The organism is Pseudomonas sp. ICMP 460 (assembly GCF_002723595.1).
GTDB lineage: Bacteria > Pseudomonadota > Gammaproteobacteria > Pseudomonadales > Pseudomonadaceae > Aquipseudomonas > Aquipseudomonas kitaguniensis.
Genome location: NZ_LKBR01000057.1, coordinates 115181 through 172609, shown reverse-complemented (window position 1 = coordinate 172609; position 57429 = coordinate 115181). Strand labels below are relative to the sequence as shown.

The 57429-nt window shown below is 59.3% G+C and carries 56 protein-coding genes, 1 tRNA gene and 1 pseudogene (2 of these 58 only partly in view); 27 read left to right on the top strand and 31 right to left on the bottom strand.

Translation table 11 applies throughout. The features are described 5' to 3' along the window. The 3 genes in view from AO240_RS24645 to AO240_RS24635 are tightly spaced (at most 60 nt apart) and all read right to left on the bottom strand, a layout consistent with a single transcriptional unit that may run on beyond the window. Positions 1 to 734, bottom strand: the 5' portion of a protein-coding gene (locus AO240_RS24645; protein ID WP_172979353.1) for a ScpA family protein. It extends 25 nt beyond the left edge of the window; 734 of the gene's 759 nt are visible here — the first part of the coding sequence; the start codon lies at positions 732 to 734; the stop codon falls past the left edge of the window. 60 nt (positions 735 to 794) lie between these two features. After that, on the bottom strand, positions 795 to 1424 hold the full coding sequence (locus tag AO240_RS24640) for an L-threonylcarbamoyladenylate synthase (RefSeq protein ID WP_058412451.1): 630 nt from the start codon (positions 1422 to 1424) through the stop codon (positions 795 to 797). Between the two features lie 13 nt (positions 1425 to 1437). Further along, on the bottom strand, positions 1438 to 2301 hold the full coding sequence (locus AO240_RS24635) for a PHP domain-containing protein (protein ID WP_058412452.1): 864 nt from the start codon (positions 2299 to 2301) through the stop codon (positions 1438 to 1440). An 87-nt stretch (positions 2302 to 2388) separates the two neighbouring features. On the opposite strand from AO240_RS24635, the gene AO240_RS24630 reads away from it, so the two are divergent. From AO240_RS24630 to AO240_RS24550, 17 genes are all read left to right on the top strand, one after another. After that, positions 2389 to 2985, top strand: coding sequence for a septation protein A (locus tag AO240_RS24630; protein ID WP_058412453.1), 597 nt, complete (start codon positions 2389 to 2391; stop codon positions 2983 to 2985). Position 2986: 1 nt separating this feature from the next. Beyond that, complete coding sequence (locus tag AO240_RS24625) at positions 2987 to 3286, top strand: YciI family protein (protein WP_099239990.1); 300 nt, start codon at positions 2987 to 2989, stop codon at positions 3284 to 3286. A gap of 89 nt (positions 3287 to 3375) precedes the next feature. Beyond that, positions 3376 to 3753, top strand: coding sequence for a translation initiation factor 2 (locus tag AO240_RS24620; protein WP_099239988.1), 378 nt, complete (start codon positions 3376 to 3378; stop codon positions 3751 to 3753). Between the two features lie 7 nt (positions 3754 to 3760). Continuing rightward, positions 3761 to 4438, top strand: coding sequence for a response regulator transcription factor (locus tag AO240_RS24615; protein ID WP_058412456.1), 678 nt, complete (start codon positions 3761 to 3763; stop codon positions 4436 to 4438). 255 nt (positions 4439 to 4693) lie between these two features. Continuing rightward, positions 4694 to 5170, top strand: a complete 477-nt coding sequence (locus AO240_RS24610; RefSeq protein ID WP_099239986.1) for an LTXXQ domain protein — start codon at positions 4694 to 4696, stop codon at positions 5168 to 5170. Between the two features lie 67 nt (positions 5171 to 5237). Then, positions 5238 to 6584, top strand: coding sequence for a HAMP domain-containing sensor histidine kinase (locus tag AO240_RS24605; RefSeq protein WP_099239984.1), 1347 nt, complete (start codon positions 5238 to 5240; stop codon positions 6582 to 6584). Positions 6585 to 6895: 311 nt separating this feature from the next. Next, positions 6896 to 8323, top strand: a complete 1428-nt coding sequence (gene arcD / locus AO240_RS24600) for an arginine-ornithine antiporter (protein WP_099239982.1) — start codon at positions 6896 to 6898, stop codon at positions 8321 to 8323. Between the two features lie 23 nt (positions 8324 to 8346). Continuing rightward, positions 8347 to 9603: an arginine deiminase gene (gene arcA, locus AO240_RS24595; RefSeq protein WP_099239980.1), complete on the top strand. Its 1257-nt coding sequence runs from the start codon at positions 8347 to 8349 to the stop codon at positions 9601 to 9603. An 11-nt stretch (positions 9604 to 9614) separates the two neighbouring features. Next, on the top strand, positions 9615 to 10625 hold the full coding sequence (locus AO240_RS24590; protein WP_099239978.1) for an ornithine carbamoyltransferase: 1011 nt from the start codon (positions 9615 to 9617) through the stop codon (positions 10623 to 10625). Between the two features lie 157 nt (positions 10626 to 10782). Then, positions 10783 to 11712, top strand: coding sequence for a carbamate kinase (gene arcC / locus AO240_RS24585; RefSeq protein WP_099239976.1), 930 nt, complete (start codon positions 10783 to 10785; stop codon positions 11710 to 11712). A gap of 18 nt (positions 11713 to 11730) precedes the next feature. Next, positions 11731 to 12093: a DUF5064 family protein gene (locus AO240_RS24580; RefSeq protein ID WP_099239973.1), complete on the top strand. Its 363-nt coding sequence runs from the start codon at positions 11731 to 11733 to the stop codon at positions 12091 to 12093. A 244-nt stretch (positions 12094 to 12337) separates the two neighbouring features. Then, positions 12338 to 13846 (top strand): sigma-54-dependent transcriptional regulator, encoded by a 1509-nt coding sequence (locus AO240_RS24575; RefSeq protein ID WP_099239971.1) that lies wholly within the window; start codon positions 12338 to 12340, stop codon positions 13844 to 13846. A gap of 442 nt (positions 13847 to 14288) precedes the next feature. After that, positions 14289 to 14672 (top strand): glycine cleavage system protein GcvH, encoded by a 384-nt coding sequence (gene gcvH, locus AO240_RS24570; protein WP_099239969.1) that lies wholly within the window; start codon positions 14289 to 14291, stop codon positions 14670 to 14672. 10 nt (positions 14673 to 14682) lie between these two features. Then, complete coding sequence (gene gcvP / locus AO240_RS24565) at positions 14683 to 17523, top strand: aminomethyl-transferring glycine dehydrogenase (protein WP_099239967.1); 2841 nt, start codon at positions 14683 to 14685, stop codon at positions 17521 to 17523. A gap of 172 nt (positions 17524 to 17695) precedes the next feature. After that, positions 17696 to 18820 (top strand): glycine cleavage system aminomethyltransferase GcvT, encoded by a 1125-nt coding sequence (gene gcvT / locus AO240_RS24560; RefSeq protein WP_099239965.1) that lies wholly within the window; start codon positions 17696 to 17698, stop codon positions 18818 to 18820. A 389-nt stretch (positions 18821 to 19209) separates the two neighbouring features. After that, positions 19210 to 19422 carry a cold-shock protein gene (locus AO240_RS24555; protein ID WP_058412469.1) on the top strand — a complete coding sequence of 71 codons (213 nt, stop codon included), beginning with the start codon at positions 19210 to 19212 and terminating at the stop codon, positions 19420 to 19422. A 105-nt stretch (positions 19423 to 19527) separates the two neighbouring features. Beyond that, positions 19528 to 20016 carry an RDD family protein gene (locus AO240_RS24550; protein WP_099239963.1) on the top strand — a complete coding sequence of 163 codons (489 nt, stop codon included), beginning with the start codon at positions 19528 to 19530 and terminating at the stop codon, positions 20014 to 20016. A 243-nt stretch (positions 20017 to 20259) separates the two neighbouring features. Here AO240_RS24550 and nadA read toward each other — a convergent pair whose 3' ends face one another. The 3 genes from nadA to AO240_RS24535 all read right to left on the bottom strand — a co-directional run bounded on the left by nadA (position 20260) and on the right by AO240_RS24535 (position 23286). Next, a complete protein-coding gene (nadA, locus tag AO240_RS24545) occupies positions 20260 to 21318 on the bottom strand; it encodes a quinolinate synthase NadA (RefSeq protein WP_099239961.1) in 1059 nt (352 codons plus the stop codon). Between the two features lie 314 nt (positions 21319 to 21632). Next, entirely contained in the window at positions 21633 to 22793 is a 1161-nt protein-coding gene (locus tag AO240_RS24540) for a hypothetical protein (protein ID WP_143505459.1), read from the bottom strand. 37 nt (positions 22794 to 22830) lie between these two features. After that, on the bottom strand, positions 22831 to 23286 hold the full coding sequence (locus tag AO240_RS24535; protein ID WP_099239957.1) for a helix-turn-helix domain-containing protein: 456 nt from the start codon (positions 23284 to 23286) through the stop codon (positions 22831 to 22833). 120 nt (positions 23287 to 23406) lie between these two features. Here AO240_RS24535 and AO240_RS24530 point away from each other — a divergent pair, with 120 nt between their 5' ends. Together AO240_RS24530 and AO240_RS24525 are read left to right on the top strand one after the other, a co-directional pair. After that, positions 23407 to 24663 carry an MFS transporter gene (locus AO240_RS24530; protein ID WP_099239955.1) on the top strand — a complete coding sequence of 419 codons (1257 nt, stop codon included), beginning with the start codon at positions 23407 to 23409 and terminating at the stop codon, positions 24661 to 24663. Between the two features lie 81 nt (positions 24664 to 24744). Continuing rightward, positions 24745 to 25641 (top strand): EamA family transporter, encoded by an 897-nt coding sequence (locus AO240_RS24525; RefSeq protein WP_099239953.1) that lies wholly within the window; start codon positions 24745 to 24747, stop codon positions 25639 to 25641. A gap of 70 nt (positions 25642 to 25711) precedes the next feature. Here the strand turns inward: AO240_RS24525 and AO240_RS24520 are convergent. From AO240_RS24520 to AO240_RS24440, 17 genes are all read right to left on the bottom strand, one after another. Beyond that, positions 25712 to 25787: transfer RNA gene (locus AO240_RS24520), tRNA-Lys, on the bottom strand. A 113-nt stretch (positions 25788 to 25900) separates the two neighbouring features. Further along, the gene (queE, locus tag AO240_RS24515; RefSeq protein ID WP_099239951.1) at positions 25901 to 26548 is read right to left on the bottom strand and encodes a 7-carboxy-7-deazaguanine synthase QueE; all 648 of its coding nucleotides are present in this window, start codon (positions 26546 to 26548) and stop codon (positions 25901 to 25903) included. 165 nt (positions 26549 to 26713) lie between these two features. Next, entirely contained in the window at positions 26714 to 27559 is an 846-nt protein-coding gene (ybgF, locus tag AO240_RS24510; protein ID WP_099239949.1) for a tol-pal system protein YbgF, read from the bottom strand. A 6-nt stretch (positions 27560 to 27565) separates the two neighbouring features. Then, complete coding sequence (pal, locus tag AO240_RS24505; RefSeq protein ID WP_003209827.1) at positions 27566 to 28066, bottom strand: peptidoglycan-associated lipoprotein Pal; 501 nt, start codon at positions 28064 to 28066, stop codon at positions 27566 to 27568. Positions 28067 to 28121: 55 nt separating this feature from the next. Further along, the gene (gene tolB / locus AO240_RS24500; RefSeq protein WP_152745290.1) at positions 28122 to 29402 is read right to left on the bottom strand and encodes a Tol-Pal system beta propeller repeat protein TolB; all 1281 of its coding nucleotides are present in this window, start codon (positions 29400 to 29402) and stop codon (positions 28122 to 28124) included. Between the two features lie 17 nt (positions 29403 to 29419). Further along, positions 29420 to 30493: a cell envelope integrity protein TolA gene (tolA, locus tag AO240_RS24495; protein ID WP_099239947.1), complete on the bottom strand. Its 1074-nt coding sequence runs from the start codon at positions 30491 to 30493 to the stop codon at positions 29420 to 29422. Then, positions 30493 to 30945, bottom strand: a complete 453-nt coding sequence (tolR, locus tag AO240_RS24490; protein WP_161630238.1) for a protein TolR — start codon at positions 30943 to 30945, stop codon at positions 30493 to 30495. Before tolR ends, tolA begins: the two co-directional genes overlap by 1 nt. A 23-nt stretch (positions 30946 to 30968) precedes the next feature. Next, positions 30969 to 31664 (bottom strand): protein TolQ, encoded by a 696-nt coding sequence (gene tolQ / locus AO240_RS24485; RefSeq protein ID WP_058412480.1) that lies wholly within the window; start codon positions 31662 to 31664, stop codon positions 30969 to 30971. Position 31665: 1 nt separating this feature from the next. Continuing rightward, positions 31666 to 32121, bottom strand: a complete 456-nt coding sequence (gene ybgC / locus AO240_RS24480) for a tol-pal system-associated acyl-CoA thioesterase (protein ID WP_099239945.1) — start codon at positions 32119 to 32121, stop codon at positions 31666 to 31668. A 150-nt stretch (positions 32122 to 32271) separates the two neighbouring features. Then, the gene (gene ruvB, locus AO240_RS24475; RefSeq protein ID WP_058412482.1) at positions 32272 to 33330 is read right to left on the bottom strand and encodes a Holliday junction branch migration DNA helicase RuvB; all 1059 of its coding nucleotides are present in this window, start codon (positions 33328 to 33330) and stop codon (positions 32272 to 32274) included. Further along, positions 33331 to 33942: a Holliday junction branch migration protein RuvA gene (ruvA, locus tag AO240_RS24470; protein WP_058412483.1), complete on the bottom strand. Its 612-nt coding sequence runs from the start codon at positions 33940 to 33942 to the stop codon at positions 33331 to 33333. A gap of 68 nt (positions 33943 to 34010) precedes the next feature. Then, positions 34011 to 34535, bottom strand: coding sequence for a crossover junction endodeoxyribonuclease RuvC (ruvC, locus tag AO240_RS24465; protein ID WP_024077147.1), 525 nt, complete (start codon positions 34533 to 34535; stop codon positions 34011 to 34013). A gap of 55 nt (positions 34536 to 34590) precedes the next feature. Then, a complete protein-coding gene (locus AO240_RS24460) occupies positions 34591 to 35337 on the bottom strand; it encodes a YebC/PmpR family DNA-binding transcriptional regulator (RefSeq protein ID WP_099239943.1) in 747 nt (248 codons plus the stop codon). A 133-nt stretch (positions 35338 to 35470) separates the two neighbouring features. Further along, positions 35471 to 37246, bottom strand: a complete 1776-nt coding sequence (aspS, locus tag AO240_RS24455; protein ID WP_099239941.1) for an aspartate--tRNA ligase — start codon at positions 37244 to 37246, stop codon at positions 35471 to 35473. 107 nt (positions 37247 to 37353) lie between these two features. Continuing rightward, positions 37354 to 37575, bottom strand: a complete 222-nt coding sequence (locus AO240_RS24450) for an FmdB family zinc ribbon protein (RefSeq protein ID WP_003193872.1) — start codon at positions 37573 to 37575, stop codon at positions 37354 to 37356. Between the two features lie 165 nt (positions 37576 to 37740). Further along, complete coding sequence (locus AO240_RS24445) at positions 37741 to 38082, bottom strand: ribbon-helix-helix domain-containing protein (RefSeq protein WP_099239939.1); 342 nt, start codon at positions 38080 to 38082, stop codon at positions 37741 to 37743. 192 nt (positions 38083 to 38274) lie between these two features. Next, positions 38275 to 38748 (bottom strand): Dps family protein, encoded by a 474-nt coding sequence (locus AO240_RS24440; RefSeq protein WP_003193874.1) that lies wholly within the window; start codon positions 38746 to 38748, stop codon positions 38275 to 38277. Between the two features lie 447 nt (positions 38749 to 39195). On the opposite strand from AO240_RS24440, the gene AO240_RS29180 reads away from it, so the two are divergent. Then, positions 39196 to 39798: a cold-shock protein gene (locus AO240_RS29180; protein ID WP_058412487.1), complete on the top strand. Its 603-nt coding sequence runs from the start codon at positions 39196 to 39198 to the stop codon at positions 39796 to 39798. A gap of 98 nt (positions 39799 to 39896) precedes the next feature. Here the strand turns inward: AO240_RS29180 and AO240_RS24430 are convergent, their stop codons facing one another. Together AO240_RS24430 and AO240_RS24425 are read right to left on the bottom strand one after the other, a co-directional pair. After that, a complete protein-coding gene (locus tag AO240_RS24430) occupies positions 39897 to 40103 on the bottom strand; it encodes a SlyX family protein (RefSeq protein ID WP_017847119.1) in 207 nt (68 codons plus the stop codon). Positions 40104 to 40106: 3 nt separating this feature from the next. Further along, entirely contained in the window at positions 40107 to 40532 is a 426-nt protein-coding gene (locus AO240_RS24425; protein WP_099239937.1) for an HIT domain-containing protein, read from the bottom strand. Between the two features lie 742 nt (positions 40533 to 41274). Between AO240_RS24425 and AO240_RS24420 the strand changes: the two genes are divergently transcribed. After that, on the top strand, positions 41275 to 42576 hold the full coding sequence (locus AO240_RS24420; RefSeq protein ID WP_099239935.1) for an OprD family porin: 1302 nt from the start codon (positions 41275 to 41277) through the stop codon (positions 42574 to 42576). A gap of 204 nt (positions 42577 to 42780) precedes the next feature. Here the strand turns inward: AO240_RS24420 and AO240_RS24415 are convergent, their stop codons facing one another. After that, positions 42781 to 43623: a mechanosensitive ion channel family protein gene (locus AO240_RS24415; protein ID WP_099239933.1), complete on the bottom strand. Its 843-nt coding sequence runs from the start codon at positions 43621 to 43623 to the stop codon at positions 42781 to 42783. 137 nt (positions 43624 to 43760) lie between these two features. Then, positions 43761 to 44246 carry a YajQ family cyclic di-GMP-binding protein gene (locus tag AO240_RS24410; protein ID WP_048727071.1) on the bottom strand — a complete coding sequence of 162 codons (486 nt, stop codon included), beginning with the start codon at positions 44244 to 44246 and terminating at the stop codon, positions 43761 to 43763. A 123-nt stretch (positions 44247 to 44369) separates the two neighbouring features. Here AO240_RS24410 and AO240_RS24405 point away from each other — a divergent pair, with 123 nt between their 5' ends. The 3 genes from AO240_RS24405 to AO240_RS24395 are packed head-to-tail and all read left to right on the top strand — an operon-like array spanning position 44370 to position 47951. Beyond that, positions 44370 to 45287: a putative 2-dehydropantoate 2-reductase gene (locus AO240_RS24405; RefSeq protein WP_099239931.1), complete on the top strand. Its 918-nt coding sequence runs from the start codon at positions 44370 to 44372 to the stop codon at positions 45285 to 45287. A gap of 46 nt (positions 45288 to 45333) precedes the next feature. Further along, a complete protein-coding gene (locus AO240_RS24400; RefSeq protein ID WP_099239929.1) occupies positions 45334 to 47370 on the top strand; it encodes an ATP-binding protein in 2037 nt (678 codons plus the stop codon). Between the two features lie 2 nt (positions 47371 to 47372). Then, a complete protein-coding gene (locus AO240_RS24395; RefSeq protein ID WP_099239927.1) occupies positions 47373 to 47951 on the top strand; it encodes a cob(I)yrinic acid a,c-diamide adenosyltransferase in 579 nt (192 codons plus the stop codon). A gap of 130 nt (positions 47952 to 48081) precedes the next feature. Here AO240_RS24395 and AO240_RS24390 read toward each other — a convergent pair whose 3' ends face one another. The 3 genes from AO240_RS24390 to secA all read right to left on the bottom strand — a co-directional run bounded on the left by AO240_RS24390 (position 48082) and on the right by secA (position 53122). Beyond that, positions 48082 to 49026 (bottom strand): Nudix family hydrolase, encoded by a 945-nt coding sequence (locus AO240_RS24390; RefSeq protein WP_099239925.1) that lies wholly within the window; start codon positions 49024 to 49026, stop codon positions 48082 to 48084. A gap of 20 nt (positions 49027 to 49046) precedes the next feature. Next, complete coding sequence (gene argJ, locus AO240_RS24385; RefSeq protein ID WP_099239923.1) at positions 49047 to 50264, bottom strand: bifunctional glutamate N-acetyltransferase/amino-acid acetyltransferase ArgJ; 1218 nt, start codon at positions 50262 to 50264, stop codon at positions 49047 to 49049. A gap of 122 nt (positions 50265 to 50386) precedes the next feature. Continuing rightward, entirely contained in the window at positions 50387 to 53122 is a 2736-nt protein-coding gene (gene secA / locus AO240_RS24380) for a preprotein translocase subunit SecA (RefSeq protein WP_099239921.1), read from the bottom strand. A 304-nt stretch (positions 53123 to 53426) separates the two neighbouring features. Between secA and AO240_RS24375 the strand changes: the two genes are divergently transcribed. Then, the gene (locus tag AO240_RS24375; RefSeq protein WP_099239919.1) at positions 53427 to 53882 is read left to right on the top strand and encodes a DUF721 domain-containing protein; all 456 of its coding nucleotides are present in this window, start codon (positions 53427 to 53429) and stop codon (positions 53880 to 53882) included. A 4-nt stretch (positions 53883 to 53886) separates the two neighbouring features. Here AO240_RS24375 and AO240_RS24370 read toward each other — a convergent pair whose 3' ends face one another. After that, positions 53887 to 55365 (bottom strand): helicase HerA-like domain-containing protein, encoded by a 1479-nt coding sequence (locus AO240_RS24370; protein ID WP_099239917.1) that lies wholly within the window; start codon positions 55363 to 55365, stop codon positions 53887 to 53889. 191 nt (positions 55366 to 55556) lie between these two features. Between AO240_RS24370 and AO240_RS29440 the strand changes: the two are divergent. Together AO240_RS29440 and AO240_RS29435 are read left to right on the top strand one after the other, a co-directional pair. Further along, positions 55557 to 56588: pseudogene (locus tag AO240_RS29440) on the top strand (cache domain-containing protein); the annotation flags it as partial. 93 nt (positions 56589 to 56681) lie between these two features. Further along, on the top strand, positions 56682 to 57429 hold the 5' portion of the coding sequence (locus AO240_RS29435; protein WP_371918678.1) for a methyl-accepting chemotaxis protein. It continues 17 nt past the right edge of the window; only the first 748 of its 765 coding nucleotides appear in the window; the start codon lies at positions 56682 to 56684; the stop codon falls past the right edge of the window.

Here is a 57429-nt window from a genome sequence, read left to right as displayed (position 1 = left end):
ATAGCCGCAAAAGGCTCATTCTGCACCAGCTCGACCAAGGACTCCTTGACCAGTTCCAGCACCGCCATAAAGGTCACCACCACGCCCAGGCGCCCTTCTTCTTTAGTAAACAACTCGACAAACGGCACAAAACCGCCGCCTTTAAGCCGCTCAAGTACATCGCTCATGCGCTCGCGGGTCGACAGCGCCTCGCGGCTGACCTGGTGGCTTTCAAACATGTCGCCACGGCGCAGCACTTCAGCCATCGACATCAGTAACTCTTCCAGGCTTACATCCGGCAACAGCTTGCGCGCGCGCGCTTCCGGGGCATCCAGCTTGGGCACCACCACGTCGCGACCGACGCGGCTCAAGCCGTCAATACCTTCAGCGGCCGCCTTGAAGCGTTCGTACTCTTGCAGGCGGCGGATCAGCTCGGCGCGCGGGTCGTCTTCCTCGGCTTCAATCGATTCTGCGCGCGGCAGCAGCATGCGCGACTTGATCTCGGCGAGCATGGCGGCCATCACCAGGTATTCGGCGGCCAGTTCCAGGCGCACCGACTGCATCAACTCGACATAGCCCATGTACTGACGGGTGATTTCCGCCACCGGGATGTCGAGGATGTTGATGTTCTGCTTGCGAATCAGGTACAGCAGCAAGTCCAGCGGGCCTTCGAACGCTTCAAGGAAGACCTCAAGCGCGTCCGGCGGGATGTACAAGTCCAGCGGCATTTCCATCACCGCCTGGCCATACACCATGGCAAACGGCAGCTCTTGCTGGGCGCCCGCCTGGCTGTCGACGGTCTCTACGGCCGACATTCAGGCCTCGGCCATAAAGGGCGCCGGGTCGCCGCAGCCTACGCGGATCACCTCCGGCTCGCCGTCGGCCAGGTTGATCACGGTGGAGGCCTTGCCGCCGCCAAAACCACCGTCGATGATCAAGTCCACCTGTTTTTCCAGCAGTTGGCGCATTTCGTACGGGTCTTCCAGCGGCTCGGTATCGCCGGGCATGATCAGCGACACACTCATCAACGGCTCACCCAGCTCAGCCAGCAAGGCTAGCGCAATCGGGTGCTCCGGCACCCGCAGGCCGATGGTGCGCTTCTTCGGGTGCAGCAACAGGCGCGGCACTTCGCGGGTAGCGTTCAGAATAAAAGTGTACGGCCCCGGCGTATGCGCCTTGAGCAAGCGGAACGTGCCGGTGTCGACTTTGGCAAACAGCCCCAGTTGCGACAAATCGCTGCAGATCAGTGCGAAGTTGTGATTCTTGTCCAGGTCACGCAAGCGTCTGACCCGTTCAACCGCGCTTTTATCGCCGATTTGGCAACCAATGGCGTAGGACGAGTCCGTTGGGTAGATCACCACGCCACCGGCGCGAATGATCTCCACCGCCTGTTTAATCAGGCGCGCTTGAGGGTTTTCCGGATGAATCTGGAAGAATTGACTCACGTGTTCTACCTGTTCAGACGGTGGCAATAATGGGGTCATGCTTGAATCGCCCCCACAAAAGCGGCAGGTCTTCCGGGACTTGGCGGTATTCGCCAATCTCCGACCAACCGCCAGGGCCATGGAAATCACTGCCGGCGCTGACCAGCAGACCAAATTCGCGGGCAAGAATCGCCAGGCTACCCACCTGTTCGGCGGGTTGATGGCCGTTGACCACTTCAATTGCGTGCCCGCCCGCTCCAATATAGTCGGCAATCAGCTTGCGACGCTTGCTGCGGGTGAAATCGTAATGCCAAGGGTGCGCCAGGCTGACCCAGGCCCCGGAGGCGCGCAGGGTTTGCACGGTGTCTTCCAGGGTCGGCCAATGTTGCTTGACGTCGCCCAACTTGCCGGCGCCGAGCCATTTGCGAAACGCTTCGGCGCGGTCCTTAACAAAACCTTCACGCACCATCCAGTCTGCAAAGTGCGGCCGGGCCGGCGCGTTACCGCTGTCGCCCAGCGCCTGCTGGACGGCGCGAGCACCTTCGAGGGCATTGGGCATGCCTTTAAGGCTGAGTTTGCGGCTTATTTCTTCGGACCGCAGCCAGCGGCCATCGTGCAATTGGGCGATGGCCTCGACCAATGGCGGGGCTTTTTGATCAAACCCGTAACCGAGCACATGAATGGTGGCGCCGCCCCAGGTGCAGGACAATTCCACGCCGTTGACCAGCTGCATGCCCAAGCCATGCGCCGTCGCACGGGCCTCATCGAGGCCTTCGAGCGTATCGTGGTCGGTCAACGCGAGGACTCGCACGCCTTTTTCAAACGCACGCGCAACCAGTACCGCGGGCGCGAGGGCGCCGTCGGAGGCGGTGCTGTGGCAGTGCAAATCAACATTCACGGAAGTGTGTAACCTCAAGTCAGCTGGCGCTTTCGCTACCAAGGATGTTTGTTATTATGCCGCCACATCCAGCTTCTGGCTCTTACTGTGAAACAATTCATCGACTTCATCCCGCTGTTGCTGTTTTTCATCGTTTACAAACTCGACCCAAGGGTCATCGATGTCGCCGGCCATGAGCTGACATTCGGAGGCATCTACAGCGCCACCGCGGTGCTGATCATCAGTTCTGTCGTGGTCTACGGCGCGATCTTCATTTCCCAGCGCAAACTCGAAAAAAGCCAATGGCTGACCCTGATCGCCTGCCTCGTCTTCGGCAGCCTGACCCTGGCCTTCCACAGCGAAACCTTCCTTAAATGGAAAGCCCCAGTGGTGAACTGGCTGTTCGCGCTGGCCTTTATCGGCAGCCATTTCATCGGTGATCGCCTGCTGATCAAGCGGATCATGGGCCACGCGTTAACCTTGCCAGAGCCGGTATGGGTACGCTTGAACGTGGCCTGGGTGGTGTTTTTCCTGTTCTGCGGCGCCGCCAACCTGTTTGTGGCCTTCACCTTCCAGAATTATTGGGTCGACTTCAAGGTGTTCGGCAGCCTGGGCATGACCGTATTGTTCCTGGTCGGCCAGGGTATCTATCTGTCGCGCCACCTGCATGACACCGACCCTACTACGCCGAAAACCGAGGACTGACATGCTCTACGCAATCATTGCTACCGACGTTGCCCACTCGCTGGAAAAACGCCTGAGCGTGCGCCCTGCCCACGTCGAACGCCTGAAACAGCTGCAGGCCGAAGGCCGCATCGTGCTGGCCGGCCCACACCCGGCAGTCGACAGCAATGACCCAGGCGAAGCCGGTTTCACCGGCAGCCTGATCGTCGCCGAGTTCGCGTCCCTGGCCGATGCCCAGGCGTGGGCCAACGCTGACCCTTACGTAACGGCGGGCGTTTACGCGGAGGTCGTGATCAAGCCGTTCAAGCAAGTCCTGCCTTGAGCTTGATGCCCGGCAAGCGCCGGATGGCTCAACATTCCCGGTAATCTGCCGACAACCTGCTGAATATTCGTGTGGAATCAGGAGTTCCGATGCGCTTACGTCAGTTGTGTCTGTTGGCAGTGTTAATGATCGGGGCTACCGCCCACGCTGAAGAAACCTCAAACACCGGCAGCCAGGTCACCGAGTTGCAGCAGCGTTTGAAAGAAAGCGAACGGCTGCGTGAAGAGCTGAGCAAACAACTGCAAACCGCAGACGCCGCGCGCGAAAGTGCGCAACTGAGTCGCTTGCGCCAAGAGAACCAACGCCTGGTGCAGCAACTCAAAGAAGCACAAGGCGGCGCCTTGAACCGGTGGCTAACCGAGCAACAGCAGTGGTTTGTCACCGGCGCGGCCGTTGCACTGATCGCCTTGCTGTGCGGGGTTTTCGCCAGCGGTGGGCACCGTCGCCGTCGACAATGGCTAAATTGAGTGAGTCATGAGCGAGCTGTTACTGATAGATGATGACCAGGAGCTGTGCGAGCTTCTGACCAGTTGGCTAAGCCAGGAAGGTTTCCAGGTGCGTGCCTGCCACGATGGTTTGAGCGCCCGCAAAGCCTTGAGCGATAGCGCCCCGGCGGCGGTAGTGCTCGACGTAATGTTGCCGGATGGCAGCGGCTTGGAGCTGCTCAAGCAATTGCGCAACGACCACCCGGAATTGCCGGTGCTGATGCTCTCGGCCCGAGGCGAGCCGCTGGACCGTATCCTCGGGCTGGAACTGGGCGCCGACGATTATCTGGCCAAGCCTTGTGACCCACGCGAGCTTACTGCCCGCTTGCGCGCCGTACTGCGCCGCAGCCACCCGGCGGCCGTATCGACGCAGCTTGAGTTGGGTGACCTGTGCTTCAGCCCGGTGCGCGGGGTGGTCAGCATTAATCAACAGGAGTTCGTGCTGACGGTGTCCGAGAGCCGTTTGCTGGAAGCCTTGTTGCGCCAACCGGGTGAACCGCTGGACAAGCAGGAGCTGGCGCAGATTGCCTTGGGGCGCAAGTTGACGCTGTATGACCGCAGTTTGGACATGCACGTCAGCAACCTGCGAAAAAAGATCGGCCCGCACGCGGATGGCCGGCCACGGATTGTCGCGCTGCGCAGCCGCGGGTACTACTACAGCCTTTGAAGAAGCTGCAAGAAACAGCAAGAAACAGCACACGCTGCAAGCTGCAAGCTGCAAGAAAAAGCACGATCAAAGGCGCATTGACCGTCGCTCTTGTCTTGCAGCTTGCAGCTTAAAACTTACAGCTTGCAGCTTAAAACGTGCAGCTTGCGGCGGATGCCCCTTACCAAACCTTTACCCTCACCTGACCGCCGCTGACCTTGATCTCCGTAATCTACTCACATCCGGACTCACCGGAATAGACACTGGAGAATCACCATGCGCAAGACCCTGATCGCTTTGATGTTCGCCGCCGCCCTGCCAACTGTTGCCATGGCTGCAATGCCGGAAGGCCCAGGTCCTGGCCCTGGCCCGATGGGCGGTCCTGAAGGCCATATGATGGGCGGCCCTGGCCACGACGGTGAACACGGTCCGCGTGGCAAAGGTGGCCCGTTCGCCCAATTGGACCTGAGCAAGGAACAGCGCGAGCAAATCGGCAAGCTGATGGGCGACCAATGGCACGCTCGCAAAGACCTGGTCAAAAAGTACCTGGACAAACTCCCGGCCGCTGACCAGAAGGCCATGCAGGACGAAATAGCTGCCGGCAAACAGAAAACCCAAGCCGACATCCGTGCCGTACTGAAACCCGATCAACAGAAGAAATTCGACGAAATCGTCAAGAAACAAGACGAGCGCCGCGCCGAGTGGAAGGAATTCCAGGCCTGGAAAGCGCAACAGCCGCAAAAAGCGCAATAATGTAAGCGCGTCACCTCCCCAGCCCAGTGGCCCTCGCCGCTGGGCTTTTCCTGTTTGAGGGTTTCCTGTGCGTTCATTGTTCTGGCGCATCCTTGCCAGTTTCTGGCTGGCCATCGCCTTGGTTGCCGGGCTGTCGATTCTGCTTGGTCACATGCTCAACCAAGATGCGTGGATTCTCAGCCGTCACCCCGGCCTCAACAATTTGGCGCAAGAGTGGACCCAGCTCTACGAAGCCCAAGGCGAGGACGCCGCTCAGGATTTGCTGCAACAACGCAAACGCCAGTACCACATCGACGTGCAAGTGCTGAATGAAAGCGGCGAGCCGGTGGTGCGCGGCACCTTCCCGCGACGCGCCGCCGCGCTTGAGGCCCGGCAAAGTGATAACAAAGACGGCCACCTGCCCTGGCGCCGCTTGACCGCCGAGTACACCAGCGAAAAAACCGGCGACACCTACCTGCTGATCTACCGCATCCCGCACCCGGAACTCGACGAATGGCACCGTAGCAGCCTGACGTGGCCATTAAGTGCGCTGGCGATTGCGCTGGTGGTGCTGACGCTGTTCAGCCTCTTGGTGACGCTGTCCATTACCCGACCACTCAGCCGCTTGCGCGGTGCGGTGCATGACCTCGGCCAAGCCACCTACCAGCAGAACAGCCTGGCGCGACTGGCCAACCGGCGTGATGAGTTTGGCGTATTGGCCACTGACTTCAACCGCATGGGCGCGCGCCTGCAAAGCCTGATCGGCAGCCAGCGCCAGTTGCTGCGCGACGTGTCCCACGAACTGCGCTCGCCGCTGGCCCGCTTGCGCATCGCGCTGGCCCTGGCCGAACGCGCGAGCGCCGAAGAACGCGAAAAGCTCTGGCCCCGCCTGACGCGTGAATGCGACCGCCTGGAAGCGCTGATCAGCGAGATTCTGGTGCTGGCGCGCGTCGATGCCGACAACGCCAGCGCCGAGGACGTCGACCTCAACCCGCTGCTCAAGACCCTGCAAAAAGACGCCCAACTCGGCGCGCCGGACCAAGTGGTGCAACTGACCGCCGACAACGACCTGCACCTCAAGGGCTGGCCGACGATGATTGAGCGCGCAGTGGATAACCTGTTGCGCAACGCCCAGCGCTTCAACCCGCTCGGCCAACCGATCGAGCTGCAAGCGCAACGCCTCGGCGAGCGCATCTTGATCAGCGTGCGCGACCATGGCCCAGGCGTTGAGGCCGAGCACCTGAGCCAACTGGGCGAACCGTTTTATCGCGCCCCCGGCCAAGCGGCCCAAGGCCACGGGCTGGGCTTGGCCATCGCCCGACGCGCGGCGGAACGGCATGGCGGCAGCCTGATCCTGGCGAATCACCCTGACGGCGGCTTTATCGCCAGCATCGACTTGCCGTTAACGCCTGGGGTTGCCACATCGGCCGGATGATCTTCTAGAGTGGCCCTTCTGTTACCGAGGGCCACGGGCAACAGCCGACCCAATCTCTCAAGCCGAATGCAGTCAACTGTGGCAGCGGGCTTGCTCGCGATGCAGACAACCCGGTGCATCAGCACTAACGGGTTGATGCCATCGCGAGCAAGCCCGCTCCCACAAAAGCGCTCAAGAACTGTTCCGGTCAATTACCCGCCGCTGACTCATTAATTCACAATGAATACGCCAATGCCGTGATCTGAGTCAGCTGCTCACCTGGCACATCCAATTACTCTGTGGCCTCTCTTCTCCTGCATTGGAGGCACGCAATGTCTGAATCTCCCGGAAAACTTCGACTCGGTGCACTGGTTGCACTGGTCGTGGGCTCAATGATTGGGGGCGGGATCTTCTCACTGCCGCAAAACATGGCCGCCAGCGCCGATGTGGGCGCCGTGTTGATCGGTTGGGTGATTACTGCCATCGGCATGCTGACCCTCGCGTTCGTGTTCCAGACCCTTGCCAACCGCAAGCCCACCCTCGATGGCGGTGTGTACGCCTACGCCAAGGCCGGTTTCGGCGACTACATGGGTTTCTCGTCGGCGTGGGGTTACTGGATCAGTGCCTGGTTGGGCAACGTCGGCTACTTCGTCCTGTTGTTCAGCACCCTCGGTTACTTCTTCCCGATTTTTGGCGCGGGGAATACGCCTGCGGCGGTGATCGGCGCGTCGGTGCTGCTGTGGGCCGTGCACTTTTTGGTGCTGCGCGGGATCAAGGAAGCCGCGTTCATTAACCTGGTAACCACCATCGCCAAAGTGGTGCCGCTGGTGCTGTTCGTGTTGATCGCCGTGTTTGCGTTCAAGCTGGACATTTTCACCGCGGATATTTGGGGCGTGAAAAACCCGGACCTGGGCAGTGTGATGAACCAGGTGCGCAACATGATGCTGGTTACCGTGTTCGTGTTCATCGGCATCGAAGGCGCGAGCATCTTCTCGTCGCGGGCGGAAAAACGCTCCGATGTCGGCAAGGCCACCGTGATCGGCTTTATCACCGTGCTGCTGTTTTTGATGCTGGTGAACGTGCTGTCACTCGGGATCATGACCCAGCCGGAGCTGGCCAAGTTGCAGAACCCGTCGATGGCCGCCGTGCTTGAGCACGTGGTCGGCCATTGGGGCGCGCTGCTGATCAGCGTAGGTTTGATCATCTCACTGCTGGGCGCGCTGCTGTCGTGGGTGTTGCTGTGTGCGGAGATCATGTTCGCGGCCGCCAAGGACCACACCATGCCGGCGTTTTTGCGCAAGGAAAACGCCAACCACGTACCGGTCAACGCCCTCTGGCTGACCAATGCGATGGTGCAGGTTTTTCTGCTGATAACGCTGTTTTCAGCAAGCACTTACCTGTCGCTGATCTACCTCGCCACGTCGATGATTTTGGTCCCGTACCTGTGGTCGGCCGCCTATGCCCTGCTGCTGGCGGTGCGCGGCGAGACCTACGAAAACGCAGCGCGCGAACGTGCGAAAGACCTGTGCATTGGCGCCATCGCGCTGATCTACGCGATCTGGCTGCTCTACGCCGGCGGCACCAAATACCTGCTGTTGTCCGCCCTGCTCTACGCCCCCGGCGCGATTCTGTTCGCAATGGCCAAGCGTGAACTCGGCAAACCGATTTTCACCACGCTGGAGAAGCTGATTTTCGGCGCAGTCGTCATCGGCGCCCTGGCGGCGGCTTATGGGCTCTACGCCGGCTTCCTGACGTTGTAAGTGTTCCCATTGGAGGATCTGTAATGACCACCGAAAAAGTCAAGTACGGCGTACATTCCGAAGCCGGCAAACTGCGCAAAGTCATGGTGTGCTCCCCAGGTTTGGCGCACCAGCGCCTGACCCCCAACAACTGCGATGAACTGCTGTTCGATGACGTGCTATGGGTGGCCCAAGCCAAGCGCGACCATTTCGACTTCGTCACCAAAATGCGCGAACGCGACATTGATGTGCTGGAAATGCACAACCTGCTGACCGACATCGTCGCCATCCCTGAAGCCCTTGATTGGTTACTGGCGCGCAAGATCACCGCCAACCAGGTCGGCCTTGGCCTGGTCAACGAAGTGGGTTCATGGCTGCGCAGCCTGGAGCCGCGCAAGGTTGCTGAATACCTGATCGGCGGCGTCTCGGCCGATGACTTGCCGGACAGTTTCGGCGGCAAGACGATCGAGATGTTCCGCGACTTTCTCGGCCACTCAAGCTTCATCCTGCCACCGTTGCCGAACACCCAATTTACCCGCGATACCACCTGCTGGATTTACGGCGGCGTGACACTCAACCCGATGCACTGGCCGGCGCGACGTCAGGAAACCTTGCTGGCCAGCGCCATTTATAAATTCCACCCCGAGTTCGTCAATGCCGACTTTCAGGTCTGGTACGGCGACCCGGACCAGCAACACGGCAACGCCACGCTGGAAGGTGGTGATGTAATGCCGATCGGCAACGGCGTGGTGTTGATCGGCATGGGCGAGCGCTCGTCGCGCCAAGCCATCGGCCAACTGGCGCTGAACCTGTTCAAACACAACGCCGTCGAGCGTGTGATCGTTGCCGGCCTGCCGAAATCCCGCGCCGCGATGCACCTGGACACGGTGTTCAGTTTCTGCGACCGCGACCTCGTCACCGTCTTCCCGGAAGTGGTCAGCCAAATCGTCGCGTTCAGCCTGCGCCCTGATGAGAGCAAGCCCGGCGGCATTGACGTGCGCCGTGAACAAGCAAGCTTCCTCGACGTGGTCGCCAGCGCGCTCAAGCTGAACGCCCTGCGCGTGGTCGAGACCGGCGGCAACAGCTTCGCCGCCGAACGCGAGCAATGGGATGACGGCAACAACGTGGTGGCTGTGGAGCCTGGCGTGGTGATCGGTTACGACCGCAACACCTACACCAACACCCTGTTGCGCAAGGCCGGGGTGGAAGTCATCACCATCAGCGCCGGTGAACTCGGCCGTGGCCGTGGCGGCGGCCACTGCATGACCTGCCCGATCATCCGCGACCCCATCGACTATTAAGGAGATCCATCATGGCGTTCAACATGCGCAACCGCAGCCTGCTCTCGCTGATGCACCACACCACGCGCGAGCTGCACTACTTGCTGGACTTGTCCCGAGACCTAAAACGCGCCAAATACACCGGCACCGAGCGGCCGCACTTGCAGGGCAAAAACATCGCGCTGATCTTCGAAAAAACCTCGACCCGCACCCGTTGTGCGTTTGAAGTGGCGGCACATGACCAAGGCGCGCACGTCACCTATATCGACCCGGTGTCGTCGCAGATCGGCCACAAAGAAAGCATGAAAGACACCGCCCGCGTACTCGGCCGCATGTTCGACGCCATTGAATACCGTGGCTTTGCGCAGGAAATCGTCGAGGAGTTGGCCACCTTCGCCGGCGTGCCGGTGTTCAACGGCCTGACCGCCGAGTTCCACCCCACGCAAATGATTGCCGACACCTTGACCATGCGCGAACACAGCGACAAGCCGCTGCATGACATCAGCTACGCCTACCTCGGCGATGCGCGCTACAACATGGGCAACTCGCTGCTGATGATCGGCGCCAAGCTGGGCATGGACGTGCGCATCGGCGCGCCCAAAGCGCTCTGGCCGCACGACGATTTCATCAAGCAATGCCAGGCCTTTGCCGAAGAAAGCGGCGCGCGCATCACCATCACCGAAGACCCGGTGGAGGCGGTGAACGGCGTGGACTTCATCCACACCGACATCTGGGTGTCGATGGGCGAGCCGGTGGAAGCGTGGGATGAGCGCATCGAGCAACTGCTGCCGTACCAAGTCAACGCCAGGATGATGAAAGCCTCGGGCAACCCACGGGTGAAGTTCATGCATTGCTTGCCGGCGTTCCATAACAGCGAGACCAAGGTGGGCAAGGACATCGCGGCGCGTTATCCGAACCTGGCGAATGGTGTGGAAGTGACCGAAGAGGTGTTTGAGTCGCCCGCCAATATCGCGTTCGAGCAAGCGGAAAACCGCATGCACACCATCAAGGCGATTCTGGTGGCAGCGCTCGCAGACATCTAAAGCTCAAGGTTGGAACTCGATCATGTGGGAGGGGGCTTGCTCCCGATGACGGTATGTCAGTCACCAGAGATGTTGAATGTACAGCCGCCATCGGCAGCAAGCGCCCTCCCACAGCGGGTTCCGTATTCACAAGGCTGAACGCTAGAAGGATTTGATTATGCGTATCGTCGTTGCACTGGGCGGTAACGCCCTGCTCCGCCGCGGTGAACCGATGACGGCGGACAACCAACGCGCCAACATCCGTACCGCCACCGAACAGATCGCCAAAATCCACCCCGGCAACGAACTGGTGATCGCCCACGGCAATGGCCCGCAAGTCGGCCTGCTGTCGTTGCAGGCGGCGGCCTACACCCAGGTTTCGCCGTACCCGCTGGACGTGCTGGGCGCTGAAACCGAAGGCATGATCGGCTACATCATCGAACAGGAACTGGGCAACCTGCTGGACGCTGACGTACCGTTTGCGACCTTGCTGACCCAAGTGGAAGTGGACGCCAACGACCCGGCCTTCCAGAACCCCAGCAAACCTATCGGCCCGGTGTACAGCAAGGCCGAAGCCGAACAGCTTGCGGCCGAAAAAGGCTGGGCCATCGCCCCCGACGGCGACAAGTACCGCCGCGTGGTGGCAAGCCCCAGGCCGAAACGCATCTTTGAAATTCGCCCGATCAAGTGGTTGCTGGAAAAAAGCGCGATTGTTATTTGCGCAGGCGGCGGCGGTATTCCAACCCTCTACGGCGAAGACGGCGCACTGCGCGGCGTCGAAGCGGTGATCGACAAAGACCTGTGTTCAGCGTTGCTGGCTGAGCAACTGGGTGCCGATTTGCTGGTGATCGCCACTGACGTCGACGCCGCCTTTATCGACTACGGCACGCCCACCCAAAAAGCCATCGGCCAGGCCCACCCCGACGAAATGGATAAGCTCGGTTTCGCCGCAGGCTCCATGGGGCCAAAGGTGCAAGCCGCCTGCGAGTTCGCCCGCAAGACTGGCAAAACTGCAGTTATCGGTTCACTCTCAACCATCGAAGCCATCGTCCAGGGCACCGCCGGCACACGCATCAGCACGGCGAAAGCTGGCATCACTTACCTGTGAAGCAGAGGAGAAACGCCTATGGCCACGTTTGAACCCGGTCACTTGCACGTCGAGCGTCACGCGCTCAACAAGGACGACTACAGCTACAACCTGTGCATCGACTACGCAGTCAGCCAGGACCCCAAGGAAGGCAAGGGGATGCAGTTCAAGCTGCACGGCTCGGTGCAGGGCAAGGACCTCGACGAGGCGTTCTTTTTACCCAAGGACCAGGCGTTCGACTTTGCCCGGCATGCGATGAACATCGCGCAAAAATACGGGATGCCGAAGGCCGCCGTGCTGAATGGCTCGATGCACAAGCAGTACGACTTGATGTTTGAGGACGTGCGCCAGCAGCTGGATGTGAAATCGGGCGACCCGGTCAAACCGGAACACCTGGAATAACCCCGGTGATCGTTGCCACGCGATGATCGTTCCCACGCTCTGCGTGGTAACGCCGCCCGGGACGCTCCGCGTCCTGCCATAGGCGCACGTTTGATGACGTGCGCAAGGTGACGCGGAGCGTCACGGGCTGTATTCCCACGCAGAGCGTGGGAACGATCAGCGTCGCACTGCCCCGCACATTTTGATCTGCATCATCTGCAAGGCATACTTGCCACCCTCCGCTCTTCAGAATCAACAGCGCCCCATGCGTATCCACGTCAGCTTCATCGACCGCGTCGGCATTACCCAGGAAGTCCTGGCCTTGCTCGGTGGGCGCAATCTCAACCTGGATGCGGTGGAGATGGTGCCGCCCAACGTGTATATCGACGCCCCGACGCTGAGCGCCGAGGTGCTCGAAGAACTGCGCGATGCGTTGTTCAGCGTGCAGGGTGTGCAAGCCGTCACCGTGGTCGACATCCTGCCCGGCCAGCGCCGCCACCTGCAACTCGACGCCCTGCTGGCGGCCATGACCGACCCGGTACTGGCGTTGGACAGCGCGGGCAAAATTCTCTTGGCCAACCCGGCGTTGATCGCGCTGTATGGTCGCGAACCGGCCGGAGAAAGCATCGCCGCGCTGTTCAACGACCCGGCGCTGCTCGACACCTTGCTTGAACAGGGTTTTCGCTTGCCCCTGCGCGAGATCAGCGTGAACGGCCATACGTTCTTGCTGGAGGCCACGCCGATCACCGATGCTGGCGCGCTGCTCACCCTTTACCAACCCAACCGCATCGGCGAGCAACTGTCTGCGCTGCACCACGACCATGCCGAAGGGTTTGACGCGCTGCTGGGTGAATCCCCGGTGATTCGCACCCTCAAGGCGCGGGCGCAACGGGTGGCGGCACTGGATGCACCGCTGCTGATCCAGGGCGAAACCGGCACCGGCAAAGAACTGGTGGCGCGTGCTTGCCACGCCATCAGCGCGCGCTACAGTGCACCGTTCCTGGCGCTGAACTGCGCGGCGCTGCCGGAGAACCTCGCCGAAAGCGAATTGTTCGGCTATGCCCCTGGCGCCTTCACCGGTGCCCAGCGCGGCGGCAAACCGGGGCTGATGGAGCTGGCCAACCAGGGCACGGTGTTTCTCGATGAGATCGGCGAGATGTCGCCGTACCTGCAGGCCAAGCTGCTGCGCTTTCTGAATGACGGCAGCTTTCGCCGCGTGGGCGGTGACCGCGAAGTGAAGGTTAATGTGCGCATCCTCAGCGCCACGCACCGCGACCTCGAAAAAATGGTCAGCGAGGGCACGTTTCGCGAAGACTTGTTTTACCGCCTCAACGTGCTCAACGTCGAAGTACCGCCGCTGCGCGAACGCGGCCAGGACATCCTGTTGCTCGCGCGCTACTTCATGCAGCAAGCGTGCGCGCAGATACAGCGCCCGGTCTGCCGCCTGGCGCCCGGCACTTACCCGGCGCTGTTGGGCAACCGCTGGCCGGGCAATGTTCGGCAGTTACAGAACGTGATCTTCCGCGCCGCCGCCATCTGCGAAAGCAATATCGTCGACATTGGTGACCTGGACATTGCCGGTACGTCGGTGGCGCGCCAAAGCGACGGCGAAGTCGACAGCCTGGAACAGGCGGTGGAAGACTTCGAGCGCAACTTGCTGGAAAAGCTCTACGCCAGCTACCCGTCGACCCGCCAACTGGCCAACCGCCTGCAAACCTCCCACACCGCCATCGCGCATCGCCTGCGCAAGTACGGCATTCCCAACAAGCCCTGACGGCTGCGCAGAGATGCAACTGTGGGAGCGGGCTTGCTCGCGATGGCGGCGTGTCAGTTGAAACATACTTATCTGACACACCGCCATCGCGAGCAAGCCCGCTCCCACAAAAAGCGCTTTTGATCTTATTCAATCACTGAGGTCGGCTTTCAGGCCGCCGGGTTCATCAAAAGCGACCTTCACCTGTACTGAAAGCGCTACAGCGTAACGCTATCGCTACACCCATGTTTTTTGCGCGCCATGCAAGGCTTTGATCCACATAGGCTTTTTTTCAGGCGCCGACCTGTATCGAAATCGCTACAGATAAAATTTATAGGCTTATAACCAATTTTATTAACTTGTTGATTTATAACGATTTAATAACGTTGGCCGCAATATTGCTATGCAACTCTTCATTATTCCAATGCCGCCCTCCAGAGAAATCTGGCCTTGAGGAGTTTCCATGAGCGAGTTGCGTTTCACTGAAGATCACGAATGGCTGCGCGCCGAGACCGATGGCAGCGTCACCGTGGGTATCACCGCTTTCGCGCAGAACGCGCTGGGTGATGTGGTTTTCGTGCAACTGCCCGAGTTGCAGGCTTACGCCAAAGGCGCTGAAGCGTCCACCGTGGAGTCGGTTAAAGCCGCCAGCGGCGTGTACATGCCATTGGACGGTGAAGTGGTCGCAGTGAACGACAAGCTCGACGGCAGCCCGGAACTGGTCAACGAAGACCCGATGGGCGAAGGCTGGTTCTTCCGCTTTACACCCGCCGATGCCGAGGCAGTGGCTAAGCTGTTGGATCAGGATGCGTACGACCGCCTGATCAAAGCCAACGCTGAAGCTTGAGGAGCGCACCATGACGATTAATCTCAGCACCGCCAACGAATTCATCGCCCGCCACATCGGCCCGCGCCCGCAAGACGAGCAACACATGCTCGCAAGTCTGGGCTTTGATTCCCTGGAAGCGTTAAGCGCCAGTGTGATCCCGGAAAGCATCAAGGGCACCAGCGTGCTCGGCCTGGAAGACGGCCTGAGCGAAGCCGACGCCTTGGCCAAGATCAAGGCCATCGCCGGCAAAAACCAACTGTTCAAAACCTACATCGGCCAGGGCTATTACAACTGCCACACGCCGTCGCCGATCCTGCGCAACCTGCTGGAAAACCCGGCCTGGTACACCGCCTACACCCCGTACCAACCCGAGATTTCCCAAGGCCGCCTGGAAGCGCTGCTGAACTTCCAGACCTTGATCAGCGACCTCACCGGCCTGCCGATCGCCAACGCCTCCTTGCTCGACGAAGCCACCGCCGCCGCCGAGGCCATGACGTTCTGCAAGCGCCTGAGCAAGAACAAGAGCAGTAATGCGTTTTTCGCCTCGATCCATAGCCACCCACAAACCCTCGACGTGCTGCGCACGCGTGCCGAGCCGCTGGGCATCGACGTGGTGGTGGGCGATGAGCGTGAACTGAGCGACGTCAGCACCTTCTTCGGCGCCCTGCTGCAGTACCCGGCCAGCAACGGTGATGTGTTTGATTACCGCGAACTGACCGAGCGCTTCCACGCCGCCAACGCGCTGGTAGCCGTGGCCGCCGACCTGCTGGCCCTGACCCTGCTGACGCCGCCGGGTGAGTTCGGCGCCGACGTGGCGATTGGCAGCGCGCAACGCTTCGGCGTGCCGCTGGGGTTTGGTGGCCCGCACGCGGCGTACTTCTCGACCAAGGACGCGTTCAAGCGCGACATGCCGGGGCGTCTGGTCGGCGTTTCGGTCGACCGTTTCGGCAAGCCGGCGCTGCGCCTGGCGATGCAGACCCGCGAGCAACATATCCGTCGCGAGAAAGCCACCAGCAACATCTGCACCGCCCAAGTGCTGTTGGCCAACATCGCCAGCATGTACGCCGTGTACCACGGCCCTAAAGGCCTGACCCAGATCGCCCGACGCATTCACCAACTGACCGCGATCCTGGCCAAAGGCTTGACCGCGCTTGGCCTTAAGGTTGAGCAGCAACACTTTTTCGACACCCTGACCCTCCACACCGGCGCCAACACCGCCGCCCTGCATGACCAGGCCCGCGCCCAGCGCATCAACCTGCGGGTGGTAGACGCCGAGCGTCTGGGCCTGTCGGTCGACGAAACCACCACCCAAGCTGACATCGACGCCTTGTGGTCGATCTTCGCCGACGGCAAAGCGCTGCCGGACTTCGCCGCCGAGGTCGACAGCGCCCTGCCTGCCGCACTGCTGCGCCAATCGCCGATCCTCAGCCACCCGGTGTTCAACCGTTATCACTCCGAAACCGAACTGATGCGCTACCTGCGCAAACTGGCCGACAAGGACCTGGCGCTGGACCGCACCATGATCCCGCTGGGCTCGTGCACCATGAAGCTCAACGCCGCCAGCGAGATGATCCCGGTGACGTGGGCCGAGTTCGGTGCACTGCACCCGTTCGCCCCGGCCGAACAAAGCGCCGGCTACCTGCAACTGACTTCCGAACTGGAAGCCATGCTCTGCGCGGCCACCGGTTATGACGCGATCTCGCTGCAACCCAACGCCGGTTCCCAAGGCGAATACGCAGGCCTGCTGGCGATTCGTGCGTACCACCAAAGCCGTGGCGATGCGCGTCGCGACATCTGCCTGATCCCCTCGTCGGCTCACGGCACTAACCCCGCAACCGCCAACATGGCCGGCATGCGCGTGGTGGTGACCGCCTGCGATGCGCGTGGCAACGTCGACATTGAAGATCTGCGCGCCAAAGCCATCGAGCACCGCGACCACCTCGCGGCACTGATGATCACCTACCCGTCCACCCACGGCGTGTTCGAAGAAGGCATTCGCGAGATCTGCGCGGTGATTCATGACAACGGCGGCCAGGTCTACATCGACGGCGCCAACATGAACGCGATGGTCGGCCTGTGCGCGCCGGGTAAATTCGGCGGCGACGTGTCCCACCTCAACCTGCACAAAACCTTCTGCATTCCGCACGGCGGTGGCGGCCCGGGTGTCGGCCCGATTGGCGTGAAATCCCACCTCACGCCATTCCTGCCTGGCCACGCCGCCATGCAGCGCAAGGAAGGCGCGGTGTGCGCGGCGCCGTTCGGCAGCGCGAGCATTTTGCCGATCACCTGGATGTACATCAGCATGATGGGCGGCGCGGGCCTCAAGCGCGCTTCGCAAGTGGCAATCCTGAATGCCAACTACATTTCGCGTCGCCTCGAAGAGCATTACCCAGTGCTGTACACCGGCAGCAACGGCCTGGTGGCGCACGAATGCATCCTCGACCTGCGCCCGCTGAAAGACAGCAGCGGCATCAGCGTGGACGACGTGGCCAAGCGCCTGATCGACTTCGGTTTCCACGCGCCGACCATGTCGTTCCCGGTCGCCGGCACCTTGATGATCGAGCCGACCGAAAGCGAATCCAAAGAAGAACTCGACCGCTTCTGTGACGCGATGATCGCCATCCGCGAAGAGATTCGCGCGGTCGAAAACGGCACGCTGGACAAAGACGACAACCCACTGAAAAACGCGCCGCACACTGCGGCCGAACTGGTCGGCGAATGGAGCCACCCGTACAGCCGTGAGCAGGCCGTGTACCCGCTTGCCTCGTTGATCGAAGGCAAATACTGGCCGCCGGTTGGCCGCGTCGACAACGTGTTTGGCGACCGCAACCTCGTCTGCGCGTGCCCCTCAATCGAAAACTACGCTTGAGGCAGATATGAGCGGCAAGCGGCAAGCTGCAAGCTGCAAGCTGCAAGTAAAAGCCGAGTGGCTGTGGCCTTTAGCTTGCCGCTTGCCGCTTGCCGCTTGCCGCTTGCATTTGCATTTGTTTATCGAGTGCTGACGCCCAACGGCGCGGCGGCACGTTTTTCAGGAGCTGAATATGCCCACCGAAACCCTGTTGAAAACTCCACTGCATGCGCTGCACCTTGAGCTGGGCGCGCGCATGGTGCCCTTCGCTGGCTACGACATGCCGGTGCAATACCCGCTGGGCGTGATGAAAGAACACCTGCACACCCGTGAACACGCCGGGTTGTTTGACGTGTCTCACATGGGCCAGATCCGCCTCAGCGGCGCGAACGCCGCCAAAGCGCTGGAAAGCCTGGTGCCAGTCGACATCATCGACCTGCCGGTGGGCATGCAGCGCTACGCCATGTTCACTGACGAGCAAGGCGGGATTCTTGACGACCTGATGGTGGCCAACCTGGGTAACGATGAGCTGTTCCTGGTGGTCAACGCCGCGTGCAAAGACCAGGACCTGGCGCACCTGCGCAAACATATCGGCGACCACTGCAGCATCGAGCCGCTGTTCGAGGCGCGCGCCCTGCTCGCATTGCAAGGCCCCGCGGCGGTGAAGGTACTGGCGCGCCTGGCGCCTGAGGTCAGCAAAATGACCTTCATGCAGTTCGCCACCCTGCGCCTGTTGGGCGTGGAGTGCTACGTGAGCCGCTCGGGCTACACCGGTGAAGACGGCTTTGAAATCTCGGTGCCGGCCGCCAACGCCGAGAGCCTGGCGCGCAGCCTGCTGGCCGAAACCGAAGTACAAGCGATCGGCCTGGGCGCCCGCGACTCCCTGCGCCTGGAAGCTGGCCTATGCCTGTACGGGCATGACATGAACACCGACACCACGCCGATTGAAGCCAGCCTGCTCTGGGCGATTTCCAAGGCGCGGCGTGCCGATGGCGCACGTGCCGGTGGCTTCCCCGGCGCCGAGCGAATCTTTGCCCAACAGCAAGCCGGTGTGAGCCGCAAGCGTGTCGGCCTGTTGCCGCAAGAGCGCACCCCGGTGCGTGAAGGTGCAGAAATCGTCGATCAGCACGGCAGCGTAATTGGCACGGTGTGCAGCGGTGGTTTTGGCCCATCGTTGGGCGGCCCGTTGGCGATGGGGTATCTGGACAGCGCATTCATCGCACTGGATACCGAAGTGTCGGCATTGGTACGTGGGAAAAAAGTACCACTACGTGTAAGTAAAATGCCATTTGTGCCGCAACGCTACTACCGTGGTTGATTGACTGTTCCTATAAGTAACGCGGTTGCGTCAGCGTGCACTAAACTGTAACGCAACCGCCTTAAAATAGTGCGTTTACGATAGCCAATACGCCCAGCACTTACCTATAACAAGTGACCAACTCTATCGAATAAGTGCGTGTTACTTTATATTCGCCAAACTGTCACCAAGCCCAGCAAAACATGGCCTTTTGGCAGGGCTTGTTTTTTCTCCGTTAGTTGGCGTAGAGTTTCCCCACTGTGTTTGCATGGGTCGCTTTGAACCTGGACCTGGGCAGTAGCCAACGGACGCTACAACCCGTTCGACGTCTCTTACTTTCCTGCAACTCAGCTCAGTACTCCTTCAATGAAAGGGGCTGTCATTAATTTTTGCGTCAGGGAAATAAGAAAATGGCTGAACGTCTGAGTGGTACCGTCAAGTGGTTTAACGACGAGAAAGGCTTTGGTTTTATCACGCCGGAAAGTGGTGCGGATTTATTTGTCCATTTCCGCGCTATTCAGGGCAACGGCTTCAAGAGTCTGAAAGAAGGCCAAAAAGTGACATTCATTGCTGTGCAAGGCCAGAAAGGTATGCAGGCTGACGAAGTACAAGCAGAGGGCTGATACTCGCTGCGACAAAAAGCCCCTGATGTCACCATCGGGGGCTTTTTTATGCGCGTCGCACCGGGTTGCCGCGTAAAATCGCTTTTTTATCCAGCGAGCCCTGCCATGTCCAACACCTTGCTGAGCCCCCAGGGCGAGTTCCCCGCCGTTGGCCTGGGCCGTCGTTTGGCAGCGATGTTCTATGACTTTCTATTGTGTACCGCGCTGCTGATCGTCACGGCATTTGTGTACAAGCTTACGTGGATGGCGTTTATCGGCGAGGCCAAAATGCGCGCCCTCAGCGAATCCGGGGCGCTGGACGCTGACCCGTTGCTGTCGACACTGCTGTTTTTTGTGCTGTTTGGTTTCTTCGCCAAGTTCTGGACCCATTCCGGGCAGACCCTCGGCATGCAGGTGTGGGGCGTGCGGGTACAAAACGCCGACGGCTCGCGGATCAGCTTGTGGCAGGCGCTGTTGCGGTTTGTCGTGTCGATTGCTTCGTGGTTGTGTGTGGGGCTGGGGTTTATCTGGTCGTTGTTCGACAAGCAGAAACGCAGCTGGCATGACATTTATTCCGATACACAACTGGTGCGTATCCCGAAGCAGAAGAAGTAACCAAAAGGTCCTCGCCCCACCACTCGTTGCCTCGCTTGGGCTCGGCATGCCTGCGTGCGGCCATCGTGGTTAACGCGGCGCTTCTCAGATCAAAAGCAGATCAAAAGCGCTTTTTGTGGGAGCGGGCTTGCTCGCGATGGCATCAACCCGGTGTGCCTGATGCTCCGAGGTGCTTGCATCGCGAGAGTGCTGCATCAAAGATGCCGTTGGGCCGCCCACACTGTGACCCTGCTTACGAGTGGATCAAGCGTTACCCGCCAGTTTCAGGCGCGCAGCCTGGGTAAAGTCGAGCATCCGCTTAAGCGGCCGAACAGCCTGCGGTATCACCGACGGCTCCACGAAAATCTCGTTACTGCCCTCACGCAAACATTGCAGCGTGCGCTCCAGCGTATTCATCGCCATCCACGGGCAGTGCGCGCAACTACGGCAGGCCGCGCCGTTACCGGCGGTAGGCGCTTCAACGAACACCTTGTCCGGGCACAACTGCTGCATTTTGTAAAAAATGCCACGGTCAGTCGCCACAATAAACGTCTTGTTCGGCAAGCGTTGCGCCGCCGCAATCAACTGACTGGTTGACCCCACTGCGTCCGCCAATTCAATCACCGCCGTCGGCGACTCCGGGTGCACTAGAATCGCCGCGTCCGGGTAAAGCGCCTTCATGTCCTCAAGCTGCTTGGACTTGAACTCCTCGTGAACGATGCACGCACCGTCCCACAGCAACATATCCGCGCCGGTCTGGCGCTGAATGTAGGTGCCCAGGTGCTTGTCCGGCCCCCAGATAATGGTCTCGCCGTTGTCCATCAGGCTTTCGACAATTTCCAGTGCGCAACTGGAGGTCACCACCCAATCGGCACGGGCTTTGACCGCCGCCGACGTGTTGGCGTACACCACCACCGTGCGCTCGGGATGCTGATCGCAGAACGCCGAAAACTCTTCCACCGGGCAGCCGAGGTCCAGCGAGCACGTGGCTTCAAGGGTCGGCATCAAGATGCGTTTTTCGGGGGTGAGGATTTTGGCGGTCTCGCCCATAAAACGCACGCCGGCAACCAATACGGTCTTGGCCGGGTGCGCGGCGCCGAAGCGCGCCATTTCCAGGGAGTCAGAAACACAGCCACCGGTTTCTTCGGCCAGCGCCTGAATGACCGGGTCGCAATAAAAGTGAGCGACCAACACCGCATCTTGAGCGACAAGCTCAGCGGCGATGGCGGCACGCAGGCTCGCCTCTTCATCGGCGCTGAGGGCCTTGGGCTGCTTGGCGTCGAGGTGGGCTTGAACCAGAAGGCGTTCGGAAATTTGCGTCATGTTCGCAAGACCTGCAGGCGCAGTTGCGCGAAAGTCGAGTGTACCACCGGCTCTGGAGCCTTTCGGGCGCCGCCGGACGAAGTGATTGTGTTCATCAAGCACGGTTCAGATGAAGCTGCGCAAGGCTACAGAATATCGATTGGATTCAAAAGCCTAATCTGGCACGACGAAACAGGTCTGTCGGGTGTACGAGCGCAAAATCCCGATGCTGAGCGTCAGCGTGTGAGTGTTCTGCACGGCCATTTGCGAGACGACGGCACTCGTGAGTTGGCCATGCCGCAAATAGAGAGCAGGGCTCACGTACGGACCGTCATCTACTCTTGCTGAGGCGCAGGTGTTCGAGCCCGCATCCCTATCGCCTGCTTATCCGCATCAAACAAAATCGAGTAGCTTAAGAAGGGTAGATACCCGGAGTTAATAACAGGCTCGTCACCCGCCGGCGTTGATCTAAAAGACACCACCGCAGGATCGTATCGCACTGTTTCCTTTGCCTCGTTGGGCAGACTTGTTGCAGCGGTAAACTTGAATACGACGGCGTGACCACTGCTATCTGAATCGGAAAATGCCAGCCTTACCTTAGTGCCCGCAGCGAGTACAGGTTGATTAACATACTGCGAAAACACAAAAAAATGAGGGTCACCGCTGTCTACAATCGTTGGCAAGCAAAGGCTCTGAGGCACGCCCAGACTGTCCAGACACGCCATAACGGTTCCATTTTTATCCAATTTCATCCGTGTGAAATCGTTTAACTGGCTCAACGGCGGATCAAGCACCAGTGCGCCAGGCTCACTCGGTGAGCGTGGCAGTTGCACGATCCAACGTTTAATACCCGCCGCTTTCAACGGGTTGGGCACCCAGAGGTCAGTACGGGTAAAGAGACGTATGCCCATGATGGCGCCAAATGCCGGCTCACTGCGGCCGTCAATGCCTTGCGCGAAAGGGGTTGAGGGATCCAGTTTCGCTACAGAGCAATCCGGCACTCGCGTGTTGCAACGCAACGTTTCAACCACGTGGACGGGAAGTGTTCCAAGTTCAAGCCCACCCAAATTGACGCGTTCATTTGAAATATGGCCGTGTAATTCGCTGCCACTCTCAAAGCTGTAAACAACCTCTCTGCCAGACAGATTTTTTCGCGGTACTACCGCAGCGATAGCCCGCAGCCCGATGGAGCCGGTGTCGAGGATGACATTGGTTTCCGGGCCGTCACCAATCCGCAATCGCACGTAGTAAAAAAGATTTCCCGCCACCACCTTGGACATCACCGGAATCGACACAGCTGACGTGGGCGCGGCATCAACCGATACTTCAGCGCTGCCGCAGGCGAGATTTGCACCGCTCAAAAGCAGCGCCAAGGTAGAAATTTTTTTCAGCAGCCGACGGCGCCCGGTTGTGAACACGCGGGCCATGAACACCTTCGCAAGCACATAAATCATGTTGAGAGCGCCGAGAGAGTGAGTGAGGTTTAAGGCTTTCAAGTATGCCCCGAGCGCACCCAGCCCTCAAAACAGGCCGTCAGGCGTCACGCGTAATGACCCGCCGATGACAGTCTGCCGGGGTCAACTCTTTGCCCGCTCTGGACCGCACAGTGATGGTTTCAACCGGCTCCGACAATTCGTTGTCGAGCAAAATTGAATAATCCTCGCCTTCGTTGAACAGAAACTGTTGCCCCCACTGACGCATGCTGACGACGATAGGAAACACCGCGCGCCCCATGGGGCTCAGCACATATTCCTTATAAGCGCTGCCATCAGACGCCGGCTGGATTTCGAACACGCCCAGCTCGACCAACAATTTGAGCTTCACCGCAAGAATGTTTTTAGCAAGACCAAGACGTTTCTGGAACTCACTGAATCGGCGTACATCGTCGAATGCGTCGCGAATAATCATCAGAACCCATCGGTCCCCGATCGCTTCGAGCGTTCGAGCTACCGGGCACTCGCTTTGCGCGAGTAGGTGTTGCCTGGCCATAATTTTCCAAGGTGCGGGAGAAGATCAAAATGTTAGGTGAAAGTGGTTGCCTATAACAACCTGATTTGCTAAAAATCAGCTATCTGGTTTCCTTTCGAAACCAAAATCAAGGATGGAGTGATGTCGTACCCGTCGCCTGCACCGGTAAAAATGGAGGTAGCACCCGAAAAGGCTGCCGGTGGATACGCCGAATCTTCTGTAACGATTGCGCCCTCCACGCTCAGTCGTTACCAAACACTGCTCTTCGCAGTGACCTGTGCGATGGCGGTAGCCAACGTCTATTTTGCACAGCCTTTGTTAGAGTCCATGGCTGCCAGCCTATCAGTTTCGCCCGCAACCATCGGCATCGTCGTCACGGCTACACAGGCCGGGTATGCGCTGGGGTTGCTGTTCATTGTGCCGCTGGGCGACTTGCTGAACCGCAAAAAACTTATGCTTACGCAAATGCTGCTGTCGGCGTTGGCGTTGTGCGCGGTAGGGCTGGCTCAGGATTGGGGCAGGCTGCTCGGCGCGATGGTGCTGGTGGGCCTGATGGCCGTGGTGGTCCAAGTGGTGGTCGCCTATGCCGCCGCCCTGGCGAGCCCCGAACAGCGCGGCGAAGCCGTCGGCACAATCACCAGCGGGGTCGTGCTGGGCATTCTGCTTGCGCGCTCCGTCTCGGGGGCGGTAGCTGACCTGGCAGGCTGGCGCGGTGTTTATTTCATGTCGGCGGCTTTGATGATCGGCATGGCGCTGGTGCTGTTTCGTACCCTGCCCGCCGCCACGGCACCGCCCGCTAAAGGCAGTTACTGGCAGTTGCTGCGGTCAGTGTTTCAACTGTTTCTGACTGAGCGCACGTTGCGTGTCAGGGGTACGTTCGCCCTGCTCATCTTTGCTGCGTTCAGCATGTTGTGGACATCAATGGTACTGCCGCTCAGCGCGCCGCCGCATTCACTGTCACCTACCCAGACCGGGCTTTTCGGTCTGGCCGGCGTGGCAGGTGCGCTAGCCGCAGCACGGGCCGGACGACTCGCCGACCAAGGGCTAGGCAACCGAACCACCGGCGTGGCGTTGTTGCTGCTGACCTTATCCTGGCTGCCCACCGCGTTTGGCGAAAGCTCATTACTCGGGATGGTCGCGGGCGTCGTGTTGCTGGACTTTGCCGTGCAAGCGGTACATGTCACCAATCAGAGCCTGATTTTTGCCGCACGGCCCGACGCTCAGAGCCGCCTGTTAGGCGCTTATATGTGTTTCTACTCCGTGGGCAGCGGGCTGGGTGCGATTGCGGCTACTTATACGTACGCGCACTTTGGTTGGGTGGCGGTTTGCACAGTGGGGGCGTCGTGCAGTGCAGTCGCGCTGCTGTACTGGGTCTACTTGCAGCGCACGCTTGAATAACGCCCCGAAAGGTTAACTGCATGCTCACGGTCGCTTTATACAGCAGCGTGCCCCGCCCTCCTCCATCAAGGCAACTGACCAATGAAACCACTGCACGTAGTGTTGGCTGTGCTGATAACAGCCATCTGGGGCGTCAATTTCTCGGTGATCAAACTGGGACTGGCCACCGTCGATCCGTTGATTCTGGCGGGCATCCGCTTCAGCCTGTGCGCGTTACCGGCGATCTTTTTCATCCGCAAACCGGATGTAGCGTGGCGCTCTATCATCGGCTACGGACTGGTGTTCGGCATCGGCCTGTGGGGCATGGTCAATCTGGGCATCAAGGCCGGTTTATCGGCAGGCATCGCTTCGCTGGTCCTGCAATTCAGCGCATTTTTCACAATACTGCTCGGCAGTTGGTTGTTTAAGGAAGCGCTGACTCGCTTTCAAGTGCTGGGCATGTTGATCGCGCTCGCCGGGCTCTTGTGCATCATCAAGATCAGCGATGGTTCAGTGAGTGTCTATGGCGTAATGCTGGTGCTGGTGGGCGCGGCTTCGTGGAGCGTGGCCAATATCATTAGCAAAAGGGCCAGCACCAAGGATGTCTTCGGGTTTCTGGTCTGGTCCAGCGCGTTCGCGCCCATACCGCTATTTGCCCTCGACTATGCGGTAAACGGCAGCGCCGGCTATAGCGCATTCATCCATCAGGTGGACGCGACCTCCGTGATGTCGATCGTGTTTCAGGTTTACCCCAACACCCTGTTCGCCTACTGGGTCTGGAACTCGCTGCTCAAAACCTACCCGGTTTCGACGGTTGCACCGCTCTCGTTGCTGGTGCCGATCTTCGGCGTACTCGGCTCGGTCGTGGTGTTCAACGAAGGCGTACCGGTGAGCAAAGTGCTGTCGGTGGCGCTGATTGTGCTGGGCTTGGCTGTCGGCCTTTACGGGCAGCGTATTTTCAGTGCTGTGTTCACACGCGCTGGGCGCACTTCACTGTAAATTTCAGGCAAAAAAAAACCCGGAAATCCTCACTTGCGTGGGCCTTCCGGATTTTCTAAACCGCCAAAAATGGTGGGTCGTGTGGGATTCGAACCTACGACCAATTGGTTAAAAGCCAACTGCTCTACCAACTGAGCTAACGACCCGCTGTGTTGTGGCGCGTATAATACTGATTTCTAAGGATTATTCAACACCTTATTTGAAATAAATCAGAAATAACGCCTTGTGTGAGTAATTCCGCCCGTTTGGAGCAGTGCTGTCAGCGCCCAGGCTCGTCATTCCACAGGTATTTGTGCAATTGCAACTGCAGGCGTACCGGCAGGTTGTCCGCTACCACCCAGTCCGCCAGGTCACGGGCGTTGAGGTCGTAATGGCTGGGAGAGAACAGCACCTCGCCGGCGCGACGGTCGAGGCCGTACTGGATCAGTTTGGAGGCCGCCCAGTCATAGTCATCGCGCGAACAGATCACGAACTTGACCTGATCGTTGGCCGTCAGCAGGTCGATGTTCTCGTAGAGGTTGCGATGCGCTTCCTTGGAGCCCGGTGTCTTGAGGTCGACGACTCGACTCACACGCGTGTCGACCGCAGAGATGTCCAGCGCGCCGCTGGTCTCCAGCGAGACCTCGTAACCGGCGTCACACAGGCGCTTGAGCAATAGGATGGCATTGGGCTGGGCCAATGGCTCACCGCCAGTCACACAGACGTAGCGAGGCCGGTAACCGGCCACCTGCTCAAGGATGTCATCGAGGGTGCGCACGGTGCCGCCGCTGAAGGCGTAGGCGCTGTCGCAGTACTGGCAACGCAACGGGCAGCCCGTCAGCCGTACAAATACGGTAGGCAGGCCAGCGGTTCGCGTTTCACCCTGCAACGAGTAAAAAACTTCGGTAATGCGTAATGTGTCTTGCATAGTCGCCACGGGCGTAACAGCTAAACAGGCTGTCCGCCTCCGTCAGGCACTTCAAGAAATCCCGCCAACGCGTAGACCCCAAGAAGCGTGTTTCATAAAAGGGCGTGGATTCTAACGAAAAAACCCGCGCCAGGCGCGGGTTTCTTCCAAACGCGAAAGCAGCGCTTACAAGCGTTGCAGATCGCGCTGCGCCAACTGGGCGGCAGACGTACCCGGATATTGGGCAACGACCTGCTGCAGAATGCCTTTGACCTTGTCGGTATGACCAAGGCGGCGTTCTACATCAGCCAGTTTGTACAGCGAATCGGGCACCTTGGCGTGCTTGGGGTACAACTGGCTGACCTTGGCAAACGCCTGGCCTGCACCTTGTAAATCACCCTTGGCCAAGTTGACCTCGCCCAACCAATACTGGGCATTGCCCGCGTATTGGCTGTTCGGGTATTTGCGCAGGAATGCGGTAAAAGCCTGGCTGGCTTTATCGAAATCCTTGGCTTTGATCAGGTCGAACGCTGCATCGTAATACAGCTTTTCTTTCGCCGGATCACCCGGTTCACTGCTGGCGGCTGGCGCTTGGCTGGCAGCCGCGGCTCCAGCAGCACCGGCTGCTGCACCACCGATGGCGGCACTTGGCGCGCCACCGGCAGAAGAATTATCAGGAGTTGCGGCAGGTGTAACGCCGGCTCCAATGCGTCGATCAAGGTCCTGGTATCGCTCCAGGCCTTCTTGCTTCAGCTGGTTCACCTGGTTTTGCAAAACCTCAATGGTGCCTTGTTGCTGCGCCAATTGATCCTGCATGCGTTGCAGCTGGTTGAACAGTTCGCCCTGTGCCGAGGGGGCGGCCGTAGCCGGCCCCCCAGCATAGGCGCCGTTCGTGCCATAACCTGCTGGCGGATAACTGCTCCCGCTATTGTTATAGCCTGAGTTGCTATCCGACACAGGAACCGCAGCCCACACCGCAAGCGGTGCGAGGCTGAGAGCCAATACAGTTAGAGCACGACGGCACGTTCGCATGACGAATTACTTACGCAGTTCGACGCGACGGTTTTGAGCCCAGGACTGCTCGTCGTGGCCAGTAGCAACTGGACGCTCTTTACCGTAGGAAACCAGTTCCAGTTGGCCTGGAGCAACACCTTGCAGTACCAGGTAGCGCTGAACGGCTTTCGCACGACGCTCGCCCAGTGCCATGTTGTACTCACGAGTACCACGTTCGTCGGTGTTACCTTCCAGAACAACGCGAGCGCCGTTAGCTTTCAGGTCTTTCGCGTGAACGTCCAGAGCGCGCATGGCTTCTGGTTTCAGGTCCGAACTGTCGTATTCGAAGTAGAAAGTGGTGATAGCGCGCAGAGCAGCTTCTTCGCTCAGGGAGCCGTCAACCGCACCAGTGTTAGCGCCGTAACCAGCGTTTGGATCAACAGCTGCGCCTTCACCGGCATTGTCGCCGCCTTTAGACGAGCAACCAACGGCTACGGACAAAGCCAGAGCCAGAGCAGCAAACTTACCAAACTTCAGCATTTCCATCGTGAAACTCCTAATGAACCCCAGTGTGTTAAGTACTTCTTTTTGTAGCGCCGCGTCAGTTCAGGTAAGGGGACCAGGACGGTTCTCTGACTTCGCCTTGTGCGGTAGGAAGCGGGAGCCTTACGCGTCCATTAATGGACACGAGCATCAAGACTCCCCGGCCCTGCTGGCGGGTGGCGTAGATTACCATGGTGCCGTTGGGTGCAACAGTAGCTGACTCATCAAGGTTGGTATCTGTGAGGATTTTTACTGTTCCACGCTGCAAATCCTGGGCCGCAACCCGGAAATTAGTGAAACCATCCTGACGGTGAATCATCACCAACGTCTTTTCATCAGCCGAAAGTTTAGGGTTGGCGTTGTAGTTACCGATAAAGGTCACGCGTTCCGCGCCCCCACCGCCAACGCTGGTTTTGTAAATTTGTGGCTTGCCGCCGCGGTCGGAGGTGAAGTAGATGGTCGAACCATCCTTGCCCCAGAACGGTTCAGTGTTGATGCCCGGGCCACTGGTAACACGGCTGATCTGGCGCGAAGCCATGTTCATCACGTAGATATCCGGGTTGCCGTCTTTGGACAGCACGAACGCCAGACGCGAACCATCCGGCGACCAGGCAGGTGCACCGTTAAGGCCTTCGAAGTTGGTGATTTGCTCACGACGGCCAGTGTCGATGTGCTGCACGAAGATACGTGGGCGGCGCTGTTCAAACGACACGTAGGCAATACGCTTGCCGTCCGGCGCAAAACGCGGCGACAAGATAGGCTCACGCGATTGCAACAAAGTCACTGCCCGCGCACCGTCGTAGTCCGAACGCTGCAAGGTGTAACGCGTGTTGTCTACGGAGAAACGCTCAGCCGTTACATAAAGCAGACGCGTCGAGAAAGCACCTTTGATACCGGTGAGTTTTTCAAACGACTGGTCCGAGATGTAGTGCGCCATGTCCCGCAGTTGTTCGGCAGTGCCCGATACGCTGCCGGTCAAAACCTGCTGCTCGGTGGCCACGTTGAACAACGTGTACTGGATTTGCAGGCGGCCGCCGGCCGGCGTGATGTTGCCGACCATCAGGTACTGGGCGCCGACGGCTTTCCAGTCACGGAACACAACTTCGCTGGCCTGGTTTGGCTGGCTGATCATGTTGCCTTTTGGAATCGGCGCGTAGTAACCGGAGTTGCGCAAATCGTCGCTGACGATCTGGGCCATGTCGTCCGGCAGCACGCTGCCGCCCTGCCAGCCGAACGGTACTACGGCGATCGGGGTGGCCCGATCGCTACCGCTGGTGACCAGGATGTTCTTTTCATCCGCCGCCGCTATCCCTGCCATACAGCAAATAACGACAAGCATTCCTCGAAGAAGGTTTCTCACAAGGCTAGATCCTCAGGTGTGAATGTCATCTTGAATGAACGATAGGGAGCGAAGTCACTTGGTTTCATTCCCTGCATCTCGGTCAACCGGCCAATGTTCTTGACCGCGGCAACCGCCGAACTGTCGAACGAACCGTCACCACTGGACTTGGCCACGCTGACCGAAGTCACCGTACCGTCCGGCAACATGCCGATCTGCAGCACTACTGTCATGCCTTTACGTGCCGAAGGTGGACGTGTCCAACCTTCTGCTGCGCGTGCCCGAATCAGATCGTCAAAACTGCCCGCGACTTCATCACCACGTTCATCGGCCAAGGCTTGCTGACGCTGCGGCGTGTCGGAAAGCAAATCTGCCAAGGCCTGGGCCTTTTTCTCTTCGGCGGATTTACGCGCTGCTTCCTGGGCCTTTTTCTTGCTGGCGTCGGCGGCAGCTTTCTTCTTCGCGTCGTCGGCGATTTTCTTCTTCGCCTCGTCTGCTTCAGCTTTTTTCTTGGCGTCGTCGGCGGCTTTTTTCTTCGCGTCTTCGACTATCTTTTTCTTGGCCTCTTCAGCGGCCTTTTTCTTGGCCTCTTCTTCGGCAGCTTTTTTGGCTTCTTCTTCAGATTTCTTCTTGGCTATATCAGCCAATTGTTTCTCTTCGGCTTTTTTAGCTTCGGCGGCTTTGTCGGCCTTCTTGGCTTCATCAGCCTTTTTAGCCTCGTCCGCTTTCTTCGCTTCGTCAGCCTTTTTCGATTCCTCGGCCTTTTGAGCCGCCTCTTCTTTCTTTTGTTCCGCAGCAGCCTTCACCGCTTCCTGCTCGACCTTCTTCTGTTCCATCTGCTCGACTTCAGTCTGGCGCGCAGCCGACTTCTGGGCCTCACCCGCAATCTTCTGATTGGTTTGGGTGGTGGCCTGACTTTTCGATTTCAGCTGATACAGGGTCGCCTGCACGATCGGCTTGGCTGGCGGCAGGTCCGGGGTCATGGCAAAGCTGACAAACAGCATGCCAAATACCAGGACGTGCAGGGCAATTGCCCAGACGCTAGGCCAGAAGAAGCTTTCCGAGGCGGACGGCTCTCGCTGTTGCTGCATCAGGGCGCCTCGGTAATCAAGCCAACGTTACCCACGCCGGCCTTTTGCAGCCCGCCCATGGCGCCCATGACGGAGCCATAGTCGACCACTTTGTCGCCGCGAATGAACACTTGGGTGTGCTTGCCGCCTTCGTTGCCAGACCGGATGATCTTGGTCACGGCATCGGTCATCTGCGGCAAGGTCATGGCCTTGTCCTGCTGTTTCTGAGTGTCGACTTCGCTGCCAAGGTTCCAGTAATAGGTCTTGTCAGCCTTGATCGAAATGGTCAGGACCTGAGTGTTGTTGTCTTGCGGCAAGGCTTCGCTGGAAACCTTGGGCAGATCAACCTTCACGCCCTGATTGAGCATCGGCGCGGTCACCATGAAGATCACCAGCAGCACCAGCATCACGTCGATGTAAGGCACTACGTTCATCTCGGCGACCGGCTTGCGCTTTTTGCGAGCTCGAGCGATTAAAGCCATTGGGAATTACCTGCTTATTCTTCGCTGGTGTGCACTTTACGGTGCAGGATCGCCTGGAATTCTTCGGCGAAGGTGTAGTAACGGCTGATCAAGGTTTCGCCACGTGCGGCAAAACGGTTGTAGGCGATTACTGCGGGGATAGCGGCAAACAGACCGATTGCGGTGGCGATCAGGGCTTCGGCAATACCCGGCGCCACAGTGGCCAGGGTCGCTTGCTGAGCCTGAGCCAGGCCGCGGAACGAGTTCATGATGCCCCACACCGTACCGAACAGGCCGATGTACGGGCTCACGGAACCGACGGTGGCAAGGAACGGCAGGCTCTGCTCGAGTTTCTCTTCTTCGCGCGAAATGGCAACACGCATGGCACGGGCCACGCCTTCCATCACGGCTTCCGGGTCAACGCCCGGTTGCTGGCGCAAGCGCGAGAATTCCTTGAAGCCAGCACGGAAGATCTGCTCCACACCCGAATCCGGGTCTGGGTTGCTGCCAGCCTGACGGTACAGTTTGGACAGGTCGATACCCGACCAGAAGCGCTCCTCGAAGCTCTCCAGGGCGCGTCGACCGGCACGCAGCAAATTACTGCGCTGAAAAATCATGACCCAAGAGGTAACCGATGCGGCTACCAGGATCAGCATCACCAGTTGAACCACAACACTGGCATTGCTGACCAGGCTCCACATGGAGGAATGGTCGACGACGGTAGGTTCCACGCTAAATCTCCTGCTTTGATTGTTTACCCGCGCCGCTTACGCCGGCAAAGGCCGCACGTAGAGCTTCGGGAATGGCCCGGGGTTTCAAACTATTGGTGCGCACACAAGCCACCAGGAACTGCCCCTCACAGAGCAGCGTTGCATCCGTTGCCCGCCTGACTTGCTGTTTAAAGCGCAGGCTGACACGGTTCAATTCGATTACTTCTGCGCTGACCAGCAGCTCATCGTCCAGCCGCGCCGGCGCGTGGTAACGCGCCTCGCTGGAATGCACGACAAACAACAGGTCCTCCCCCGCAAGCAGGGATTGGGCAAAGCCCAGTTCCCGTAGCCGCTCGGTTCGAGCCCGCTCCATGAACTTGAGGTAGTTGACGTAGTACACAATGCCGCCCGCATCGGTGTCCTCGTAATAAACGCGACAGCGATGTGCGAACGACTGATCCCCGTTTTGCGCGCGCATACTCTAGTGCTTACTCCTCAGGTTGCCAATCCGGCGAGGCAACTGTTTTTTCATTCTGCGTTTCATTCTGCAGAACATTCCTAACGACAGAATGACGACGCCAGCCACTAGGACAGCACAAACTTCAGATAAATCGACTGGCGTGACCTTTTAATCGTCCACTGCATCGAGGAATTCGTCTACCACGGGCATCTCGCCCAATCGTGACGGAATGTTTAACCCGAAGTGCAAGTAAGCATGCCGCGTCACCACTCGGCCCCTTGGCGTGCGCATGATGAAGCCCTGCTGGATCAAATACGGCTCCAACACATCCTCAATCGTATGGCGTTCCTCACTGATCGCCGCCGCCAGGCTGTCCACGCCCACCGGGCCGCCGTCGAACTTCTCGATCATGGTCAAGAGCAAGCGTCGGTCCTGGTGATCAAAGCCGTGTTCGTCCACATCCAACAGGTTCAGGGCCAGGTCTGCCACGGCCTTGGTGATGTGCCCCTTGGCCCGCACCTCGGCAAAGTCGCGCACCCTGCGCAGCAAGCGGTTGGCGATACGCGGTGTACCCCGCGCCCGGCGCGCGATTTCAAAGGCACCTTCCGGGTCCAGCGGCAAGCCGAGAATGCTCGCCGAACGGCTGACGATGGTCGCAAGGTCTGCGGTGCTATAAAACTCAAGACGTTGAACAATGCCGAAGCGATCGCGCAACGGGTTGGTCAGCATGCCCGCACGCGTGGTTGCGCCCACCAGGGTGAACGGCGGCAAGTCGAGCTTGATGGAGCGCGCCGCCGGACCCTCGCCGATCATGATGTCGAGCTGAAAGTCTTCCATGGCCGGGTACAGCACTTCTTCGACGATCGGCGACAACCGGTGGATCTCGTCGATAAACAGCACGTCGTGCGGTTCAAGGTTGGTCAGCAACGCTGCCAAGTCACCCGGACGCTCAAGCACCGGGCCGGAGGTGGACTTGATCGATACCCCCATTTCCTGGGCGATGATGTTGGCCAGGGTGGTTTTACCCAAGCCCGGCGGGCCGAAGATCAGCGTGTGGTCCAGCGATTCACTGCGCCCGCGCGCGGCCTGGATAAACAACTCCATTTGCTCGCGCACGGTCGGCTGGCCGATGTAGTCGGCAAGGCTCAGCGGGCGAATGGCGCGGTCCTGGACTTCTTCACGGTCGCGCGGGCCGGTGGCCGCGATCAGACGATCAGCTTCAATCACTTAAATCATTCCCTTCAGGGCTCGGCGGATCATGTCTTCGCTGCTCAGGTTCTTGTCCTTGATGGCCGACACCGCTTTGCTGGCTTCGGCAGGCTTGTAGCCGAGTGAAATCAACGCACTGACGGCATCGCTTTCGGCGCTGGCGACCTGTGCAGCCGGCATATCCGGCTGGTTGGGCACCAACGCAAACATGTTCGGCACGACTTCCCATGCCTTGAAACGGTCCTTGAGTTCGACCAGCAAGCGCTCGGCGGTTTTTTTGCCGACACCCGGTACTTTGGTCAGCGCCGAAGTGTCCTGAGCCGAAACAGCCCGCACCAATTCATCCACTTCCAGGCTCGACATCAGCGCCAGCGCAAGCTTGGGGCCAACGCCGTTCAGACGAATCAGCTCACGAAAAAAGTCGCGGTCACGTTTGCCAATGAAACCATAGAGCAATTGCGCGTCTTCACGCACCACCAGATGGGTGTGCAGGGTCAGCGGCTCGCCGACCGACGGCAAGCGATACAAGGTGGTCATGGGCACTTCCAGCTCATACCCCAACCCGTTCACATCCAGAATCAGGTACGGCGGCTGTTTCTCAGCCAGGGTGCCGCGCAAGCGTCCAATCACGGTTCAAATCCTTAAAGCTTGAGGGTCAGCTCAAGCGCTGACCGGGAAACACGATTGCGCTGATGCTATCAGAGACGCAGGCGCCCGCCACGACTGCGTGCGGTGCCCAGGCCGTGCGGTAGCAAGCTGGAGCGGGTGTGCGCATGGCAAATGGCAATAGCCAGGGCGTCGGAGGCGTCGATTTGCGGCTTTGACGTCAGCTTGAGCATGTGCATGACCATCATCTGCACCTGCTCCTTGTTGGCCGCACCGGTGCCGACCACGGCTTGCTTGACCTGGGTGGCAGTGTATTCGGCGATTTCCATGCCTTCTTCGGCACCGGCCACGATGGCGGCGCCACGCGCCTGGCCGAGTTTTAACGCAGAGTCGGCATTTTTGGCCATGAAGACTTTTTCAATGCCCATGGTGACCGGCCCGTAGGTCTGGATCACTTCACGCACGCCGCGATAGACGATTTGCAGGCGCTCGGCCAACTCGCCCGCGCCGGTACGGATGCAGCCCGAAGCCACGTAAACGCAGCCGCGCGGGGTGTGTTGCACCACGCCAAAACCGGTAATGCGCGAACCGGGGTCGATACCAAGGATTAAAGTCATAACGCCTGCGCAGTGGGGATAACACATTTTTTGACACAGCGATCTACAGCATTCTTCAGACCAGCTGTGCTGCAACTTCTTCCGGGATGTCGGCGTTCGAATAAACGTTCTGCACATCATCCAGGTCTTCGAGCATGTCGAGCATCTTCAGCACTTTTTGCGCGCCGTCCAGGTCCAGCTCGGCGCTGGTGGTCGGCAACATCACGATTTCCGCGTCAGTGCCTTTGAAACCGGCGGCTTCCAGCGCGTTACGCACCGCGTAAAAACCCGCGAACGAGGTGAACACGTCGATAGAACCGTCATCGTTGGTTACCACGTCGTCGGCGTCCGCCTCCATGGCAGCTTCGATCAGCGCATCTTCATCCACGCCCGGCGCGAAGGAGATCTGCCCCTTGCGTTCGAACAGGTAGGCCACCGAACCGTCGGTGCCCAGGTTGCCGCCGCACTTGCTGAACGCGTGGCGCACCGCCGCTGCGGTGCGGTTGCGGTTGTCGGTCATGCACTCGACCATCACCGCCACGCCGCCCGGGCCGTAGCCTTCATAGCTGAGTTCGACCATGTCGTCGGTATCGGCGGCGCCGGCACCGCGGGCCACGGCGCGGTCGATGATGTCGCGGCTCATGTTCGCGCCCAAGGCCTTGTCCAGCGCCAGGCGCAGACGCGGGTTGGAACCCGGGTCACCGCCGCCCTGGCGAGCAGCGACGGTCAGCTCGCGAATCCACTTGGTGAATATCTTGCCTTTCTTGGCATCCTGACGCTCTTTGCGGTGCTTGATGTTCGCCCACTTGGAATGGCCAGCCATAACACAACTCCGAAATTCTGTAGAAACCTTATCAATCCCGCCGGGCGGGATATGCCTCGTTTAACGCAAAGGCGCATCCGAAGATGCGCCTTTTTAGACCGCGTAAACCTCAGTGCGCTTTCACGCAGCAGCCTTACTCAGCCTTGGGTGTCTCGCGCAGACGGATGTGCAGTTCGCGCAGCGCCTTGGCATCCACCACACCCGGAGCCTGGGTCATTACGTCCGCAGCACTTTGGGTTTTCGGGAAGGCAATCACTTCACGAATAGACTGCGCGCCGGTCATCAGCATCACCAGACGGTCGAGGCCGAACGCCAGGCCACCGTGCGGCGGCGCGCCGTATTTGAGGGCATCGAGCAGGAAGCCGAACTTCTCTTGCTGTTCCGCTTCGTTGATGCCCAGCAGACGGAACACCGACTGCTGCATCTCTTTGCGGTGGATACGGATCGAACCGCCACCCAGCTCGGTACCGTTCAACACCATGTCGTAAGCACGCGACAGAGCGCCGGCCGGGTTGGCTTCGAGCTCCTGCGGCGTGCACTTTGGCGCGGTGAACGGGTGGTGCAAGGCGCTGAAGCTGCCGTCGTCGTTCTCTTCGAACATCGGGAAGTCAACGACCCACATCGGTGCCCACTTGCAGGTCAGCAAGTCGAGGTCGTGGCCCAGCTTGATGCGCAGTGCGCCCAAGGCTTCGCTGACAATTTTAGCTTTGTCGGCGCCGAAGAACACAATGTCGCCGTCAACCGCACCCACGCGGTCCAGAATCGCGTTGAGGTTGTCCAGCGGGATGTTTTTCACGATCGGCGATTGCAGACCTTCAACACCGTTAGCGCGCTCGTTGACCTTGATGTACGCCAGGCCCTTGGCACCGTAGATGCCAACGAACTTGGTGTAGTCGTCGATCTGCTTGCGCGGCATGCTCGCGCCGCCAGGCACGCGCAGGGCGGCGATGCGGCATTTAGGGTCGTTGGCCGGGCCGCTGAACACCTTGAAATCAACTGCTTTGAGTTGGTCGGCCACGTCCACCAGTTCCAGCGGGTTACGCAGGTCTGGCTTGTCGGAACCGTAGCGGCGCATGGCTTCTTCGAAGGTCATGTGCGGGAATTCGCCGAACTCAAGGTCCAGCACTTCCTTGAACAGGTTGCGGATCATTTGTTCGGTCAGGCCCATGATCTCTTTTTCATCGAGGAAGCTGGTCTCGATGTCGATCTGGGTGAATTCGGGCTGGCGGTCAGCACGCAAGTCTTCGTCACGGAAGCACTTGGCGATCTGGTAGTAACGGTCGAAGCCGGCCACCATCAGCAGTTGCTTGAACAGTTGCGGCGATTGCGGCAGGGCAAAGAAGCTGCCGGCGTGCGTACGGCTTGGCACCAGGTAGTCACGCGCGCCTTCCGGAGTCGCCCGGGTGAGGATCGGCGTTTCGACGTCGAGGAAGCCGTTCTCGTCGAGGAAGCGGCGGATGCTGGTGGTCATGCGCGAACGCAGGCGCAGCTTCTCGGCCATTTCCGGGCGACGCAGATCCAGGAAGCGGTAGCGCAGGCGGGTTTCTTCGCCAACGTCGGAATATTCGTTGAGTGGGAACGGCGGCGTTTCCGATTCGTTCAGCACTTCCAGCTCGTAGCCCAGCACTTCGATGCCGCCGGAGGCCATGTTCGCGTTCACCGCACCGGCCGGACGCAGGCGAACCTTGCCGGTGATTTTAACGACGTACTCGCTGCGCACGCGGTCGGCGGCGGCGAAGCTGTCGGCGCGGTCCGGGTCGAACACCACTTGGGCCAGACCATCACGATCACGGATATCGAGGAAGATCACCCCGCCGTGGTCGCGGCGACGGTGAACCCATCCGCAAAGAGTGATTTCCTGACCTTCCAGGGTCTCGTTCAGTTGGCCGCAATAATGGCTGCGCATCATGGTAGTGGTTTCACTTCTCGTAATTCGAAATTCGGTGGAGGCTTGCCTCGTCACCGTACTGTTAAGCAGGGGACGGATAATGCAGGAGCCTGCGCGTAGAGTTCAACTCAGTCTGCTTTGTCGCCGCCCGCCAGATTCTTTTTGGCGCCGGTCTTGAAATCGGTCTCGTACCAGCCGCTGCCGCTCAGGCGGAAGCCCGGCATGGACAACATCTTCTTCAGCTCAGGCGCCTGGCAGGCAGGGCAATCGACCAGCGGCGCTGCGCTGATCTTCTGAATGGCTTCCAACTGATGACCACAAGAAGCGCATTGATAGTCGTACATGGGCATGGAGATGTCTCGGCGATCGGATCGTAACTACGCCGCGCGCCCTGTGGATAAAGCCCGGCTTGCGCAGCAAAGCGCGAGATTATATCTGGTAAATCGACACAGCGCAGCCGGCTTTCTGCCCGAACACCGGCCCGCGATAACCGCGGGCCGGCTGCGAGCGCCGGGTTAATCCGGGCTCATGGTTGCCACGCGACCTTTTAATACGTGGACGACGCACACCACCCTGACCAGCCCGCTGAAGTTCTTCACCCCTCCGTAACGCAAATGCACTTCCCGATCGACGTATGACAGCAACGCACTGACTGTGCAGGCATTGATCCTGGCTATCTCCGTGAGGATATTCCAATAGATCTGCTCCAGACGCAGGCAGGTGGAAAACCCGTTGAGCCTGACCGACCGGGACAATGGCTTGGCCAGTCCCATATCGAACCCTTTGGTGAAGGGGTCGACCTTTATCTTATGAAAACCACAGGTTTCCATTACTCCATTACCCGCTGTGCGTGACATACACCTGACACTCCATTGCCAAACAACAGCCCATGGGTTTCTCCCATTGGGCAGTGGCTCTATAAAACAGCAGGACGCGAGGGGCAGCCAGAAGACGCGGAGTTGATAGTCGTAGGACAACGCCAGGAAGTGCGCGGAAACAAGCAAGCAGCGCCACGAAGGCGCCACTCGCTGTTTTTTGGGGCGGGAGGTTTACTGGTTTTCGAGCAGCGAACGCAGCATCCAGGCGGTTTTCTCGTGAACCTGCATGCGCTGGGTCAGCAGGTCGGCAGTCGGCTCATCGCTGACCTTATCGAGCAACGGGAAAATGCCGCGCGCGGTACGCGTCACTGCTTCCTGGCCTGCGACCAACTGCTTGATCATCTCTTCGGCGCTGGGCACGCCCTCTTCTTCCTTGATCGAAGACAGACGCGCGTAGATCGAATAGGCGCCCGGCGCAGGAAAGCCGAGGGCACGAATACGTTCGGCAATGGAGTCGACCGCCAGCGCCAGTTCGTTGTACTGCTCTTCGAACATCAAGTGCAGCGTACGAAACATCGGGCCAGTCACGTTCCAATGGAAGTTGTGGGTCTTCAAATACAGTACATAGGTATCAGACAGCAGCCGTGAAAGTCCGTCGACGATGGATTTACGATCTTCTTCACTGATACCGATATCGATTGCCATGTTTTTTCCCTTCAATTGACGAGGATTCATTGATCCGTTGCGGCACCACTCTAGCAAGGGCACCACTCTAGCAAGAGTGCAGGCTGTGTGCAGCCCGGCATACGCGGCGGCGTGCGACAAATCGCCGCCCTCCACACCACGACTGCCGGTTACAGCCAAGCCTGTGCGCAGCGTAGAGAGATTCTCAAAATACCGCGCAAAAAGCACGCACCGGTCTAGGACACGTATTTGACGCACAAATGCCGTCGCTGTCGCAACACCCCGAAATGCTTGATTTGAGTAGGCACAGCCTTTGCTGTTAAATAGGCGGGGTGTGCTTGCCGTCTATTTCTGCGGCAGTCACATAGGCTGATACCCGCGCACGTGCCCAACGCCTCCCATTTGTTCAGAAGCGAACCGTGCCAGTCAGCTCTTCCTTGTGATCCTTCTTAACGTGAGTTAATCAAAATGTTGAAAATCGTCCACCTGCTAACGGGCGTTGCAGCGTTGCTGCTGTCCTTTATACCGAGCTTGCAACAGGGAAGCCCTCCCTACCTGGAACAACACGACGCTCTGTACCTGGCCTTGTTCGGCCTTCTTAACCTGACGCTGGCACCGGTGATCCCTTACTGGAACAAAGGCACGCGTCATCAACTGCAAAACCTGGTCAGCGCGCTGCTGGTGCTGACCGTTGTCGTTCAAACCCTCACCCTCCTCGCACCTATGCCTGAAGTGGGCGGCCACCCGGCCATCCTGCTCAGCCTGGTGATTGCTGTGGTCGCCATCGCTCTTCACCTGGCCATCAGCTTCTACCGCTCGTCGCCTGCGGCCGCGTCGCAAAGCTACGATATGACCAACCGGGATACCGGGACCGTCAAGTGGTTCAACACCTCCAAAGGCTTCGGCTTTATCTCCCGCGATTCGGGCGACGATATTTTCGTCCACTTCCGGGCCATCCGCGGCGAAGGCCATCGTGTTCTGGTGGAAGGCCAGCGCGTGGAGTTCTCGGTGATGAATCGCGATAAAGGCCTGCAAGCCGAAGACGTAATCGCTGCCCTGCCGCGCCGCTGACCCTAGCGTTCGCAGCAAAAAAAACCGCGATCCAGCACTGCTGGGTCGCGGTTTTTTATTGCCTGGCGATTAATCCAGGGCGGCTTGCACGCAAGCACTTAGTAGTGCGGCGGCGGCGCTTCTTCTTCGGATGACTCGAACTGGCCACCCATTTCTTCCTGGCGCTTGAGCAGCGCGGTCATCTGCAACTGCAGGCGTTCGACCGCACGCTGCTGAGTAACCAGAATGTCATTCAGGGTTTCGATGGTGTCATCCTGAAAGGCCAGGCGGCTTTCCAGGTCGGTGACGCGGTCTTGCAGATCCATGGTTCAGTCCTGAGTAAAGATGAAGTTGGCGGGCAAAAACGCGCGCAGCCGTGCGCGAATCGCCGCCACTTGCTCTTCGGTGTAAGGCTGAGCCGGATGTTTGCCCCAAACCGGTGCCGGCCAAGCGGCGTCATCGCGTTTGCGCACGATCACATGCACGTGCAACTGGCTGACAACGTTACCCAACGCGCCAATGTTCATCTTGTCGGCAGCCCACGCTTCGTTCAGCCACTGCGCCAGGGCGGTGGTTTCTTGCCACAGCGTGTGTTGGTCTGCGCCATCGAGCTGAAACACTTCGCTGATAGCGTCTTTGCGCGGCACCAGGATAAACCACGGGTAATTGGAATCGTTGGACAGCAGCAGGCGGCAGAGCGGGAAGTCGCCAATGGCCAGTGTGTCTTGTTGCAGGCGTTGATCTAAGGCGAACACGCGGGCACTCCGTTCGGCAGGTCAATTTCAGGCGCCCAGCATACCTTCGAATGCTCAAGGCTTCACGGTGAATGCGGGCGCCTTGAGGCAGCCGAATAAAAAACCTGCACCTTTAAGTGGCAGGCGAATACCTGCGCTACGCTGGAATGGGCCTCGACGGGTTGCACCAAAATGACCCACCTGTGCTTCAAAGGCGCCCGAGATTACCCGGCAATGGTGTGAACCGGTAACGTTTTTCCTGGGTACAGGCTGTGTGTACCGCTGGTCAGGTGCAATGCGGCTGCCTGGCGCTCAAACCAAACGGCGTAAAAAGCCCGTGGTTATGCGGTTTTTACACTGCCGTCACGTTTTTCACGAAAAAATGACATTCGCTGACCGGTTTGGGCGCGCTTGTTGCATTAGTACTCGTATCGTCGGCAACGGCACCCGCTTGGACGCAGGCGCTTCGCGATCAGCACTACTAGCGTTTAAGTGCCTGCAGAGGAAGTTTTCATACTTCGAAAGCTGTATGAAAACAGCACTTAAGTTGTCAGCCCGGTTACCGTTGGGCTGTGAATTTGCGACACGGAATTAGCAATTTTACGACAGTCTCGTAAAGAAGCTGAAAGGATAGTTGAGTCAGTATCGTCAATAGGGTCTGCGTGATATAACTTTGCGCTGACACAAAAAAGAAAGAGCCGCCCAGATAAAAATACAGGTGGGACGGCAGTACTCTTCCTAAAAACCAAAGGAGCAAATCACGATGCGCGTGATGAAGTGGAGCATGATCGCACTGGCTGTTTCAGCAGGCACCTCGCAGTTCGCAATGGCGTCCGCCCAAGATGATTCCAAGGGCTTTATCGAAGACAGTACGGCCAGCATCCTGACCCGTACCCTGTACTTCAGCCGCGACTTCCGTAATAACGCGCCCGGCACCCAAAGCCGCCGCGAAGAAACCGGCCTTGGCTTCCATGGCCTGTTCAGCTCGGGCTACACCCAGGGCACTATCGGTGTCGGTTTTGATGCCATTGGTTTGCTCGGCCTCAAACTCGACAGCGGCAAGGGTCGCGCCGGCACGGGTCTGTTCCCGAATGGCTCCGATGGCCGTGCTCAGGATGAATACTCCAAAGGCGGCGCAGCCATCAAGTTCCGTATCTCTGATACGGTCTTGAAAGTAGGTGACCAGTACACCACCGCGCCAGTATTCGCCTCCGACGACAGCCGCTTGCTGCCAGAGCTGCCACAAGGTATCTCGATCACCAGCAACGAGATCAAGGGCCTGAAACTGGAAGCCGGTCACTTCACCTCGATCGTCGCCCAGGACCACACCTACAAAGACAGTATCTCCAGCTCTGAGCCGGTCACCGGCACCGGCCTGAGAGACGCCAACTTCGTCGGCGGCGTTTACTCCTGGACGCCAGAGCTCACTACCAGCCTCTACTACTCGAAAGTAGAAGATTACTGGAAGAAGCTCTACGCCAACGTGAACTGGACCCACGCGCTCAGCGATGACCAATCCGTCGCGGTAGACTTCAACATCTACGACACCAAAAGCGATGGCGCAGGCCTGCAACGCGCTGAAAAAGACGGCACCACCAAGCTCGACAACCGTGCATTCAGCTTGCAAGGCGCGTACACCGTTGGTGCACACACCTTCACCCTGGCAGCTCAAAAGGTTAGCGGCGACGGTGACTACGGCTACGGTGTAGACGGCGGCGGCACAGTATTCCTGGCCAACTCCATCGCCCGTTCCGACTTTAACGCCGAAGGCGAGAAGTCGTTCCAGGCGCGTTACGACATCAACATGGCAACCTTCGGCATTCCTGGCCTGAGCTTCATGACGCGTTACGTAACCGGCAGCGGCGCCAACACTGGCACCACGTCGAACGGCAAAGAGTGGGAACGTGACATCGAAGGCAAATACGTGGTCCAGAGCGGGCCGGCTAAAAACCTGAGCTTGCGCCTGCGTCAAGCGACCTATCGTTCGTCTGACAACGTGTACTACGGTTCGGCGTCCATCGACGAACTGCGTTTGATCGCGCAATACCCGCTGAACATCTTGTAATTGTCAGTTTGATTACAACGATGACTTAAGGCCTCGGCCTTAAACAAAAAGCCGCTCCCCTGTTTAAAGGGAGCGGCTTTTTTATTGCAGTATTATTTCAGTCGAAAAATAACCAGCACGCTAACTAACGAGATTAGCTGTCAGCATAGAACCTGACCTATTGGCCAAGTTCGATGCCTTGCCGCCTGGTTGTTTAAAGGCCGGTTATTTAGCCGCAGGTTCCTGCATAACGCGAATAACCCGCTGCGGAAACGGAATATCAATACCCGCGCCTTTCAAGCGGTCTCGTGCCAGTTCATTGAGCATGAACACCACATCCCAATAATCTGCCGTGTTGGTCCAGCACCGCAGCGACACAGTGATGGAACTGTCGCCCAAGGTCGACACTACCGCTACCGGCGCAGGATCTGCCAGCACGCGAGCGTCTTTCGCGAGTTCCAGCAGCACTTCACGGGCTTTTTGCAGGTCGGCTTCATAGTCGACACCTACGTCAAACACCACCTTGCGGGTTGGCTGACGGTTGGTGTTGGTGATGATGCCGTTGGACAGAATGCCGTTCGGCACGATCACGGTTTTGTTGTCGCCGGTGCGCAGCACAGTGTGGAAGATCTGGATGCTGTCGACCGTACCGGAAGTGCCCTGGGCTTCGATCCAGTCACCAATGCGGAACGGGCGGAACAACAGAATCAGCACGCCGCCGGCGAAGTTGGCCAGGCTGCCCTGCAACGCCAAGCCGATAGCCAAGGTGGCAGCACCGATGGCAGCGACAAACGAGGTGGTTGCCACGCCGATCATTGAGGCCACGCTGACAATCAGCATGATCTTCAACGCGATGTTCGCAAGGCTGGTGATGAAGTGCTGCAGCGCCAGGTCGGCGTTACGGATGGCCAACAAGCGCCCAACCCGGTGCGTGAGTCGGTTGATCAACCACCAGCCGATGGCCAGGGTGACCACCGCCAGCAACACACGGCTGCCGTATTCCATAATCATCGGGATCCAAGACTGCGAGGTCTTGATCAGGTGATCCACTTCAGCGTTCAAATCCATCTATATTTCTCCTGTTTCACGGATGTGCGGCTTTATTGACTGCCTAAAAACGCAAATGAGCCCCGAAGGGCTCAAGTGTAGGCACAAACTCTGGGGCGTGGGACGTCAAAAACGCCCGCGGGTTCCGCAGCGTACTATCAGTCGCGGAAGTTGTTGAACTGCAGCGGCATGTCAAACGTCTTGGCGCGCAGGGCAGCGATCGCGTCCTGCAAGTCATCACGCTTCTTGCCGGTGATACGCACCTGCTCGCCCTGAATGGCGGCCTGCACTTTCAACTTGGCATCCTTGACGTGAGCGACGATTTTTTTCGCCAGCTCCTTGTCGATGCCTTCCTTGAGCACGGCTTCCTGCTTCATCAGCTTGCCGGAGGCGTACGCGTCTTTGATTTCCAGGCACTGTGCATCGATCTTGCGCTTGACCAGGGACAGCTTGAGGATCTCGATCATCGCTTCCAGCTGGAAATCGGCTTCAGCGGTCAGGTTGACGGTCAACTCCTTTTCCTTGAACTCGAAGCTGCCCTTGCCTTTCAGGTCATAGCGACGGTCCAGCTCTTTGACGGCGTTCTCGACGGCGTTGGTGACTTCGTGTTTGTCCAGTTCGGATACCACGTCGAACGAAGGCATGTCATTTCTCCAAAATAAGGGGCGGGCTCAGTAGAGATGGAGCGCGCCCAAGCTAAAATGCCCCGGCATTATAGCGGTTCTTTCGCCGCGTTCACTGTGAGCGACCCCACGGAGCACAAACTCATGTCGACCACCTGGCATATTCTCGGCGCCGGCAGCCTGGGCACACTCTGGGCCACGCGCCTGGCTCGCGCGGGCGTGCCGGTGCGGTTGATCTTGCGTGACCACGCGCGCCTGGCCAGCTATCAGGCCGGTAATGGGCTGACGCTGGTCGAACACGGGATAGAACACACTTACCCTGTCATCGGCGAAACGCCCGACAGCCCTGAGCCGATTCAGCGCCTGCTGGTGGCGTGCAAAGCCTACGACGCACAAAGCGCTATCGCACAGCTGCAACAGCGGTTGGCGGCGGATGCTGAGCTGATCCTGCTGCAAAACGGCCTTGGCAGCCAAGACGCGGTGGCCGCCCAAGTGCCGCAGGCGCGCAGCATAGTTGCCTCCAGCACCGAGGGCGCGTTCCGCGAGGGCGATTGGCGCGTGGTGTTCGCCGGGCATGGCTACACCTGGCTGGGGGACACAGGCCAGCCGACGCCACCGCTGTGGCTGGACGACCTGCACGCGGCCGGCATTCCTCACGAATGGAGCAGCGAAATTCTGACGCGCTTGTGGCGCAAGCTGGCGCTCAATTGCGCGATCAACCCACTGACGGTGCTGTACCAGTGCCGCAACGGCGGCCTGCAAGACCATCAATGCGAAGTCGCAACGCTGTGCGCCGAATTGGCCGAACTGCTCGAATGCTGCGGCCAGCCCGCGGCCGCGCAAGCGTTGCACAGCGAAGTACAACGGGTGATCCAGGCCACCGCCAGCAATTACTCCTCGATGTATCAGGACGTGGCCAACGCGCGGCGCACCGAAATCAGCTACCTGCTGGGCTATGCGTGCCAGGCGGCAGCCCGCCATCAATTGGTGCTGCCGCACCTGCAACAGCTACAAGCGCGTTTGGTTGGCTATTTGCGTGAACGCGGATTGGCCAGCGACTGAGGCACGCGCTACCCTGCCTACCTGTCTATCGCCTCGGAAAGCCCTGATGCCACTGCGCCAGCGTCTTGAAAATCTACCCGTAGGGCAGAAACTGCTGGCCGCCCTGCTGGTGCTACTGACTACCGTATTGCTGGTTGCCAACCTGACGTTTATCAGCGCGGCCTACTGGATCTCCCAGGAAAGCATGGCGCCCCAGGCGCTGCAAGCCATCGGCCGCCTGGTGTCAAACCCGGCCCTCGCTGCCGATGCGCTTGAGTCCCCGGCCAAAGCCGACGCCCTGCTTGATGAATTGACCAGTTATTCACCGCTGCGCGCCGCTGCGTTGTACGACGGCGAAGGCACCCGCCTGGCGCAAATGCAGCACGGCGATCGCCTGCATTTGCCGGACACCTACCGGCACATCGAAGCGTGGCGGCTGACCGAGTTTCGCAGCAACCAGGTCATCACCCTGCCCCGTGCCGGCCAGCCTTCCGGGCACTTACTGCTGGTGGCCAGCAGTGAACTGCCGATGGCGTTTTATACCGGCACGCTGACGGCGAGCCTGGGCATCCTGATTTTCAGCGTGCTGCTTTGGCTGATCATCGCCCGGCAGATCAAACGCCTGATCACTCGCCCGATTTACGAACTGGAAGAGCTGTCACGCCAAGTGACCCGCGAAGAGAACTACGCCCTGCGCGCCGGGCGCGGCAACCACGATGAGATCGGCAGCCTGGCCGAAGCTTTCAACACCATGTTGTCACGCATCGAAGCCCGCGAGCAGCAACTCAAACGCGCGCGCGACGACTCCCAGGCCGCCTACGATCAAGCCCAGGGCTTGGCCGAAGAGACTCGCCACACCAACCGCAAGCTGGAACTTGAAGTGCAGGTTCGCAGCAAGATCGAGAAAAAACTCACCGGTTTCCAGAACTACCTGAACAGCATTATCGACTCGATGCCTTCGGCGTTGATCGCGCTGGATGAACAGCTTTACGTGACTCAGTGGAATCAGGAGGCCAGCGCGCTTTCCGGCACGCGCCTGGACGAGGCGCTGAACCAACCGATTTTCCTCGCGTTCCAGCCGCTAAAGCCGTACTTGCCGCAACTAAAAGCCACGGTTGAGCAGCACACCGTACAGCGCATCGAGCGCGTCACCTGGGTCAAGGATGACGAGCCCAAACATTACGCCCTGACCTTCTACCCGCTGATGGGCGGCGCCGGGCGCGGCGTGGTGATCCGCATCGACGACATCACCCAGCGCCTGTCGCTTGAAGAGATGATGGTGCAGTCGGAAAAAATGCTCTCCGTCGGCGGCCTGGCGGCGGGCATGGCCCACGAAATCAATAACCCGCTGGGGGCGATCCTGCACAACGTGCAGAACATTCGTCGCCGCCTGTCGCCCGACCTGCCGAAGAACCTGGAACATGCCGAACGCGCGGGCGTCACGCTGGACACGGTCAACCGTTACTTGCAAAGCCGTGAAGTACCGCAACTGCTCGACGGTATTCAGCAAGCTGGCGCACGGGCAGCGAAAATCGTCACGCACATGCTCAGCTTCAGCCGACTCAGTAATCGCCGGATGGCGCCCTGCGATTTACCGGCACTGATTGACCAGGCAGTCGAAATTGCCGGTAACGACTTCGACCTGACCATCGGTTTCGACTTCAAGGGCCAGGCGATCATCCGCCAGTTCGACCCACAACTGGGCCCGGTGCCCGGCACCGCCAACGAGTTGGAACAGGTGCTGCTCAACCTGCTGAAAAACGCCGCCCAAGCGATTCACCTGCGTGAAGACGACCGCGAGCCAGGGCGCATCATCTTGCGCACGCGCCTGAACCCGCCATGGGCGGAGATCCAGGTGGAAGACAACGGCATCGGCATGAGCGAAAACGTGCGTAAACGCACGTTCGAGCCCTTCTTCACTACCAAAGAGATCGGCCAAGGCACCGGACTTGGGCTGTCGGTGTCGTACTTCATCATCACCAACAACCACAAAGGCCAGATGGAGGTGCACTCCACCCTCGGCCAAGGCACCTGCTTCACCCTGCGCCTGCCCTTGGCTGGCAGCCAACTGCCACCCTATGAACTCACCCAACTGGAGCAATGACCATGGGCTTTCGCCTGTCGAAGATCTACACACGTACCGGCGACCAAGGCGAGACCGGCCTCGGCGATGGCCGTCGCGTACCCAAGGACCACCCGCGCGTGGAGGCCATTGGTGAGGTCGACACGCTGAACAGCCAGTTGGGCTTGCTGCTGGCGGGGCTTGAAGAACAGAGCGGCAAGCACCCGCAATTGAATGACGTGATCGAGGTGCTTACACCTTGCCAACACCGTTTGTTCGACCTGGGCGGTGAGCTGGCAATGCCGGTGTACAAGGCGTTGAATGCAGCCGAAGTTGATCGCCTGGAAGCGGCGATTGATCGCTGGAACGAAGAAGTCGGGCCGCTGGAGAACTTTATCCTGCCCGGTGGCTCGGCGCTGATCGCCCAGGCGCATGTGTGCCGCAGCCTGGCGCGCAGTGCAGAGCGCAGGTGTCAGCATCTGAACGCGGTTGAGCCGCTGGAGGGGGTCGGGTTGGCTTACATCAATCGGTTATCGGATTTGTTGTTTGTGGCGGCCAGAGTGATTGCCAGGCGCCAGGGTATAGCGGAGGTTTTGTGGCAGGCGGCGGCGAAGCCACACTGATGATTATGTAGTGCTTGCAAGGGCCTCATCGGGAGCAAGCCGCCCTCCCACAGTTAACTGCATTCCAGAGGTGGAACTCTATCAACTGTGGGAGGGCGGCTTGCTCCCGATGAGGCCAGCCAAAACACCATCAAACTTCTGGCCAAAACGCCCGAATCCCGGCAACCCCCTGAGCCCCGACTTCCCAAGCCTGTTCCCGCTGCGCAGGCCCAACCCCACCCAACAAAAACACCGGCTTGCTAAACCCGCTGATCAACCGCGCGGCCTCATCCCACCCCAACGGCTGAGCATCCGGATGCGTTTGCGTCGGCTGCACCGGCGACAACGTGACAAAATCCACGTCGATCATTTCTGCCAGCGCCAGCTCTTCGGCGTTATGGCACGACGCCGCCAGCCAGCGATCTTTGGGCAGCGGACGGCCCTTGCTGGCATATTTACGCAACTGCGCCGAGGTCATGTGCCAGCCGGCCGCCGGGAAATCCCCCAGCCATTCAAACGGGCCCTTGAGCATCAACTGCGCCTTGCCGGCACACAAGCCCACCGCATCCACCGCCAAATCACGGTATTTGGGGTCATAACCGTTCGGCGCGCGCAGTTGAACCAGCTTGATGCCACCAGCAATGGCTTGGCGAATACCGCGCAACAGCGTCGGGGTTTCCAGCTCGCCCGGGGTGATCAGGTACTCGGCCGGCAAACGTGCGGCAGACACGATCGGCGCATTCGCAGCAGGAAACTCGTAATACGGCAGATCACGCGGCGCAACCCATTCCAACGGCTGCCCCTCGGCGCCATGCGGCTCGCCGGTAAACGCCGAAACTTCCCAAACATCCAGCAATACCTGCTTGTCCGGGTAATCATGCTGCACCTTGATCAGCGGTCGCGCCGTGGTGACCTGGATGCCCAGTTCCTCCTGCAATTCGCGCGACAGCGCAGTGGCGACCGATTCATCGGCCTCCACCTTGCCACCGGGGAATTCCCAGAGGCCGCCTTGATGCTGAGTATCGGCGCGGCGTGCCAGCAGAATCCTGCCGTCGACACCGCGGATCACCGCTGCTGCTACATGCACTCGTTTCACCGCGCGTATCCTCTTGGCTATCAGGTACGGTATTCCGCATTGATCTTCACGTACTCGTGGGACAGGTCAGTGGTCCAGATGGTTTCGCTGCACTCACCGCGACCGAGTTCGATGCGAATGGTGATTTCTTCCTGCTGCATGACCGCCGAGCCTTGGGCTTCGGTGTAGGTTTCAGCGCGTGCGCCACGGCTGGCGATGCACACGTCACCGAGGAACACGTCGATCTTGCTCACGTCCAGGTCAGGCACACCGGCGCGGCCAACGGCGGCCAGGATACGGCCCCAGTTCGGGTCAGAGGCGAACAATGCCGTCTTGATCAGCGGCGAGTGGGCCACGGTGTAGCCGACATCCAGGCACTCCTGGTGGTTGCCGCCGCCGTTAACTTCCACGGTGACAAACTTGGTGGCGCCTTCACCGTCGCGCACGATGGCCTGAGCCACTTCCATGCACACCTCGAACACGGCCTGCTTCAACGCCGCGAATAATGGGCCACTGGTGGAGGTGATTTCCGGCAAGTTGGCTTTACCGGTCGCAATCAGCATGCAGCAGTCGTTGGTCGACGTATCGCCATCGATGGTGATGCGGTTGAACGACTTGTTGGCCCCGTCCAGCATCAGGCTGTGCAACACGTCGCGCGAGACTTTAGCGTCGGTGGCGATGTAGCCGAGCATGGTCGCCATGTTCGGGCGAATCATCCCGGCGCCTTTGCTGATGCCGGTCACGGTAACGGTCACGCCGTCGTGCACAAACTGACGGCTGGCGCCTTTGGGCAATGTGTCGGTGGTCATGATGCCGGTGGCCGCCGCCGCCCAGTTATCCACAGACAAATCATCCAGCGCGGCTTGCAGTGCGCCTTCGATTTTTTCTACGGGCAGCGGCTCACCGATCACACCGGTGGAGTACGGCAGCACCTGGCTGGCATCAACTCCGGCAAGCTGGGCGAGCTTCGCGCAGGTGCGCGCGGCGGCGACCAGGCCTGGCTCACCGGTGCCTGCGTTGGCGTTGCCGGTGTTGGTCAGCAAATAACGAATCGAGCCCGCTACACGCTGCTTGGCCAGGATAACCGGCGCGGCGCAGAACGCATTCAGGGTAAACACACCGGCGACGGTCGAGCCTTCGGCACAGCGCATCACGACCACATCCTTACGCCCTGGGCGTTTGATGCCGGCCGAAGCGATACCGAGTTCAAAACCGGCAACCGGGTGCAATGTGGGCAAAGGACCAAGACCAACAGCCATGAATGCGCTCCTTAAAATAGGTGATGTCTGTGCCGTCGTGATAGACGGTGAAATTAATCGCAAAACGCCGCGACGGCTGATGCCGGTCGCGGCGCGGGGTGTAGCGGCGTCAGGCAAAAATCTTAGTTGATTTCGCCGTGGCAGTGTTTGAACTTCTTGCCCGAACCGCACCAGCACAGTTCGTTACGGCCAAGCTTCTGGTCATTGCGAACCGGCGTTTGAGCCAAGGCCACATCAACCTCTTCGCCCAATACTTCAGGCGCTTCCAGGCCCGGTGCTTCGTCGTGCTGGAACTGCATGCGCGAGGCCAGTGCTTCGGCCTCCTGACGCAGGCGAGCTTCTTCCTCGATCGGGTCTTCGCGACGCACCTGAACGTGGGACAGCACGCGAATCGAATCGCGCTTGATCGAATCCAGCAGCTCGGAGAACAGCGTGAACGACTCGCGCTTGTACTCTTGCTTCGGGTTCTTCTGGGCGTAACCACGCAAGTGGATACCGTGACGCAGATGGTCCATGGTCGACAGGTGGTCTTTCCACAGGTCGTCCAGCACGCGCAATACGATTTGTTTCTCGAAGGTGCGCAGTGCTTCGGCACTCGCTTGCTCTTCTTTCTCGTTGTACGCGAGCAGCAGCTCGGTCATCAGTTTCTCGCGCAGCGTTTCTTCGTACAGATGGTCGTCGTCATCCAGCCATTGCTGGACCGGCAGGTCGACACCGAAGTCGGTCTTCAACGCCGCTTCCAGACCGGCAACATCCCACTGCTCAGGCAGCGACTGTGGCGGAATGTGTGCGCTGACCGTCGCGTTAAGCACGTCCTGACGGAAATCGGCGATGGTCTCGCCAATGTTGTCGGCGGCCAGCAACGTGTTACGCATGTGATAAATCACTTTACGCTGTTCATTGTTGACGTCATCGAACTCGAGCAGTTGCTTGCGAATGTCGAAGTTGCGGCCTTCAACCTTGCGCTGGGCCTTCTCGATGGCGTTGGTCACCATGCGGTGTTCAATCGCTTCACCGGACTGCATGCCCAGGGCTTTCATGAAGTTCTTCACCCGGTCCGAGGCGAAAATACGCATCAGGCTGTCTTCCAGCGACAGGTAGAAACGGCTCGAACCGGCGTCACCCTGACGGCCGGCACGACCACGCAACTGGTTGTCGATACGGCGCGATTCGTGACGCTCGGAAGCAATCACCTGCAAACCACCGGATTCCAACACCGCCTGGTGGCGTTTCTGCCAGTCAGCCTTGATCTGGGCGATTTGCTCAGGGGTCGGGTTGTCGAGGGAAGCCACTTCCACTTCCCAGTTACCGCCCAACAGGATGTCGGTACCACGACCGGCCATGTTGGTGGCGATGGTCAGTGCGCCTGGGCGACCGGCCTGGGCAATGATCTCGGCTTCTTTTTCGTGGAACTTGGCGTTCAGAACCTTGTGCTCGATGCCTTCCTTATTGAGCAGGCTGGACATGTGCTCGGAGGTTTCGATGGTGGCGGTACCCACCAGCACTGGACGCCCGTGGGTCATGCATTCCTTGATGTCGGCGACGATGGCTGCGTATTTTTCGTCAGCGGTCAGGAACACCAGGTCGTTGTAGTCTTTACGCGCCAGCGGCTTGTTCGGCGGGATAACCATCACCGACAGGCCATAGATCTGGTGGAATTCGAACGCTTCGGTGTCGGCGGTACCGGTCATGCCGGACAGCTTGTTGTACAGACGGAAGTAGTTCTGGAAAGTGGTGGACGCCAACGTCTGGCTTTCGGCCTGGATGTTCAGCATTTCCTTGGCTTCGATGGCCTGGTGCAGGCCTTCGGACAGGCGACGACCCGGCATGGTACGGCCGGTGTGTTCGTCAACCAGCACGACCTGGCCGTCTTGCACGATGTATTCAACGTTGCGATGGAACAGCTTGTGAGCGCGCAGGCCGGCATACACGTGGGTCAACAGGCCCAGGTTGTGCGCCGAGTAAAGGCTTTCGCCTTCCGCCAGCTCGCCGATCTGCGTCAGCATCTCTTCGACAAACTGGTGACCGGCTTCGTTGAGCTCGACCTGACGGGTCTTCTCATCAATGCTGTAGTGACCTTCTTTGGTCACCACGCCTTCCACTTCCTCGATGTGCTGCTCAAGACGCGGGATCAACTTGTTGATCTCGGTGTACAGGCGCGAGCTGTCTTCGGCCTGGCCGGAGATGATCAGCGGGGTACGGGCTTCGTCGATCAGGATGGAGTCGACTTCGTCGATCACGGCAAAATTGAGTTCACGCTGGAATTTTTCTTCCATGCTGAACGCCATGTTGTCGCGCAGGTAGTCGAAACCGAATTCGTTGTTGGTGCCGTAGGTAATGTCGGCAGCGTAGGCCAGACGTTTCTCTTCCGGCGGCTGGAACGGCGTAACAACGCCGACCGTCAGGCCGAGGAATTCATACAGCGGGCGCATCCAGTTGGCGTCCCGGCGAGCCAGGTAGTCGTTCACCGTCACCACGTGCACGCCCTTGCCGGACAGTGCGTTGAGGTAAACACCCAGGGTTGCTACCAGGGTCTTGCCTTCACCGGTGCGCATTTCGGCAATCATGCCTTCGTGCAAGGTCATGCCGCCGATCAACTGAACGTCGAAGTGGCGCATGCCCATGACACGCTTACCGGCTTCGCGGGCGACCGCAAAGGCTTCGGGAAGCAGCTTGTCGAGGGTTTCACCTTTGGCTATGCGGGCCTTGAACTCTTCGGTCTTGGCGCGCAATTGCTCGTCCGAAAGGGCAACCATTTGCTCTTCGAAGGCATTGACCAGCTGCACCGTCTTGAGCATGCGTTTAACTTCGCGCTCATTCTTGCTTCCAAAAAGTTTCTTTAACAAAGGCGCAAACATATCGGCAGGTTCTTCCACACATAGGGATGGAGGGCGCACCGTGAGTGGCCCGTGCAGCCCTCACGGCCGCATGCGAACGCGTATTCTACCCGGAATCGTGGGTGAGGAAAGTGGCGTTATTCCCCGAAGCGGGCATGTGGCTGTGAGAGGGCCTGTTTAAAATAAGGGCTTTTGCCGGAACTTCAACCCGTGAGTAGCAGAAGTTACCTATTGATTTCACGGGCAAAGCCCTGCCGACGCATTGCCTGGGGCCGCCAAGCGCTTTCTGCTAAGATGGCGGCTCTGTTACCTAAGGTGTCTAAACATGGCATTTCGCCCACTTACAGCTCGCGCTCCCGCCGCGTTGCTCCGCGAAGCCAAACCGTTGAAAGCCATCTTCGGCCACGCGCAACGCCTGGGCCATTTGCAACGCCTGCTCGAAAGCCAACTGCAACCCGCCGCGCGTGAACATTGCCATGTGGCGTCGTGGCGCGAAGGTAATTTGCTGTTAATTGTCACCGATGGTCATTGGGCGACCCGCTTGCGCTATCAGCAAAAACGCCTGCAGCGACAATTGATGGCATTTGATGAGTTTGCCAGTTTGACGCGTATCCAGTTCAAGGTGCAGCCACCCACCGTGCAGCAAGGTGCGGTGGGGCACACCATGGACCTGTCGGTGAATGCCGCCGAAACCATTCAGGCAACGGCTGACGGCATCAGCGACCCGGGCTTGCGCGCGGCACTCGAGCGGTTGGCCGCGCATGCCAAGCCCAAACCCTGAACGCCTATTTGCGCTTGCTGCCACCCAGCAAAGAACCCAACAACCCACGCACTAACTGACGGCCCATCTGATTGGCGGCCTGTTGCAGGGCGGATTTAAGTGCCTTGCCCGCCGCAGAGCCCAAAAATGCTCCGGCCTTGTCAGTGAAACTCGGCTCGTCGGTGGTGGCCTTTGGTGCATCGCTCGGCCCGAGGTCCTTGCGCGCCATCAGCACTTCGTAGGCCGATTCACGGTCAACCGGTTTGTCATAGCGCCCGCGCAACGGCGAACTGGCGATCAGCGCAGCACGTTCGGCTTCGCTGAGTGGCCCGATGCGCGATTGCGGCGGTGCTACCAGTACGCGCTGGACGATTTCTGGCGTGCCCTTTTCCTGCAACGTACCCACCAGCGCCTCACCGGTGCCCAACTCGGTCAACACCGATAACGCATCAAATGCCGGGTTGGGACGGAACCCGTCCGCCACCGCACGCAGGGACTTTTGCTCTTTGGCGGTGAACGCGCGAAGACCGTGCTGGACGCGTAAGCCCAATTGCGCGAGCACCGTGTCCGGCAGGTCGCCCGGCGACTGCGTGACGAAATACACGCCGACACCCTTGGAGCGAATCAGCCGCACCACCTGCTCCAGCCGATCCTGCAACGCCTTGGGCGTATCGGCGAACAACAAATGCGCTTCGTCGAAAAACAGCGCCAACAGCGGTTTTTCGGCATCGCCGCGCTCCGGCAACTGCTCGAACAGCTCAGCCAACAACCACAACAGGAACGTCGCGTAGACCTTTGGCGACTCATGCACCAAGCGGCTGGCGTCCAACAAGTGGATGCGCCCGCGGCCATCGCTGGCGGGCTGCAAAATATCTTCAAGTTGCAGCGCCGGCTCACCAAACAGCGCTTCGGCGCCCTGCTGCTCCAGCACCGCCAGGCGGCGCAACAGCGCCTGGCTGGAGCCGGTGGTCATCAACGCCGCATCATCGCCCAGCAGCTCCGGGTGATAGTGCAGGTGGTTGAGCAACGCCTTGAGGTCTTTGAGGTCGAGCAGCAACAAGCCTTCGCGGTCTGCCACCTTAAAGCTGGCATACAGTGCCGATTGCTGGCTGTCGGTCAGTTCCAACAGGCTGCCGAGCAATAACGGGCCCATTTCGCTGATGGTGGTGCGCAGCGGATGGCCGGATTGGCCGTGTATATCCCACAACGTGACCGGATACGCTTTGGCCGTGTAGTTGAGGAAAGGCATACCCGCGATGCGCTCGGCCACTTTACCTTGCGGGTTGGCGGCGGCCCCCAAGCCGCACAGGTCACCTTTTATATCCGCGGCGAACACGGCCACACCCGCATCACTGAAGGCTTCCGCCAGGCGCTGCAACGTAACCGTCTTGCCGGTGCCGGTGGCGCCGGCAATCAACCCGTGGCGGTTAGCCAGGCGCATGGCCTGGGCGATAGGCTGGCCGTCCGGGCCGGCGCCGAGAAGAAGTTGCGTGGAATCAGACATTTGGTCACCTATGGTTAAGCTTTAGCGCGGCAAGGTCGATACAGGGATACGTCAGACTCAATAAGTCTAAAAATCAGTCAGACAGTTTCCTCAACGGTACGTGGAAACTTCGCACTTATTTGACGCTGCTATTTGGTGCGTCCCACAAGGACGCGCTTCGGATATCAAGACCTTAGCGGACCCTACAAGCCATGAATAAAAACCTGCGCTTCAGCCACAAGATACTGCTTGCAGCCTCCCTTATCGTCATCGCCGCTTTTGCACTGTTTACCCTCTACAACGACTATCTGCAACGCAATGCGATTCGCGACGACCTCAATAACTACCTGCATGAAATGGGCGATGTCACCGCCAGCAACATCCAAACCTGGCTCACCGGGCGCATTGCCCTGGTGGAAAACGCTGCCCAAAACATCGCCGTCAACCCTGAACCGTCTGTGGTTGCGAGCCTGCTCGAACAGAAAACCCTGACGTCTTCGTTCATGGCAACCTACGTGGGCGACAGCACAGGTGCGTTCACCATCCGCCCCGACAGCAAGATGCCGGACGGCTTCGACCCGCGCGTTCGCCCCTGGTACAAGGGCGCGCAGAGCAGCAACGGCTCAACCCTGACCGAACCCTATATCGACGCGGCTACGGGCCAGTTGATCATTTCGATTGCCACGCCCAGCGCCAAGGGCGGGCAAAGCATCGGCGTAGTAGGCGGCGACCTGAGCCTGCAAACGCTTGTGGATAACATCGGCGCCCTGAATTTCGGCGGCATGGGCTACGCGTTCCTGGTCAGTGCCGATGGCAAAGTGCTGGTGCACCCGGACAAGAACCTGGTGATGAAGACCCTGGCCGATGTGTACCCTCAGAACACACCGAAAATCAGTCGCGAGTTCAGCGAAGTTCCGGCCAACGGCAAAGACAACATCATCACCTTTACACCCATCAAGGGTTTGCCTTCGGTGAACTGGTACCTGGGTATTTCGGTGGATAAAGACAAATCCTTCGCCATGCTCAGCGAATTCCGTACCTCGGCAGTCATCGCCACGCTGATTGCGGTGGTGATCATCATTGCGCTGCTGGGCATGTTGATTCGGGTGCTGTTGCAACCGCTGCACGTGATGACGCGCGCCATGCAGGACATCGCCGACGGCGAGGGTGACCTGACCCGCCGCCTGACCATCCAGAATCACGACGAATTCGGCACGCTGGGGAATGCCTTCAATAGCTTCGTCGAGCGTATTCATACCTCGATACGCGAGGTGTCCTCGGCCACTGAACAGGTCAACGAAGTTGCCTTGCGCGTGGTCAGCGCCTCCAACTCGTCAATGGTCAACTCCGACGAACAGGCCAACCGCACCAACAGCGTCGCCGCGGCCATCAACGAGCTCGGCGCCGCCGCCCAGGAGATCGCCCGTAACGCAGCGCAAGCTTCCAGCCAGGCCAGCGATGCGCGGCACCTGGCCGAAGACGGGCAACAGGTGGTAGATCGCAATATCAAGGCGATGACGCAGCTGTCGGCGATGATCAGCGCCTCCAGCAGCAATATTGAAGCGCTCAACAGCAAGACGGTAAATATCGGGCAGATTCTTGAGGTGATCACCAGCATTTCCCAGCAAACCAACTTGCTGGCGCTGAATGCTGCCATTGAAGCCGCACGTGCCGGTGAAGCCGGGCGCGGGTTTGCGGTGGTGGCCGATGAAGTGCGCAACCTGGCCCATCGCACCCAGGAATCGGCGCAACAAGTGCAAAAGATGATCGAGGAACTGCAAGTCGGCGCCCGCGATTCGGTGAGCACCATGAGTGAAAGCCAGCGCTACAGCCAGGACAGCGTGGAAATCGCCAACCTGGCGGGCGAACGCCTGAACAGCGTGACCCAGCGTATTGGCGAGATCGACGGCATGAACCAGTCAGTGGCTACCGCCACCGAGGAGCAAACCTCGGTGGTGGAATCGATCAACATGGACATCACCGAAATCAACACCCTCAACCAGGAAGGTGTGGAAAACCTGCATTCAACCCTGCGTGCCTGTGCCGACCTGGAACAACAGGCGGCGCGCTTGAAGCAGCTGGTGG

Excerpts from the sequence above, each read along its gene's own strand:
- AO240_RS24625 (WP_099239990.1), top strand. The coding sequence starts at position 2,987 with ATGCTCTACGCAATCATTGCTACCGACGTTGCCCACTCGCTGGAAAAA.
- secA (WP_099239921.1), bottom strand. The coding sequence starts at position 53,122 with ATGTTTGCGCCTTTGTTAAAGAAACTTTTTGGAAGCAAGAATGAGCGC.
- AO240_RS24440 (WP_003193874.1), bottom strand. The coding sequence starts at position 38,748 with ATGGCAATCGATATCGGTATCAGTGAAGAAGATCGTAAATCCATCGTC.
- AO240_RS24530 (WP_099239955.1), top strand. The coding sequence starts at position 23,407 with ATGTCGTACCCGTCGCCTGCACCGGTAAAAATGGAGGTAGCACCCGAA.
- argJ (WP_099239923.1), bottom strand. The coding sequence starts at position 50,264 with ATGGCTGTTGGTCTTGGTCCTTTGCCCACATTGCACCCGGTTGCCGGT.
- AO240_RS24610 (WP_099239986.1), top strand. The coding sequence starts at position 4,694 with ATGCGCAAGACCCTGATCGCTTTGATGTTCGCCGCCGCCCTGCCAACT.
- arcC (WP_099239976.1), top strand. The coding sequence starts at position 10,783 with ATGCGTATCGTCGTTGCACTGGGCGGTAACGCCCTGCTCCGCCGCGGT.
- AO240_RS24575 (WP_099239971.1), top strand. The coding sequence starts at position 12,338 with ATGCGTATCCACGTCAGCTTCATCGACCGCGTCGGCATTACCCAGGAA.
- AO240_RS24555 (WP_058412469.1), top strand. The coding sequence starts at position 19,210 with ATGGCTGAACGTCTGAGTGGTACCGTCAAGTGGTTTAACGACGAGAAA.
- AO240_RS24445 (WP_099239939.1), bottom strand. The coding sequence starts at position 38,082 with ATGTCACGCACAGCGGGTAATGGAGTAATGGAAACCTGTGGTTTTCAT.
- AO240_RS24410 (WP_048727071.1), bottom strand. The coding sequence starts at position 44,246 with ATGCCTTCGTTCGACGTGGTATCCGAACTGGACAAACACGAAGTCACC.
- AO240_RS24525 (WP_099239953.1), top strand. The coding sequence starts at position 24,745 with ATGAAACCACTGCACGTAGTGTTGGCTGTGCTGATAACAGCCATCTGG.
- AO240_RS24460 (WP_099239943.1), bottom strand. The coding sequence starts at position 35,337 with ATGGCTGGCCATTCCAAGTGGGCGAACATCAAGCACCGCAAAGAGCGT.
- ybgC (WP_099239945.1), bottom strand. The coding sequence starts at position 32,121 with ATGCGCGCGCAAAACGGGGATCAGTCGTTCGCACATCGCTGTCGCGTT.
- AO240_RS24535 (WP_099239957.1), bottom strand. The coding sequence starts at position 23,286 with ATGGCCAGGCAACACCTACTCGCGCAAAGCGAGTGCCCGGTAGCTCGA.
- gcvP (WP_099239967.1), top strand. The coding sequence starts at position 14,683 with ATGACGATTAATCTCAGCACCGCCAACGAATTCATCGCCCGCCACATC.
- pal (WP_003209827.1), bottom strand. The coding sequence starts at position 28,066 with ATGGAAATGCTGAAGTTTGGTAAGTTTGCTGCTCTGGCTCTGGCTTTG.
- AO240_RS24620 (WP_099239988.1), top strand. The coding sequence starts at position 3,376 with ATGCGCTTACGTCAGTTGTGTCTGTTGGCAGTGTTAATGATCGGGGCT.
- AO240_RS24415 (WP_099239933.1), bottom strand. The coding sequence starts at position 43,623 with ATGGATTTGAACGCTGAAGTGGATCACCTGATCAAGACCTCGCAGTCT.
- gcvT (WP_099239965.1), top strand. The coding sequence starts at position 17,696 with ATGCCCACCGAAACCCTGTTGAAAACTCCACTGCATGCGCTGCACCTT.
- ruvC (WP_024077147.1), bottom strand. The coding sequence starts at position 34,535 with ATGACTTTAATCCTTGGTATCGACCCCGGTTCGCGCATTACCGGTTTT.
- gcvH (WP_099239969.1), top strand. The coding sequence starts at position 14,289 with ATGAGCGAGTTGCGTTTCACTGAAGATCACGAATGGCTGCGCGCCGAG.
- AO240_RS24450 (WP_003193872.1), bottom strand. The coding sequence starts at position 37,575 with ATGCCCATGTACGACTATCAATGCGCTTCTTGTGGTCATCAGTTGGAA.
- nadA (WP_099239961.1), bottom strand. The coding sequence starts at position 21,318 with ATGACGCAAATTTCCGAACGCCTTCTGGTTCAAGCCCACCTCGACGCC.
- AO240_RS24430 (WP_017847119.1), bottom strand. The coding sequence starts at position 40,103 with ATGGATCTGCAAGACCGCGTCACCGACCTGGAAAGCCGCCTGGCCTTT.
- AO240_RS24400 (WP_099239929.1), top strand. The coding sequence starts at position 45,334 with ATGCCACTGCGCCAGCGTCTTGAAAATCTACCCGTAGGGCAGAAACTG.
- aspS (WP_099239941.1), bottom strand. The coding sequence starts at position 37,246 with ATGATGCGCAGCCATTATTGCGGCCAACTGAACGAGACCCTGGAAGGT.
- ybgF (WP_099239949.1), bottom strand. The coding sequence starts at position 27,559 with ATGCGAACGTGCCGTCGTGCTCTAACTGTATTGGCTCTCAGCCTCGCA.
- AO240_RS24615 (WP_058412456.1), top strand. The coding sequence starts at position 3,761 with ATGAGCGAGCTGTTACTGATAGATGATGACCAGGAGCTGTGCGAGCTT.
- AO240_RS29180 (WP_058412487.1), top strand. The coding sequence starts at position 39,196 with ATGTTGAAAATCGTCCACCTGCTAACGGGCGTTGCAGCGTTGCTGCTG.
- AO240_RS24420 (WP_099239935.1), top strand. The coding sequence starts at position 41,275 with ATGCGCGTGATGAAGTGGAGCATGATCGCACTGGCTGTTTCAGCAGGC.
- AO240_RS24375 (WP_099239919.1), top strand. The coding sequence starts at position 53,427 with ATGGCATTTCGCCCACTTACAGCTCGCGCTCCCGCCGCGTTGCTCCGC.
- arcA (WP_099239980.1), top strand. The coding sequence starts at position 8,347 with ATGACCACCGAAAAAGTCAAGTACGGCGTACATTCCGAAGCCGGCAAA.
- tolB (WP_152745290.1), bottom strand. The coding sequence starts at position 29,402 with ATGCTTGTCGTTATTTGCTGTATGGCAGGGATAGCGGCGGCGGATGAA.
- AO240_RS24580 (WP_099239973.1), top strand. The coding sequence starts at position 11,731 with ATGGCCACGTTTGAACCCGGTCACTTGCACGTCGAGCGTCACGCGCTC.
- AO240_RS24405 (WP_099239931.1), top strand. The coding sequence starts at position 44,370 with ATGTCGACCACCTGGCATATTCTCGGCGCCGGCAGCCTGGGCACACTC.
- AO240_RS24395 (WP_099239927.1), top strand. The coding sequence starts at position 47,373 with ATGGGCTTTCGCCTGTCGAAGATCTACACACGTACCGGCGACCAAGGC.
- AO240_RS24370 (WP_099239917.1), bottom strand. The coding sequence starts at position 55,365 with ATGTCTGATTCCACGCAACTTCTTCTCGGCGCCGGCCCGGACGGCCAG.
- queE (WP_099239951.1), bottom strand. The coding sequence starts at position 26,548 with ATGCAAGACACATTACGCATTACCGAAGTTTTTTACTCGTTGCAGGGT.
- AO240_RS24590 (WP_099239978.1), top strand. The coding sequence starts at position 9,615 with ATGGCGTTCAACATGCGCAACCGCAGCCTGCTCTCGCTGATGCACCAC.
- arcD (WP_099239982.1), top strand. The coding sequence starts at position 6,896 with ATGTCTGAATCTCCCGGAAAACTTCGACTCGGTGCACTGGTTGCACTG.
- AO240_RS24550 (WP_099239963.1), top strand. The coding sequence starts at position 19,528 with ATGTCCAACACCTTGCTGAGCCCCCAGGGCGAGTTCCCCGCCGTTGGC.
- tolA (WP_099239947.1), bottom strand. The coding sequence starts at position 30,493 with ATGCAGCAACAGCGAGAGCCGTCCGCCTCGGAAAGCTTCTTCTGGCCT.